This is a genomic window from Clostridium sp., from assembly GCF_016650035.1.
Lineage (GTDB): Bacteria > Bacillota > Clostridia > Clostridiales > Clostridiaceae > Clostridium_AD.
The window spans coordinates 1-57,671 of record NZ_JAENWM010000014.1 but is presented as its reverse complement, the minus strand read 5'-3'; the positions used below and the strand labels follow the sequence as shown (position 1 = coordinate 57,671).

Genomic DNA, 57,671 nt, shown 5'->3' with positions numbered 1-57,671 from the left:
AAAGTGTAACTAACTAGGAGCAAGTATACTTATAAGTAGACAAGTATAATTATAAGTCTATACTTGCTCTTATGCATGGAGGGCTAAAATGAGTTTTGAAAGTATAATAGGTCATAACAGTATAAAAAATCAAATAAGTAAATCTATAAAATTAGATAAATTATCACATGCACATCTTTTAGTTGGAGAGGATGGAATAGGTAAAAGCATATTAGCTAGAAATATAGGGCTTAATATTTTAGGAGAAAATGAAGATAGGAAATATGTGGATTTGGTAGAATGGCGCATCGAAAAAAATAAGAGTACAATAGGGGTAAACTCTATAAGAACTTTAAACGAAGAAATCCATAAAAAACCTTATGAGGGCTATAAAAAAGTTATAATTATTTACGACGCTCATAAAATGACAGTACAAGCTCAAAATGCTTTTTTAAAAACAATTGAGGAGCCACCTAGAAATGTTACTATAATTTTGTTATGCGAAAATCTTGAGGTTATATTGGATACAATAAAATCCAGATGTCAAATACATAAACTAAAAAACTTAAGTGTAGATGAGATGGAAGAATTTTTAAAAATAAATTATACATACTTACCCGTGCAGGATATAAGAGTTATTATAGCTTTTAGTAATGGAATACCTGGTAATGCTGAAAAATTTATTTGTGATGAAAATTTCAAAAATATTAGAAATATTACCTTGGAAATATTGCTCATACTTAGCAAAGTTACTACTGAGGAATTAATCAAATATGAAAAAAAATTATCTGATCAAAAGGAAAATTTTGAGGAAATAATAACTGCATTTCTTTCATATATTAGGGATACTATAATATATAAAGAAATAGAAGAAGAAAACTTAATTATTAACATAGATAAAATATTGTCTATTAAAGAATTAGCTAATACATTTTCATTTAACAAATTAAATGGTATTATAAATATAATAAATGATACTAGAAAGAATTTAGATAGAAATGTTAACCCAGGGTTAACATTTGAAGTAATGCTATTTAAAATGCAGGAGGTTTAATATGGTTAAGGTAATAGGAGTACGATTTAAAAAAGCTGGTAAAATATACTATTTTAGTCCTAATGATATAAATATTCAAAAGGGCAATATGGTTATTGTTGAAACAGTAAGAGGAATAGAATTTGGAGAATGTGTTATTGGTATAAAAGAGATAAAGGAAGATAATATAGTGTCTCCTCTTAAATCTGTCATAAGAAAGGCTACCGATGGAGACGCAGAAAAAGACTCGGCAAATAAAAGAAAAGAAAAAGAAGCCTATGAAGTTTGTGTTGAAAAGATACATAAGCATGAACTTGATATGAAACTTATAGATGTAGAGTATACTTTCGATAATAATAAAGTTATTTTTTATTTTACAGCGGATGGAAGAGTGGATTTTCGTGAACTCGTAAAAGATTTAGCAACTGTATTTAGAACAAGAATAGAACTTAGACAAATAGGAGTTAGGGATGAAGCTAAAATGATTGGTGGGCTTGGACCATGTGGTAGGCCTATGTGTTGTTCAACTTTTTTAGGTGAGTTTGCGCCAGTATCTATAAAAATGGCAAAAGAACAAAATTTATCATTAAATCCTACGAAAATATCAGGTATTTGTGGTAGACTTATGTGCTGCTTAAACTATGAACAGGATACATATGAAAAAATAAGAAAAACACTACCTACCGTAGGGTCTATAGTTGATACTCCTCATGGAAGAGCAGAAGTTATTGGTAATAGTGTTGTAAAGGAAGCAGTTAAAATCAAGATAGAACTTAATGGTACGGATGAGGAAATAGTGGAAGTTAAAATTGAAGATTTAACTTTGATTTCTGGAAGCTATGAAGAGCCTGTTAGTGTTGAAGATGTTAAATTAGAGTTAGCTGAGAATAGCGAAGATTCATATATAATAAAAGAATTATTTAAAGAGAACTAGGGGGATAAATATGAAGGCGGTTATAAAAATTTTCAATATGAGTACTTCAAAAGATATTAGTAATGTTAATTTAGCAATATCGAATAATCAAGGAGTAATTGCTTGTGGAATAAACAGTGAAAGTAAAGAAGTAGAAATAATATATGATGATTATTTTATTTCACTTCAAAATTTAATTGATTCTATTGAAGACGCCTGCTATACAGTTATAGAAAAGACCAGAGATTAAATCTCTGGTTTTTTCTATAGTTAAGGTAATCATAAAAGTAGTTATTTGAATATGCTTCTTAAAATTGGAGATAATAACTTCGAGAGGAGGCGTAAAACATGAAGAAAGTAGCGGTACAAAAGGGATTGAATCCAATTAAAAATTATTTAATTGAGGAAGGGTATGCAGTCAAAGAATTTGATAATAGAAAAAAAAATGCAGGGAATTTTCTCAATAGGTATGATGCAGTTGTTGTTACAGGTGAAAATCAAAATATTATGGGGACGCAGGATACTATATCAAGCACATCAATTATAGATGCCACTGGAATGACAGTTGAAGAAGTGAAAAATCAAATAGAAAATTCTAATAGAATATAAAAATTAATATATAAAGACTGTTAACTTGTATTATAAGGTTGGCAGCCTTATTTTTTTGTTAAATTCAAATTAAATGTATGAGACTAATAAATTGTGTCAATAATTTAAATGTAAATCATTTACTAATAATTATGAAAGGGGTTTTAAATATGAGAATGAAAAAAGGATTAATTACAATATCTACTATAGCGATAGTAATCTTAGGAGTATTTTTTGCTGTAAGGTTTATAGGATCAGGAGATGATACTGCAAAAGAAAAAACGCCAGATAAAAGTGTAGTACAAACAGACAATTCAATAATTGAGAGCAATACTCAGACATTAGCAAATGAAAATGATGAGAGTAATATAAGTTTGAATGAAATGCAAAATGAAGTTGAAGATATTCAAGTGGCAAACAGTAATGAATTGGATGAAGTTTATATTAATGACAAAACTAATGTTGGAATTTATACTGTTAAAAAGAATGATACAGTATTTGGTATAGTGAGCGCACATATGCCTAGCCATGATATAAATGAGATTCTTAATTTTGTTAAAGATAGAAATAATATGGATGAATCTTATAAAATTGCTGAAGGTGACGAAATAATAATTCCTTATGAAAAAGCGATTGAAACAGCAACAGTTCCAGTTTCGGATGCTAAAACTACTGAATACACTGTAAAAAATCAAGATACATTAACATCGATTGCTAAAAATATTATGCCTACTTATGGTGTGAAAGAGGCTATAGAAGTTTTAAAAGAAACAAATGGAATTACTGATGAGAATGATATTAAAGAGGGCTCCGTTATTAATATTCCAAAATAATAGCTATAAGAGAAGAAGTGTAATTTGAGATAATCAAACTACGCTTCTTTTTTTATAATATAAGCTTAAATTTTGAGTATTTTCATTTTGCTACTTTCAGCAAAAATAAAATCACCATCCAAAGTAAGTAAATATTCTATTTTGTTAAACTCGGCAGTAGCCATATGAAAAGCATCATTCACTGATAGTAAGTTTTCGCACATGATTTTTTTAACTAGGGGCATACACTCTTCAGAAATATTTACATATTTAATATTTATAATCTTTTCAACTTCTGAAATTATTTCTACAGACTTATTGTAATAGATTTTCAATAAATTTCGTTTTGAAGAATTTTTAGAAATATTATCAAAATATCTTTTATACGGAATATGAATAAGTCTGTCCTCTCTCTTTTGTTTCAATATTTTTGTATCATGTCGGCTAAAGCTATTTGTAATATATCTAATATTTTCATTTGAGTTATAAGGTTTAGTATTGGTTATTCTACACTGAATATCACTAATGAATAACTTATAAAGTATTTGGTTTAAAACTTCTGCAAACACCATACTGCTTATATAATATTCGCAGCTTCGCTCAGAAAGTAGTTTTAGGCATGATAAACATTCACTATGCTTAATATCATCATCATATATTAAGCTTAGTAGGAAAGATGCGTCTAGTAATACAGAACTTTTATTAAAAACTATATTTTTAAAAGGATATAATATTAATTCCATTTTAAACCTCATTACAATCAATTATTTTATAGTTAATATATATTCATAAGTGTTTGCTAATAGTATTTTTATCATGTATTTATTGTTTATAAAAAAAACATTTTAGTGATTCTATTGATTTTGTAATAAAAATTAAGGTATACTTCTTTTATTGTTATGTATATAGTAGACGTAAAGTTCATAGGAAGGAGCGGTGCAATGAATTTTTTAAGAGACAATGAAACTTTAGATGATCTTAATATAAAGGGAATTCATGTTATTCAAAAAAAAAATGCTTTTAGGTTTGGTGTGGATGCTGTACTGCTGGCTAATTTTGCAAAAGTAAGAAAAAATGCTAAAATTGTTGATTTATGTACTGGTACGGGTATAATACCTTTTATATTAGCAGGTAAAACATATGCAAGTGATATAATTGGTGTGGAAATTCAACAAGAATTTGTAGATATGGCAAATCGTTCGATTCAGTATAATAAATTGGAGCATAGGATTAAATTTATAAACGGAGATCTAAAGGATATAGAACTTATTAAAAAGATTCCTAAAGTGGATATTGTTACAGTTAATCCCCCCTATAAACTTCGTAATTCAGGATTAATAAATTTAAATGATAAGAATGCTATAGCAAGACATGAGATTCTGTGCACATTAGAAGATGTGATTATTTCATGTAGAATTTTACTTAAGGATAATGGACGGCTATATATGGTACATAGACCAGACAGATTAGTTGATATTTTATGCACTATGAGGAAACATAGAATTGAACCTAAACGTATAAGAATGGTGCATCCTAGTGTAAATAAGGCGCCTAATATTGTACTCGTTGAGGGGCAAAGGGATGGAGGAACTTTTTTAAAGTGGGAGCCACCGCTATATGTTCACAATGAAGATGGTAGTTATACTCAGGAAATTGTTGAAATGTATAATTCGAATGGAATTTAATGGTAATTAACCTAAAGCTAGAGGGATAAATGCAAATATTACAGTAAAGGATGATAATAATGGCAGGAAAATTATACTTAGTACCAACTCCAATAGGGAATTTAAAGGATATTACACTGAGGGCATTAGAAGTATTACAAAATGTAGATCTAATAGCAGCAGAAGACACAAGACAAAGTTTAAAACTCTTAAATCATTTTAATATAAAAAAAACTCTTATAAGTTATCATATGCATAATGAACAAGGGAAAAGTGAAAATATAATTAATCAGGTAAAAGAAGGTAAAAACATAGCTATAATTAGTGATGCGGGTTCACCGGGAATATCAGATCCTGGAAGTGTAATAGTCGCAAAGTGTATAGAACAGAATATAGAATTCGTAGTGCTACCTGGAGCCACAGCTATTACTACTGCGCTTGTGTATTCAGGAATGGATACTACAAAATTTATATTTAGAGGATTTTTACCTAGGGAAAACAAAGAAAGAAAGCCTATTATTGATGATTTGTTAGATAGGAGTGAAACACTAATTTTCTACGAGGCGCCACATAGACTTTTAAATACTTTAGAATTTTTATATGAAAATGTTGGTAACAGGAAAATATCCATGTGTAGAGAACTTACAAAGTTGTATGAAGAAATAATTAGGCTTACTTTAGAAGAAGCTATAGAATACTATAAAAAGAACTCTCCAAGGGGAGAATATGTATTGGTAATTGCAGGTAAAAGTAAGGAAGCTATAGATAAAGATGAAAAAGCTAAGTGGGACATGATGACGATACAGGAACATATTCAAAAATATATGGATGAAGGAATAAATAAAAAGGATGCAATGAAAAAGGTTGCAAAGGATAGACATATGCCTAAATCAGAAATATATAAGCACTCATTAAACATTTAACAATTTTTTAGTATTATTGGTAATAAATTATCCTATAAATACAATAACAGTAAAGTTTATGGTAATTTGTGTAAAAAAACATAATATATCTAAAAAGTTTACAAGTTTTCTTATGTTTTTCATTGAGATTTGCTATAAAGTAGTGGTATAATAAAAACGTTGATTTAAAAATGTTTAAATTACATATATTTTTTGATTCGGGGGGTATTTCTAATGCGTAATAAAATAATATCATTGATAGTAACAATTGGACTAGCTACTACAATAAGTATGCAGGTAATGGCAGATCCATTATCAGATCAACTAAAAAGTCAAAAGACTCAACTTGAAATGCAAAATAATGCATATAAGCAAGCACAAAATAATGTTCAAGATATAGAAAATTCAATTGAAAAACTAGATCACGATATGGAAATGCTTTACATAGAAGTGGATAATACAAAAATTAAAATTGGGGAAACTGAGAAAAAGATAGTAAAAACAATAAAAGATATACAAGTTGCAGAAGAGAATATTAAAGAAGAAGAAGACTTATTTAATAAAAGAGTGCGAACTATGTATATGAATGGTGCGGATAGCTATTTAGAAATACTATTGGACTCTAAGGGAATAGAAGACCTTATGTCAAGAGTGGATAACATCAAAAAAATAGTAGAATATGATAATAAAGTCATCGCAAAATTAAACAATGAAAAGATAAAAATTGTAAATCAAAAAGCTGCACTTGAAACTGAAAAGATTAATCTGGTAGAATTAAAAGCTGAAAATGAGAAGAAAATAGTAAGCCTTAAAGAAAAAAGGGAAGCACAAACTAAATTAATTGCAGAAGCTAATAAGCAAGAACAATTATACTCTGGTAAAATTACTGATGCTCAGGCTACAGTAAATGCTACTATGAAGCAAATACAACAGATAAGAGATAGTGCACCTAATTATTCTGTATCTAGAGGGGCAACATCAATTAGCTCTAATGCGATAGTTGCTTATGCTACTAATTTTTTAGGGACACCTTATGTTTGGGGTGCGAATGGTCCTAATTCTTTTGATTGTTCTGGTTTTACGGTATATGTATTTAGGCATTTTGGAATTTCGTTAACTCGTACTACATACACACAGATTACACAAGGGTCATATGTATCAAGAGACAATTTACAGCCAGGAGATTTAGTTTTCTTTGGAACAGGTACACCACATCATGTGGGGATATATGTAGGTAATAACTCGTATATTCATGCACCTCATACTGGTGATGTAGTTAAAATATCTGCACTTACAAGAAGTGATTACCTTAGTGCAAGAAGAGTTAGATAATTTTAATATGGACAGGCTATATTTTATAGCCTTTTTTTTTGGGGTAAATTATAATAATGTATTTTTTCATAAGCAAAAAAAGGGAATCCTATAATTATAGGATTCCCTTTTTTTTATTTGATTCTTATTAAAATTTTTCTTGTTTAAGATGGTCTAGACATGGAGTACATATGTTCTTACCTCTGTAGTTAACTACGTCTTTAACCTCTCCACAAAAAATACAAGCTGGTTGATATTTTTTAAGTACAATCATTTCACCATCAACATAAATTTCTAAAGCATCTTTTTCTGCAATTTCTAAGTTTCTTCTAAGTTCTATTGGGATAACGATTCTTCCAAGTTCATCTACTCTTCTTACAACGCCTGTTGATTTCATAATAAATCCTCCTTAGGATAACAATTTTCGACATATTAGTATTAAAATATTTATAAAAATTACATTTAAGTAAAACTTTATTATAGATTAATTAAGTTAATATTACAAAATTAATATTTAATTCCATCTTTATTTAATATACTACCATATAATACAAATGTCAACATCTTTTTATAAAAATGCAAAATTTCAAATACTAAATTTTACTGATAATATTAACATTATAAATTTAATATATAATTATAAAAAAGATAACTAAACCCGTTGAAATCAGCATATAAATTACTTTTAAATCATAGAATTGCCTAAAAAATAAAATAGCTATTTTATGGGATTGTATAAAAATAAATGTCGAAGGGTTGTACTTTTGATTTGGATATTCTACAATATTAAATTTGATTTTTGGATTATAGAAAAAAGCATTTATTGCTACAGTTTAAAAAAATTAAAACAATAGAAGAATGTCGGAAATAACTTGTAATAGGTTTATATGTACCTTATAATAAGGATATAAAGTATTTTATTTAAAATATTAATTAATGGAAGGTGATACACTATGGACAAAACTAAATCTGTTTTAGAAAATATAAGTTTGCTGGCAAAAGAAATATCAGAAAACAGCATAATTCCATATGAGGAATTACCGCAGTATGATTTATTTTTGTCTCAAGTTATTGATTACTTAAACGATAGATTTGACTCTGACAATTACACTAATAATATAGTACAAAATTATATAAAAAGTGAGGTTATATCAAAGCCAGAGGATAGCAAAAAAAGAGGATATACAAAATTGCATCTAGCACAATTGGTCTTACTTAGTTATATGAGGCCAATACTTACATCTGAAGAAATTAAAAAAGTTTTTAGGTTGGCCTTTAATGAAATCAATGATAGAGACGATGATATTATTCCATGGGAAAAGTCATATAAAATTTTTTCGGATATACAAAAAGAAAGCTTTGATGATTTTGTAAATAAAGAGGTTTATGATAAATCAAAATTACAAAAAATAATTGATGTATTAGATTTAAAAGAAGCAGATAAGGAAAGAATAGAATTATTTTTGGTAGTAATGACATTAGTGTCTCAAGCAAGTGCCATAAAAAAATTAGTTCAAAAAATTGTACGTGATTATGAAAATTAGAAAAGGATCACTATTATAAAAATAGTGATCTTTTTTATGTCTATTCCATATTATAAATTTTAGTATCTTTTTTTAACAAGAACTTTCTGAAGTACCTGAAGTCAAGACTTTAAAGGATTCTCCAAAAATACTTTTTACATACATGATTTTTGTGTCTTCAAAAACAAAAGAAGACTCCTTATCTACTATAAAGTTTATTCCGCTTACTGATTCTAAAATATCATCATCTTGTTGTTCATCCAGAACAACACCTAATATTGGGCCTCCTCAACCAAAACCTTTTATAAGTAATCTAACCGAAGATTTATTTTTTTGTAAAAGTTGTTTACTTAAAGCTTTTTTAGTACTATCATCAAAAGAAATGTTCATATATTATCCTCCTTATACCCGTGTGGGGTATTCTGTATATTATTATTATATATGTTTATTATTATTATGTCAAACAAATCATAAAAATATAAATAAAGTTTTATAAAATTTATTCACTAATTATATATAATTATACAATTAACATAGAGATTTTTTATATATTTAGTAATAATATAAAGAATTTAAATAAATCGGTATGAAATGGTTAGAATACTTATGCAAGTAAGATTAAATTGCATTGGTTGACAACGATTGTATAAGAGAATAGTATAAAAATAAAGATTAAAACATAAAATTTTTAATTAATGCATTGGAGGGTATAATTATGAAAATAGTATTAGCACTGGGTGGAAATGCACTTCAATCGAATCCTAAAGACAAAAGTCCTGAGGGTCAACTTAAGACCTGTAAAGAAACAGCTAAATCAATAGTTGATCTTATAGATGATGGCCATAGGGTATCTGTAGTTCATGGAAATGGACCTCAAGTAGGCCAAATTGTTGCAGCAATAGAAGATGCTCAAAAGGTTGATGATGGTAATGTACTCTTTCCCTTTGATGTATGTGGAGCTTTTTCACAGGGCTATATAGGATACCATCTTCAAAATGCTATAGGTGAAGAATTAAGAAATAGAAGTATAGATAAAACAGTAGGAACTATAGTGACTCAAGTAGTAGTTGACAAGGATGATGAAGGTTTTCAAAATCCGACTAAACCAATAGGTTCTTTTTATACAAAATCTGAAGCTGAAAAGCTGGAAAAAGAACATGGTTATATAATGAAAGAAGATGCTGGTAGAGGATATAGAAGAGTTGTTGCATCCCCAAAACCTATTGATGTTATCGAAAAGGATTTAATAAAAGAGCTAGTTGATATGGGAAATATTATAATATCTTGTGGAGGAGGCGGTATTCCTGTTATTCGTGAAGGTGGAATTGTTAAGGGCGTTGCAGCAGTTATAGATAAAGATTTTGCAGCTGAAAAACTTGCGGAAATACTTGATGCTGACGTGCTTTTAATATTAACAGGAGTAGATAGAGTTTGTGTAAACTATAATAAGGCGAATCAAAAGGAGCTAAAGCAAATTACTCTTGATGAACTTAATAGTTATATTTCTGAAGGGCAATTTGCTCCTGGTAGTATGCTTCCAAAGGTTGAAGCTTGTAAAAAATTCATAATGAAAAGTAAGGATAAAACAGCAATTATAGCATCGCTTTCAAAAGCAAAAGAAGCATTAAAAGGTATGTCTGGAACTAAAATAGTATATTAATAAATATAGGAGGGCAGATGAACATGATTAACAAAAAAATTAATGTTTATTCAGAAATTGGGAATTTAAAGACTGTTCTTATACATAGACCTGGAGAAGAAATTGAAAATTTAATACCGGAATATTTAGAAAGGCTTTTATTTGATGATATTCCATTTTTAAAGGTAGCTAGGCAAGAGCATGATAATTTTGCAAGGATATTGCAGGAGAATGGTGTAGAAACACTGTATCTAGAAAATTTAGCTGTTGAGGCAATAAAAGAGTCATCAGTCAAGGAACTATTTTTAAATGAGGTAATTGAGGAATGTGGTATAAACGAGACTGGAATAATAACATCTTTAAAAAGATACTTATATTCATTGACTGAAAAGGAAATGATAAATAAGGTGATGGCAGGAATAAGAAAAAAAGAAATAGATATCATAGAACATTATGATGAATACCCGTTTATAATGGATCCTATGCCAAATCTATATTTTACACGTGATCCTTTTGCATGTATTGGAGATGGAGTAAGTCTAAATTCTATGAAAACAAAAACTAGAAGGCGCGAAACAGTTTTTGCTAAATATATTTTTAAATATCACCCAGAACTTAAGGATTCAGGTATTAATTTGTGGTACGATAGAGATGAGGTATATAATATTGAAGGTGGAGATGAATTAATTTTATCAAATGAAGTTATAGCAGTTGGTCATAGTGAGAGAACTGATAAAGAAGCAGTCTTGTCTATGGCTAAGAATATATTTGAAAAAGGAGGAAGTTTTAAAACAATCCTAATTTTTCATATACCTAAAACTAGAGCATTTATGCATCTAGATACTGTGTTTACAATGATTGATTATAATAAATTCACTGTTCATCCTGGAATAGAAGGTAAGTTAAAAGTAACAGCAATAACTTATGACCATAAAAACAAAGAATTAATACCCAAAGAAGAAGAAGGGAGTTTAGAAAAAATACTCTCTAGTCATTTGAAAAAAGATATTACCTTAATACGGTGCGGAGGAGGAGATAAGGTTATATCGGGAAGAGAACAATGGAATGATGGTTCTAATACACTAGCTATATCTCCTGGCACCGTAATAACTTATGAGAGAAATTATGTTACCAATGAGATTTTAGATAAAAATGGCATAAAGGTACTTCAAATGCCTTCTGGTGAGTTATCGAGAGGTAGAGGTGGCCCTAGATGCATGTCTATGCCATTCTATAGGGAAGATTTAATATAAAAAAAGCAAAGATAAGAGAGGGGATTTATTATGTTTAACTTAAGAAATAGGAATTTTTTAACACTTATGGATTTTTCACCAAAAGAAATAAATTATTTTCTTGATTTAGCTAGAGATTTAAAAAGGGCTAAATATGCAGGTACAGAACAGCAGAAATTAAAGGGCAAAAACATTGCTCTAATATTTGAAAAAAGTTCTACACGAACAAGATGTGCCTTTGAAGTAGGTGCACTAGACCAAGGAGCACATGTAACTTACCTTGGACCTACAGGCACTCAAATTGGCAAAAAAGAGTCAGTAGCAGATACAGCGAGAGTTCTTGGGAGAATGTTCGACGGGATAGAATATAGAGGATATGGTCAAGAAGTAGTTGAAGAACTAGCAAAATATGCAGGAGTACCTGTATGGAATGGGTTAACAACAGAAGATCACCCAACACAAATTCTTGCAGATTTCTTAACTATAAAAGAACACTTTCAAAAACCATTAAATGAAATCAAATTTGTTTATACTGGAGATGGTAGAAATAATATGGCAAATGCTCTTATGATAGGTGCTGCTAAAATGGGTATGGACTTTAGAATAGTTGCTCCAAATTCATTATTACCTGAAGAAGCACTAGTTAGTAAATGTAGAGAGGTAGCTGCTACGACAGGAGCAAAAATTACTATTACAAGTGATGTAGCACAGGGAGTAAAAGATGCAGACGTTATATATACTGACGTTTGGGTTTCAATGGGAGAAGCAGATGAAGTTTGGCAGCAAAGGATTAATATATTAAAACCATATCAAGTTAATAGTGAAATGATGGGACTTACTGGTAATAAAGATACTAAATTTATGCACTGTCTACCAGCATATCATGATTTAAAAACTGGAGTTGGTAGAGATGTATTTGAAAAATTTGGGATGAATGGTGTTGAAGTTACAGATGAAGTATTTGAAAGTGAAGCTTCTATAGTATTTGATGAAGCAGAAAATAGAATGCATACTATAAAAGCAGTTATGGTAGCAACACTAGGTAATTAATATAGATTTAAAAAAAGAAACTTTTAGGGTAACTCTGAAAGTTTCTTTTTTTTATCTGTATTATAAAACATAAGAAAAAATTTAATAAAATTTTAGCATAAATATGATTCTAGTATAATATTTATTAATTCATAGTTAATAATTATAAAAGGGGTAGATGTTTATGTTAAATAAGATACCAACACTAATTTATGATATTTCTGGGGATAAAGTAGATGTTATGAATTATACAAAAGTATTTTTTGTAAGCAAAAATAAGGAAGGTTATGTACTTCATGTAGAACAACATGATAGAGTTACATCTATAAATGAGTTTGATTTAGAAAAAAAGGGAGACAAGTACTGTTGTACTAGGAAGTTATTTAGTTAACTAAAACAATATATTTGTAGTATAATTAAATTGTAACAATTATTTATAAAACAGGCAAATTATTAATAATTTGTACACCATTTATTATAATAAATGGTTTATAATTTTATTAGATAACTATGATAAATGTTTTATGTTTGGAGAAAGATATGTCTATTTACATTATGAATAGCATTATAATAACAATAAATAGATACAGGGGGTAAAATATGCTAAGCCAGAGAGAGAAAGCAGTGGTTTTAGAAAATTTTGCAGCAGAAAACCAACCTATAGAAATAATTAATGAATTAAATGATGGACAATCTGGCGCAGCAGTATATACTGTGGAATTTGGAGAATCACGAAAACTCGGAGTTATGAAAATACAAGAAGTAAATGAAACTGGACTACATAATAGAGCATTTTTACAGGCTAGAGAAAATTCTGTTGAAGGATTTATCCCTAAAATCATTGATGAGGTTGAAATTCAATGTAAAAATGATTCAAGGAGATTCGGCGTGCTATATGAACTGGGGGGAGACACTGTACTAGGAATCAAAACCCTTAAATATTCACTGGAAAATGAATTAGCATTAGTTAAGCAAACGTCAGAGCAAGTAGCAAAATTTTTATATACTTGGAACAGACCTTATACCTCTGAAATTAAATCGCCCATTGATATTGTGAAAAGCTCCTTAGGTTACAGATTTATGGATGCAAAACTTGTAAAGGCTTTTGAAACATTGATGATTGATGAAGATAAAAAATGGTTAGTTATTGATGGAGTTGACAAGTTTTTCCCGAACCCTTATAAATTCTTTACAGATGAAGCGGTATGGAACGGTAACGAGATTAAATATCTGGATTCTTGCATACATGGAGACTTTCATGGAGGCAACGTAATTGTTTCAGTTAAGAAGCCCTCTATTATTGACTTTGGAACTTATCAAGTTCATAGCAATATATTCTATGATACAAGGTATTTAGAATTACATTCACTAATGGATTATTTGAAATTTGATAACAATAAACAAAGAAAATTTTGGATTAGTTTATGTGAAGAATTAACAAGGAATGTAAAGTATGTTGATATACCCGATGGAGAAGGGGCTAGTATACTTAGAGATATAATACCTGAACTCAGACACGGTATAGATTATTTGCTCTCAGATTCTAGAAATAAATTATATGAGCCATCTTTTTATTTAGCTGGAGTCTCAGCAGGCTTAAATTTTCTTCGTAAGACAAATGATGAAAATAAAAGAATGGCAGCAATGATTTACACAATGTATAATTTAAGAGCTGTTTTAAAGCATGAACTTATAGGGCTATATAATCCTAGTCTTTCTTCAAGTACTAGTGTTGGATGGTTTTTAGATGAAACTTCAATGAGTGAGTATTTAGATGAGGATTTAATATATAAGATTGATGAAAAGGCATATCATATTTCCGGTATAATAAAAAATAAATCTATAGAACTTACGGTTGAACCTATTATAAATTTGAGTAGTGGAAAGGTTAAATCATTAGAAATACTGGTTAGGGATTCAAGACTAGAATTTTTTCCGGATGAAATGTTTGAAAAAGCTAGACTTACAGGGGACTTAGAAAATCTTACTATGCTAGCTTGTGATAAATTAGTTAATTACCTAGATAAACTTGGACCGTTTATTGAAGATGGATTATTCTTTAAAATTCAATCTGATACAACAAGACATACTATTAAAAAAGTTATAAAGAAATTGAAAGGTACAAATTTAGTTTTAGAGATAATGCAACGTATACCAAGAAGTGCATTTTGGCGTAATTTTGCTAATGAACTAAAATTCAAATTAGCTATGGATAACTATGGAGAAGGTAATTCTAATATGGTGGAATTAATAAAGATGAAGCCACATTTTATAAGAATTTCTCAAGAAATAGTAAAGGATGTTGAAAAAGATGAAATAAAGGTATTAATGGTAGATCATTTGGTTAAAATGGGTAGGAAAACCGGTATGAAAATTATAGCTGAGGGAATACGAACTTTAGAAGAAAAGGAAAAATTAGTGGAACTAGGAGTTGAATATGGTCAAGGCACATATTTTTCTTCCGCAATGCTTATTGACCATGCAGATTATGAAATTTGGGAACAAGGATTTTAGAGTTTAAGGACATTTCGCTTATAAGAAATGTCCTTATTTTTTATTTAAGTAAAATCATATAATCTTATTTTAAAAGGCATATGGCATTTGAAGAAATCCCCTCTAGATGCCCAGTGAAGCCAAGGCCTTCCTCTGTAGTAGCTTTAATATTAATTTTATCTATAGGTAAATCTAGTGCAGATGCAATGTTTTTTACCATATAGGGTATATATGGAGCCATTTTAGGTGTTTGTGCAATTATTGTAGCGTCGATATTTTCAATTAGATAATTTTTTTCAGTTATTAAACTGCCTACATGCTTAAGTAAAACTAAGCTAGAGATGTCTTTATATTTAGTGTCAGTATCAGGAAAATGCTTCCCAATGTCTCCTAGGGCTGCGGCACCTAGAAGAGCATCCATAATAGCATGAATGAGAACATCAGCATCTGAATGGCCGAGTAAACCCGTTTTGTGTGGTATGGTTATCCCACCAAGTATTAAATTCTTATCTTTAACTAATTTATGAACATCGTATCCCATTCCAATTCTCAAGTTAATTACCTCTTTTCAATTTAATTTATAAATATGTTAAGCCTTACGTAAATACATTGACATGATTATATGCCTAATATAGCATTTCATAGGCAAGTAATCAAGAAATTTTATTATGGCGAAACTATGCAAATAATTAACAAGAATATAATTATATGTTAACTGGGATGGATATATATGATATAATATCTTAGACATATCAAAATATAGAAAATGGTTGGTGGGAATGTTATGAAAAAAAGTTATATTGGAATACTTCTTATGATTATAGGAGCGGCAATAATTATCTCTGCACTATCTATGAGATACGAGGCTAATAAAGAACAAAAGAACATGATTCAAGAGTTTAAGGAAAGCATTCAAAAGACTGATGAGAAGTTAGGGGATGCTGAAAATGCGAATATTAAAGAAAAAAAGCCTTCAGATAATAAATTAGGTACCATCGGAATTATTGCAATTCCTAAAATTGATGTAAATGTAGCTCTTAGTGAAGGTATTGATACGGGAATATTAAAATATGCAGTGGGGCATTTTACTGGAACACCAATGCCTGGTGAGAAAGGTAATACTTGTATTGCAGGGCATAGAAGCTATACATATAATCAATATTTTAATAGACTAGATGAGTTAGGTATAGGCGATATAATAATAGTTACTACAAGGGCTGGTGAGTTCAAATATGAGGTTTATGAAAGTAAGGTTGTAGAGCCAGAAGAAATATCGGTTTTAGATAATACAGAAGGAGCAGAAATAACATTAGTTACCTGCACTCCTATAAGAGTAGCCACTCACAGGCTTATAGTAAAAGGGAAATTAGTGGTAAAATAAGTAAAAAGTTATTAACATGTTATCAACAAAACTGTGGATAATGTGCATAACTTAATGAATTAATTTTACAATATCGTATTTAAAATACAAGCTTTAATAACGGAACAATCAAATTAGCTGTGAATTTAATCCGTTAACATAGATTTAACAGGTTATCCACAACAAAGCTGTGGATAATGTGTATAAGTATTCAATAGTATATAATTATTTCTGAAAAACATACATAATTCAATACAAATGTGGATTAGTAAATTTTAATGTGTACAATTTGTGATTCTAAATGAAAAATATTGTAATAACGAATGAAATATACTATTATTTAACATCTGAGCATTATAATCACTAAAATAAAAGGGACTAGTTATAATACAAAGCATAATTATTATTATCTAAGATTAACAAGTTATCCACAATTTCTGTGTGTACAATGTGGATAACATTATAAAAATGCATTATTTTGAACCATCTTCTGTTTTAATTGAATCAATAACTAACTCATTAATAAAGGTTAGTTCGTTATGCGTTAAATATCTCCATTTTCCAAGAGGCAAATTATGGATAGATACATTCATGATTCTAAGCCTCTCAAGTCTTACAACGGCATAGCCTAAATACTCACACATTCTTCGTATTTGACGATTAAGGCCTTCTGTTAAAACTATTCTAAAAACATATTTGCTTTCTTTTTTAATAAAACACTTTTTAGTTATAGTCTGGAGCATAGGTATGCCATTTGCCATGTTTTTTATAAAATCAGGAGATATTGGTTTATCCACAGTAACAATATATTCTTTTTCATGGTTATTACCTGAACGTAAAATTTTATTTACAATATCTCCATCATTAGTTAGAAAAATAAGACCTTGGGAAGGTTTATCAAGACGACCAATAGGGAAAATTCTTTTTGGGAAATTTATAAAATCGATAATATTACCCTTAACCTTATGTTCTGTAGTACAGGTTATTCCCACAGGTTTATTGAAAGCTAAGTAAACTAATTCTTCCTTGGGTTTTAATGGTTTACCGCTTATTTTAACGTAATCAGCATCTGATACCTGAGTACCCATTTCTGGAATTTTGCCATTTACAGTGACTTTACCTTCCTGGATCATTTTATCCGCACAGCGCCTAGAGCAAAAACCTGTTTCACTTATAAATTTATTTAATCTTGTTTTCGAACCACTATCTTCATAGGGGGAAATAGTATTTTTTCTTTTTTCATTTTGAGTGTTTTTCATTTCGCACCGTCCTTTGGAATTATATTAAAATTATGTTGAATAATCCATATTATATGGTAGTATAGTTGTATAAGCAAAAAAATAGAATTTAATTGGACAAGTTGTTTATAATCAAAGCCCCATTTTATATAATTATATTAAATAATTATTCAAATATAAAGTAAAATCATAAATTAAATTTTTGTGCTTATAGATAAGAATTTGATTAAACCGCTTTAGTGGGTTTTGTAATAAGATATAGGGGGAGAATAATTTTATGAATAAAAATTTAAGCAAGTTAAGTTTATTTCTAATAATTTTGGGTAGTTTGTTGCTATTTATTCCAAATACAGTTATAGCAACCGCAAGTCCTATTCAAATGGAACACAAAGCAAATGTAGCAACTAACAAAGTGTGGGAAATCAAGTTTAATCGACCAATAATGGTGGACAATCTTAGTGCAAGCGTTAGGATTTTTAATCCAATAGGAATTAGCGTAGCACCAAAAAAAATATCTTATTACAAGGATATCATAACAATAGAACCACCAGCTTTAGGATACTTAGCTGGACAAACTTATTCAATGCAAATTTACGAGATTATAAAGGACTTAAATGGTACATCACTTAAAACAGCTGTAACTATGAGTTTTACTATAGCTGTGCCAGCTAAGGGACAGTTACAAGATGTAGGAAATGCGAAATATATTTATCAACAATATGATAATACATTAAGTCAAATTTCAGAAATTCAAAGCAAAGTAAGCCCCATTAATAGTGTAGCGAATTACTCCTTAAATGCTAGTAGTAAAGATATTTATGAATATTTGAATCCTAAAAATTTTGAATATCATGAATATGCTCCATATCAATTTTTAAAGTTAAATTATATTGATGGAATTAGTGAAGCAGATCTTGATAATGTATTAAAAGGAAAGGGAATATTAGATGGACAAGGGAAAACATTTTTAGATGCTTGCGAGTTAAATGATGTAAACCCAGCATATATTGTTGCACATGCTTTATTAGAAACTGGTAATGGGAATTCTGCATTAGCTACAGGGTACGAGGTAGATGAAGTTGATGGAAAACCAGTAGAACTTAAAAAGACATATAATATGTTTGGTATAGGCGCTTATGATAAAGGTGCAAACAAATTTGGTTCGGAAAGAGCATATAAATTGGGTTGGTTTACTCCAGAGGAAGCTATAGAAGGTGGAATAGAATTTGTCTCTAACGACTATATAAATAAAAGTACCGGTAAACAAAATACATTATATAAAATGAGATGGAATCCAGAACACCCTGCAACTCATCAATATGCAACAGACATAGCTTGGGCATATAAGCAAAGTTCTAGAATAAAAGATCTTATGGACAAATATACAAATGTACAATTAGAATTTGAAATACCGCAATATAAATAATTCTAAGGGTATCCTGAAAAGGGTACCCTTATTCAATTAGAGCTTTTCCGTTATTATTAATAATGACTTTGAAATTATGTGTATTAGCATAGTCTTTAAATTTAGTTACGTCTATGGGAGTATTATTTTTATTATCAACAATAAATATAGATATTTTAAAACCATCATCCGCATGTGCTTTAGTTAGATATTTTTGCTTAATAGATTCATCTAGAATTAAATGCAAGGCTTCATCTAAGGATTTATGTGTTAAATCCAAATCTTTTTCCATCTTAAAGCCACCAGAAGTAACACCTTGAACGTTTTTAATTTCTCCAGAGCCGTTTATATCCAGCTTTAAAGTGCAATTCATATCTACTATAACGGAAAAATTATATCTATTATCTAAATATAATTTTCTAGCTGAGAATGTAAGTAATATAACACATATGATTAATAAGAAATATTTCCAAAGGGCAAGGCGTTTGAACTCTTCACCAGCATATAGTTCTCCGATTACTGGTTCAGAACTATGTTTGAGAAGGGTTACAAATTCTTGATTCACGGTTATGATATATACTTTATCTTTGTCTACATTGATTACTTTTCCAGCTTTTCGCATAAAGGCACCTCTTTCAATATGATAATTTGTTATTGATCCTTGACATATAGTCTAAACATATGAGAACTAAGTTAAAAGGCTGAGAATTTACTCTCAGCTTTTTTTGTCATTAGAGCATAGGAGAAAGTAATCTTGAAACAGATTCCTTAAATTTAACAGGGACACTTCGATTAATATATTTTTCTGTAGTTAGTTCGTCACAAAATTTTAGGTCGTCAATGAAAAAATCTTCTAATTTTTTAGTTATATCTTTATCATATATAAAAGCATTAATTTCAAAGTTTAAAGTAAAGCTTCTAATATCTAGATTAGCGGTACCAACAGAGCTTATAGATTCATCAATAGAAATAAATTTACTATGAAGAAAGCCCTTAGTGTATGTATAACACTTGACGCCGGAATCTAATAGCTCTCCCATATAGGAGGTAGATGCCCAATATACAAAGGGATGATCTGGTTTGCTAGGTATCATTATACGCACATCGACTCCAGACAAGGAGGCTATTTTTAAAGCTTCCAATATGCTGTCGTCTGGAATAAAGTATGGAGTTTCTATATAAATGTTTTTTTCAGCTTTGCTAATCATTTTTAAATAACCATTTTTAACAGAATTAAAAGTGGAATCAGGACCGCTTGAAACCATTTGAAGACCTGTATTTCCAATGTAAGTTCTATGAGGGAAATACCTATCATCAAAAACAGAGTTTTCATTTGCCGCAAATCTCCAGTCCATTAGGAAGTGAAGTTCCAGTGCGTCAATTGCATCACCTTGTATAAGTAAATGCGTATCTCTCCAAAAACCGAATTTTTTAGAAAGTCCTAAGTATTCATCCCCAATATTAAAACCGCCAATAAAGGCATATTTACCATCAATAGTGACTATTTTACGATGATTTCTAAAATTTACCCTAAGGTTTATATACGGAAGAAAGGGTGGAAAGAAAATTGCGATTTTTCCGCCAGCCTTGATTAGAGGAGAAAAAAAAGAATTAGGTACCTTAAGGCATCCCATACCATCATAGAGCAATTTAACCTCTACTCCGGCTGCGGCCTTTTCACATAGTATTTTAAGGATAGCCGCTCCTAAAGTATCGTTTTGAAATATATAATACTCCATATGGATATATAGAGTTGCGGTTTGTAGGTTTTCTTTGAGTTTATCAAATTTTGATTTGCCATCAGTAAATATAGTTACATGGTTATTGTTGGTGTAAAATGCATTATCACTACATAAATTAAGTTGCATCATATCAGAATATTTACTTAAAAAAGGATTAGTTTTAGTTAAATTTTCATTATTCAAAAAATCCTTTTGCTTATCAATAATTGAGGTTAGGTTTTCCTTTTCTTCTTTTTTTAGGGAAAACATTTTTTTTCTTTTAAGATTTTGTCCAAGGAATAAATATAAGACAAAACCTATACTAGGCAAAAATAAAAGTACCATAAGCCAAGTCCAAGTACTTGCAGGGTTTTTACGTTCTATGAATACAACTGCTAAGGCGAAAAGGATATTAATAAAAAATAATAAATTGAAAAAACGTAATAATAATTCACTTGTAAACATATAAGCCTCCCAAAAATCCATTATATAATATATTATAGTATAGTATACATATAAATGTATGAAAAAAACATGTAAAAAATAAAATGTTTTTATTTTTAGGGTATATTTACGAAAACGAGTTAGAAATAATTAAATTTATAATTATATTATTAAAGCAAGAGTGAGTTATATGGTATAATAATATTAGATTGCTGAAATGAATTTATGGGGGATAGGTATGTTTTGGATTAAAATGTTTATTATATTAATAATCGGTATTGTTTTTTTTGTTTTTATATTGAGATTAATATTAAAAGGTTACTTTATTAATGAAAGTGGAATTATGGACAAGAATACGGAAATACTCCGTATATCGTTAAACGCAGACATAGACAAATCTTTAAATCTTATAAATGAATTAGAACGTGTGGTAACAGATATTCAGAGTACGGAAAGTTTATTTGCAGAGGATAATCAGAATATGTCCTTCGCCCATAAACAAAGTATATTAGATAAATGGGTTGGTTACGTGGAATGTTATAATGGTCTAAATGAAATTAGGAAAAAATATAAAATAGGGATAATATTCAAAAGTACAGAAGATTCATATGCTAGGTTTAAAAGTTTACTTTTAAATTATTCTTCAACCATAGCAATACGTAAAAACTCTGTATTATTAGCTAGTATTATAGAAAAAAACAAATATTTAGAATCAATGTTAAATGAAAGTAGACCAGAACACAATATTAATAAAAAACAATATTATTACATTACACAAGAAATAACTGAAATCTCTCACATGATATCACTATTTAAAAATAAGCATTACTTCAATTTTATGTTAAATTATCATGAAATCCATAGTTATGGGAGAGACGAAAAGGAAAAAGAATTATTAGATTATGCAAGTTTTAACTATTTAAATGTTGTAAAACTTGTTAGAAACCATAGAAATATTTTGTTTAATAATATTCTCGACTTTTTCGGTAAGAATGTTTTTGATTTTTGGTTTCCCGTTCAGAAATGGATTGCTATAAGTATTACTGGGGTTGATTACTCAAGTAGAGAAGAAAAATATGTTAGCAATGAAGATATTAATATTATAAAAGAAGAATTGATGCCGGGTGATATACTTTTAAAAAGAAATAATTACCAGTTAACAAACATTGGGCTACCAGGATTTTGGACTCATTCTGGGATTTATATCGGCGATTTAAAAAAAATGGATAGCTATTTTGAGGACATGTCACTAGGTGATTATTCCTGCGTGTCAGAATATGTAAAAACGATTTATCCTAAAGTATATGATAGTTTATGTAATAAAGACAATATAGAATACATTATAGAAGTTATCGCGCCAGGGGTTGTAATAAATCCTTTAAATGCAATTGCAAAAGTTGATTACTTTTCTGCACTAAGGCCAAAACTATCTAAAAAAGATAAATTGGAGGCTTTATTTATAGCTTTTAATTCTTTAGGCAAGGCATATGATTATAATTTTGATATTATGACGGATAATGCACTGTTTTGTAGTGAACTAATTTACAAGGCTTATTTATGTTCAAGCAATAAGAAAGGTCTTAAATTTAACTTAGAACCGAAAGCAGGTAGATTGTTACTTTCACCTAATAGTATTATTAAAAAATTTGATGAAGAATTTGACGGTGAAAATTCGGAATTTGATTTTGTAGTATTTTATGATGGCAGTGAAAGAGAGAAGAAAGCTATAAGCAAAAATGCGATGGATTTAAAAACAACTTGGAAGTTAACTAATTGGAAAATTGTAAAACGTAGGATTATTTCAAGCACAGAAACAAGGTATCCAGTTGTGAAAATGAATTTAGTATTGACTAAATTAAAATTTATTTTATACGGTATGTTTTAATAACTGTGATATATGTATATAATATTAGGTGTATAATGAAAAACATAGATAAAATACTAGACTCAATTCTAGAAAAGAAAGTGGGATAAATAATTAATGAGAAATATAAAAATTGTAATAGAATATGATGGAACTAAATACAAAGGGTGGCAAAGACTTGGAGATAGCGATAATACGATTCAGCACAAAATAGAGGCTGTTTTAAGTAAGATGGCTGGAGAGAATATTGAAATTATGGCGTCTGGTAGAACTGATGCCGGAGTGCATGCAACAAATCAAGTAGCAAATTTTAGAACTGAATCTACTATGCCAGATCATAAAATGCGTAGTTACTGTTATGAATACCTACCAGAAGATATTGTAGTGAAGACAGTAGAAGAAGTAGATCTCAATTTTCATTCTAGATATAATGCTAAGGCTAAGAAATATGTATATAATATTTGTAATAACAAAGCACATAACGTATTTACTAGGAAATATGATTATCATGTGATACAACCTTTAAATATAGAAAATATGAGAAAAGCATCGGAGCTTCTAATAGGGGAACATGATTTCCAAAGTTTTACAACACTTAAAACTAAGAAAAAATCAACTGTTAGAGACATTTACACTATAAATATTGTAAATGAAGATGGAAACATAGAAATTAGTATTCAAGGTAATGGATTTATGAAAAACATGGTAAGATTAATAGTTGGAACACTTGTTGAAGTAGGACTAGGTGAAAAATCCGTAGATGAGATTAGTGTTATTTTAGAGAAAAAAGAAAGAAAATATGCTGGTCATATAGCGCCAGCTAAAGGACTGTTTTTAGAAGAGGTTAATTATTAAGTAATTTTTCTAAACAGAGTAAAAGAATAAAAACAATTAAGGGACTAATATTATTAGTCCCTTAATTGTTTTTATATATTTAAATATAGTGTACTAAAGTATACCTTCATTTTTTAACAAATCTTCAATTTCTTCAACTTTTTTAGAGAGAGTATAAAAACTTTCTTTTAAGAGGTTTTTAGGAAGCGGTGTTTCTTTTATAGTTTTCTCTAGGGATTCTATAGTGTATAATGCATCATCAATGCCTTTTTGTGCTAGTTTTAGATTGTCTTCTTTCATCTTTTAATCTCCTTTAGCTTGTGTTATTTTTTTGGATACCTAAATCCTAACATTAGTAATTACTAATTTCAAGTTGCAAATGGTTTTTATTTAATAGAAAAGCGTAAACTATTGCTTTTTATCTTTATGAATTTTATTTTCAACATCCTTTAGAATAGAATCTAAACCTTTAAATTTTAAGTCTGGAAAGGCTTTTATAAGTCTCGAATAATTAGGGGATTTTTTAATAACCAAAGATTCATATTTTATTTTCAATTCATTTATAATATTTTCGATATCAGATTTTTTCCTACTCACTTTCATTTCTGCACTCTCTATTACCTTATCTAATCTACTTTTTAATTCAGATATATCTTTAATATTCCCTAAATTTAGTTTAAAACTAGATAGTTTATCATTTAACTCTAAATACACTGTATTTAACTGAGTCAATAGTGATTTTAGTCTAAATATTGTAATTACGGTAATGGTAAAATCAATGGAGAAATATAATAGTGTAATATAAAAAAATATTATGCGTGAGCTAGTAGGTATTAAGTTTACTATATATACAATGTAGGGATGAATTACTTTTAAAATAAATATTGAAATAAACCCCCATATTATAGAGAATGATAAGCAAATTCTTCCATGAAGATTGAAGGGCTTATCGCTGTAATCCCACCAAGTACTATTAAATGCTGATTCTAGGAAATAACCTGTTATATATTCTATAACTGATGTTAGTAGTACTGAACCTAAAAAAAGAAAAATATAATTACTTTCAATAGGTTTTAGAAAAACAATAATTGATAAACAACCAAAGCCATAAATAGGACAAAAGGGACCGTGAAGGAACCCTCTATTAACAAATTCTTTTTTGTTTATTGTAGCGTATATTGTCTCAAGACACCAGCCCATAAAGGAATATATAATAAAATAAATAAAAAGTGTAAATACATCAGGATTTAATAAAGGTATATTGTGCATAGATGAACTCCTTTTTTAGTAGATACTATTTTCAATAACAAAATAATAACATAAAAAATATCTTTTTTATAGTTATGATACCAATAATATATATATATAGCAATTTTATAGAATTAACTACATATATATTAATTACTGTTAATTTAAATGCTAGGAGGAAAATATGTGATAAATATTATTTGGTTTTTGATTTTATCATTAGGGATAATAATTGGAATTATTACAGGGAAAGGAGAGATTTTATCAAAGGCGGTTGTCTCATCAACAGCTAGTTCTGTTGAACTTGTTATGGGTCTGGTTGGAATGATGTGTCTTTGGTGTGGGATAATGAAAATCGCTGAAAAAAGTGGATTGACCCATAAATTAGCAATGGTACTTAGACCGATTTTAAAACTTATTTTTAAAGATGCGGGAAAAGATAAAAAGGCAATGGCTAGTATTACCATGAATTTAACAGCAAATATGATGGGACTATCTAATGCGGCAACACCCTTTGGCATAAAAGCTATGGAAGAGATGCAGAAAAATAATAAAGAAAAAGACATAGCTAGTAATGACATGGCTTTATTCTTAGTTTTAAATGCTGCCTGCATTCAGTTACTACCTACAACGGTGATATCTATAAGAGCTGCATATGGTTCAAAGAACCCTGCGATTATTATACTGCCAGCTATAATTGCAACAGGCACTGCAGCAATACTTGGTATATTTTATTGTAAAATCCTACAAAAATATTTCTAAGAAAATGTTATGTGTATCTATATATAAATTTATATGGGGTGAGGTGGAATAGGGTGATTCTAGGTAATTTAGCATCATATATTTTAAAGGGAATAATTCCAATTATCATTGGACTTGTGGTGATATATGGATTTATTAAGAAAGTAAAAGTATACGAGTGTTTTGTTGAAGGAGCAAAAGATGGAATAAGTATTTGTCTTAAGATTTTTCCATATCTTCTAGCAATGATAATAGCTGTTAATGTATTTAGGGCATCTGGGGCTTTAGACTTTTTTATTTATTTAGTAAAACCGGTTGTTGTGTTTATTGGACTTCCACCAGAAGTTGTTCCTTTAGTTTTAATAAAACCATTATCAGGAAGTGGAGCCCTGGGAGTATTTACTGATATCATAAAACAGTATGGAGCAGATAGTTACATAGGGCGAGTGGCATCTATAATAATGGGTTCAACAGAAACTATTTTTTATACCCTTACAGTATATTTTGGAGCAGTAAATATAAAGAAAATTAGGCATACATTGGTTGCGGCCATATTGGCAGACATTACAGCGATTATAATGGCGGTTAACTTGGCCAAGTTTTTCTTCTAAGGAAAAGATAGAATCATGAATGTAAAATAAAGATAACCTAAGTATAATTTTATGATTTTAGGATAAAGATATTGACATAGTAATTTATATGCAATATACTTATTATTAAACAAATGCGATGATGAGAAGAGTAATAAGCTTAAATGTTAAAAGAGAGCTGAGAAGGGTGAAAAACAGTAGCATGGCGGTTTATGAATATGGCCTTGAAGCAGATTATCCGAGTAAAAACTTTGAAAGCATATTTATAAAAATAGGCTTTTAAATTTAATTTATAGGATGATACGGTATCAACCGTTATATTGACAGGTGATGATAATCACCCATGGAGATCCTTATAGTGATATAAAGATGAATTAGAGTGGTAACGCGTTAAATACGTCTCTAAACAGAATGTTTTTTCTGTTTAGAGATTTTTTTTGTTTAATGGGAAATTGTAATATTTATTAAATAATAGAATGAGAGAGGTAGGAGAAAACTATGACTAAAAAAACTTATTATATTACGACACCAATTTATTATCCATCAGCAAATCTACATATCGGTAATACCTATACAACAGTAGCTGCTGATGCAATTGCCAGATTTAAGAGGCTTACAGGTTATGATGTAATGTTCTTAACGGGGACAGATGAGCATGGACAAAAGCTTCAAAGAATAGCAGAAGAAAAAGGCGTTACTCCAAAAGAATATGTGGATGTAATAGTAGCAGGCATAAAAGATTTGTGGAAGATTATGAATATAAGCTATGACAAGTTTATAAGAACTACAGATGATTATCATAAAGAGGCCGTTCAAAAACTATTTAAGCAGTTGTATGATCAAGGTGACATATACAAAGGTGCATATGAAGGTTGGTATTGTACTCCTTGTGAATCTTTCTGGACAGAGACTCAGGCAGTTGATGGAAAATGTCCTGACTGCGGAAGACCTGTTGAGAAAGCAAAGGAAGAGGCATATTTCTTTAAAATGTCAAAATATGCTGACAGACTTATAGAATACATTGAAAGTCATCCAGAATTTATTCAGCCAGAATCAAGAAAAAATGAAATGATAAATAATTTCTTGAAACCGGGTCTTCAAGACTTATGCGTTTCAAGAACAACTTTTAACTGGGGAATACCAGTGGAATTCGATCCAGGCCATGTTATATATGTGTGGGTAGATGCGCTTTCAAACTATATAACGGCTCTTGGATATAACGGTTGCGACACCTCCCTTTACGAGAAATACTGGCCAGCAGATGTTCACTTAATAGGTAAGGATATACTAAGATTCCATACAATCTATTGGCCAATTATGTTAATGGCATTAGATTTGCCACTACCTAAACAAGTATTTGGTCATGGATGGCTTCTTTTTGATGGTGGTGTAAAAATGTCGAAATCTAAAGGAAATGTAGTAGACCCAGTAATACTAGTTAATCATTTTGGAGTGGATGCGGTAAGGTATTATTTGCTTCATGAAATACCATTTGGTTCAGATGGAATATTCACTAATGAAATATTCATAAAGAAAACAAATTCGGACCTAGCAAATGATTTAGGTAATTTATTATCAAGAACTGTAACAATGGTAGAAAAATATTTTGATGGAGTTATTCCAGCACCGAAAGATATAGCAGATGTTGATAATGAACTTATAGAACTAGCACTTGCAGCGCCGAGTAAAGTAGAAAAAGCTATAGATGAATTAAAAATTCCTGAAGCGTTGGATTATGTTTGGGCACTTATTAGGCGGACTAATAAGTATATAGATGAGACCTCGCCTTGGATTCTTGGAAAGGATGAATCTCAAAAGGGAAGACTGAGCACAGTATTATACAATTTAGTAGAATCATTAAGAATAACATCAGTATTAATTTCAGCGTTTTTACCAACTACAAGTGAAAAAATAAATGTACAATTAAATGTAGGAATTACAACTTGGGATAGCATAGCATCTTTTGATGGAACAAGCGCAGGAACAAAAGTTAATAAAGGCGAAGTGATGTTCCCTAGAATAGATGTAGAAGCTAAAATAGAAGAACTTAATAAAATTGTAGAAGAAAGCATGAAAGCAGCACAAAAGCCTACTATGGAGCCGGTAAAAGAGGAAATTACTATAGAAGATTTTGAGAAAATAGATATGAGAGTGGTCAAAGTATTAGAATGCGTTCCAATGAAAAAAACTAAAAAACTTCTTAAGCTAAAAGTAGATTTAGGCGGAGAAATAAGACAGGTGATTTCAGGAATAGCTCAGCATTATAAGCCAGAAGATTTAGTTGGAAAGTATGTAGTACTCGTAGCTAATTTAAAACCGGTTACTTTGAGAGGAGAATTATCTCAGGGTATGATAATTGCTGCAGCCACCGAGGATGATAGCAAATTATTTGCAGTAACGGTGCCAAGTGAATTACCTACGGGAACGATAGTTAGATAGTTTTTTAAAAAAGTATGGAGTTCTAATAAATTAGACTCCATGCTTTTGTTTTTGCATACGAATTAACAATTAGTCTATTGAATTTTAATGGACATAGATTTATAATTAGTTGTTATAATTACTAAAGAGAACTAAAATAGGGAAAACAAGTAATAATTATTTTGTACTATAGATAAATATGAGGGGAGAAAATAATATGTATATGAAATTTATTATAGGGGCCTTAGTGGGATCCATTATCGGGTATATAACCAATTGGTTAGCTATAAAAATGCTTTTTAAACCACACAAAGAGATTAGAATAGGTAAATTTAAAGTTCCATTTACTCCAGGTGTTATACCAAAAGAAAAATCTAGAATTGCTAAAAGTGTAGGTGAGTCTATAGGACAGCATCTTTTGACAAAGGAAACAATTACAAAGTCCTTATGCAGTGAAAATATGAATGAACAAGTGGATTCTTGGGTAAAAAGTAAAGTAGTAGAGCTACAAAATAGAGGAGTTACAGTAGAAAATGAGTTGAAAGATTTATTGGGCGAAGAATATTCTAAATTTATTATTAAAACTAATAGCAATATTTCTAAATTACTTATAGATTATATTAATGAAGAAAATGTTAAAAGTAATATTGTTAAATATGTAAATGACCAAATAATGCTAGAACTAAGAGCTAAACCAAGAGCTGTTTGTGAAAGTGAATTGTATAATTCTATAAAAGTTAAAATGTTAAATGCGGCTATTGAGTATAAAGATTCAGAGAATTTCAAGATAGAAACTCAAAAAATCTTAGAAGAAAAGGTAAATGGGCTAAAGTTTTTAGAAAAGAATTTTTGCGATGTTATACCAAAGGAAATAACAGACAATATAAAAGTACATATATATGGAAAAAGATATGAAATTGCTATGGCAATAAAAAAAATGATGAAGGAAGAAAAAAACAAACAGAAACTTAGAAAAATTGTAGGTGAAACAATTAGTACTAAATTAAGTCCAATGATAGCCATGTTTATGAATGCTGATAGCATTAATGATAAAGTTGTAACTGGTATAAATGAGTTTTTAGATGAAGAAGAAAACCATAATGATATTGCTTTAATTATTAATGATATAATAGACAAACTTATGGAAAAATCAATATCTAAAGTATTTTCTGAACTTTCTAAAGAGGAAACTCTACTTGGAATAAATCCATTAATTAATTTATTTACAACAAAGATTATAGATGAAAAACTTATTATAAATGTCTTTGATAAAATTGAAGGTAATATTAATAATTACACATCTATTGAAGAAATGCTTGAAAAAACAGGAGTAGATTATAAAAATGTAATAGAAGAGTTTATAAAGAGTAGAATAGTAGCTATAACAGAAAGTGATTATATAAAAATAAAAATAACAGAAATAGTATCCCAAATGATTAATAAATCTTTGCAGATAGAGACAAAATCAATATTTGTAGAAGATGGAAATAAATTATCTGAATCTATCTCTAAAATAGTTAGAGAACAATACAATAAATTTATAGAGAATAAAGCTGCTGATGTAATTGAAATATTAGATGTGGCTAAAATAGTAGAAGACAAAATTAATGAATTTGATGTAGCTTTCGCAGAAGAAATTATATTGGAGATTGCAAGTAAAGAATTAAAGATGATAACTTGGATAGGGGCACTTCTAGGAGCAATTATGGGACTTTTAGCGCCTATATTGGGTTCATTTTAGTAGTAAATTAAAGAATAGAAAGGATGGTGAAAACTGTATTATACTTTTAAAATATAAAGTTTAGTACAGTGTTTTTTATGATATTTGATTCACATGCACATTATGATGATGAGGCTTTTAATGAAGACAGAGATACAGTAATTCGTGGAATAAATGATAGTGGAGTAATAGGAGTATTAAATTGCGGTGCATCTATGGAAGGCGCAAGAAAGTCAGTAGCATTATCAGATAAATATGATTTTATATATGCGGCAGTAGGAATACACCCTGAACACGCGGATACTGTTAATGAGGAAATTATTAATGAGTTAAGAAACTTAGCACAAAACGTAAAGGTTAGAGCTATAGGAGAAATAGGACTAGATTATCATTATGAAGAAAATCCAAGTAGGGAAATTCAAAAGAAGGCTTTTAGACTTCAAATGATGCTGGCAAAGGAACTTAGATTACCAGTTGTTATTCACGATAGGGATGCGCATAGTGATACTTTAGATATATTAAAAGAATTTCCGGAGGTTATAGGCACCGTTCACTGTTTTTCAGGAAGTGTTGAATTTGCTAAAGAATGCTTAAAGTTAGGCTATTATATAGGGTTTACGGGAGTTATAACTTTTAAGAATGCAAGAAAAATAGCAGAAGTTGCAAACGCAGTACCCTTGGATAGGATATTAGTAGAAACAGATTGTCCATACATGGCCCCCACTCCCTATAGAGGAAAAAGGAATAAGTCGGATTACATTCAATATATAATAGAAAAAATATCGGAAATTAAGGGTAGGGCTATAGAGGAAATTGAAGAAATTACAGTTTTTAATATAAAAAAGTTGCTAAAAATAAATTAATAGTGTATTATGGTTAATAGTTGCATCTATAACAAAAATTTACATAAGGTTTTGGTTATTAAAAATTAATACTAAACATATAATTTTAATGAAAAATATTATTTGCTAATTTGCCCTTGAAAGACAGAATTAGTTAATATATTTTGAAATTATAATTTATAATTAAAATTATAATTATAATTATATGCATAGCGATGCATTGACAGTTAAACTAAGAGGAATGGGTTCGAAATTTGACACATTTGTTGCTTTAAGTTATAATACCCAAGTGCTCTTGTTCAAGGGAGGAATTTTGATAATGAAAAATGTGAAAAATAATTTTAAGCGCTGTTTTTCAAATGGTCCAAAGACGTTTTTTGTAGTAATGTTAGTACTAACATGCATTACAGCAACCTTATTTAACATGAAAAAAGCTATATCAATTGTTGTTGATGGTAAATCTATAGAGGTTATAACTTTAAAAAGTAACGTAACTCAAATACTAAAAACTAATAATATAGCATTAGGGGCGAAGGATCAAATAACAGTTAGTCTAGACAGTAAAGTAAAAGATGGTGACAAAATATATATAAAAAAAGCTGTAGAGGTTAAATTAACAGTTGATGGGAAAGAATTAAATCTTAAAACTGCTGAAAGTACAGTAGAAGATATGTTAAGAGCAGAAAAAATTGTATTGAATAATGAAGACAAGATTATACCATCAAAAAGTACTTTGCTAGAATCGGGGATACAAGTACAAATAACAAGAGTGAAAACAAAAATCCTTGAAGAAACTAAAACGATTGATTTTACAACTGAATTTAAGAATAGTAGTGATTTAAATAAAGGTGTAAAAAAAGTAATTCAAAAAGGACAAACTGGTCAAAAACTTATTACTTCAGCTATTGTTTATGAAAATGGCAAAGAATCATCTAGAAAATTAATAACTGAAGAACTTAAATCAAATCCAGTTAAAGAAATAATTGCATTAGGTACTACTAGTGTGTATTCATCATCTCGTGGAGGCGATATTAGTTATATTAAGAAGATAAGAGTCAGGGCAACAGCATATAATGCTGATTATAGAAGTACTGGTAAAAACCCAGGTGATCCTGGCTTTGGTATAACTTCCACTGGCGTAAAGGCTGATAGAAACACTAATGGATATAGTACGGTAGCGGTAGACCCTAGAGTTATTCCTCTTGGAACAAAGTTTTATGTAGAGGGGTATGGATATGGCATTGCAGAAGATATAGGTGGTGCAATAAAAGGTAATAGAATAGATCTATATTACGATACCCTTAGTCAAAGTATGAATTGGGGTTCTCGAAATGTAGATATTTATATTTTAAAATAGGAGCTTAAGCTCCTTTTTTTTTCTTTAGAGAACTCTATTTATAAATAGAGCGCTCTATTTATAAATAGAGTTCTCTATTAATAAATAAAATGATATTATATATATAGTAATTAAAAGAAATACTAAATAATATCTGTGGTTTTTATAGTTGTAGAATAAATGTAATAACTTAGTTTATTATAATATGGGAACTAACAATTTAAAGACAGTATAATACAAAAGAGCGATTAGGAGGACATTATGATTAAAGAAGTAATAGTAGTTGAAGGAAGAGATGATATTACAGCGATTAAAAGGGCAGTAGAGGCTGAACTTATTGCTGTAGGGGGATTTGGAATCAATGAAAAGATAATTAATAAAATAAGAGAGGCTCAAAAGCGAAAAGGGGTAATAATTTTTACTGATCCAGATTTTGCAGGAGAGAAGATAAGAAGAATTATTACCAAAAGAGTAGCTAATGTAAAGCATGCATACATATCTCAGAAGGATGGTACCAAAGATGGAGACATAGGAGTTGAAAACGCATCACCTGAAACGATATTAAGGGCGCTTGAAGCTGCTAAATTTGAAGTTCAAGATATAAGAAAAGAGTTTAATATAGGCGATATGATATTTTTCAAGTTAACAGGTGATAGTAGATCAAAAGACAGGCGTGATGCGTTAGGAAATGAGCTAGGTATAGGATATGGTAATTGCGCTCAATTTATAACTAGGTTAAACAATTATGGCATTATAAAAGAAGAATTTATAGAGGCTCTTAAAAAGATAGAAAAGGAGATGAACTATGGAAAACTTAACGATTAGTGAGGTTGCAAGGAAATATGATTTTAAGTTTAAAAAAGGACTGGGCCAAAATTTTTTAATAGATGATTCTGTGCTGGAGGATGTTGTAGAAGGAGCGGATGTTAATAATGAGGACTTTATTATTGAAATAGGACCGGGGTTTGGAACCTTAACTAGAGCACTATTAAAAAGAGCTAAAAAAGTCTGTGCTATAGAACTAGATGAAAAACTTTTTCCCATTTTAAAAGAGGAACTTAAAGATTTTAATAACTTTGAACTTATTCATAAAGATGCTCTAAAGGTAGATTTTAATGAACTTATGGGAGATGAAAAATCCGTAAAGCTAGTAGCTAATTTGCCATATTATCTTACAACTCCAATAATTGTTAATTTGCTTACAAAGGGGTACAATTTTAAATCTTTGACCATAATGATACAAAAGGAAGTTGGAGTAAGAATTGATTCTGATCCAAATTGCAAGGCTTATGGAGCATTTTCGATATTAGTTCAATACTACTGTGATACGAAAATTTTACGATTAGTGCCACCATCAGCATTTTTGCCGCAGCCTAAGGTAGAATCTATTGTTATTAGATTGGATAGATTAGCAGAACCTAAAGTTAAGGTTAAAGATGAGGCATTATTCTTTTCTATAGTAAGACAATCTTTTAATATGAGAAGGAAAACATTATGGAATGGTGTTAAAAATATGGGCGTTAGTAAAGAGGATTTAGAAAAATGTTTTGAAAGGGCAAATATTGATCCGAAGAGAAGAGGGGAAACTCTATCACTTCAAGAATTTGCTACACTTTCAGATGAAATAGGCCTTGTAAAATAAATTTTCAGATATTGTTCATTTTTTATTATATCTTTCATATATTATAATGAGTAAGTTTTATATGGAGGTAAAAGAAGGTGACACCAAAAAAAAATTATAGTAGGTATTTTATTATATTACAAGAAGACGAGAAAGGTTATTCTTTAGACTCTGAAAAAATTCCTTCTGGCTATGCTAAGCTCGAAATGAAAAGCAATAAATGTAAGATTTCATACTATGTGCAGAACTTAAGGAAAGAAAAACAACCTTATTACATGATTTTAATATGTGGTAAGAAAGATGTGAATAAAATTATAAAGCTGGGTAAATTGAACATAGACGATTATGGTCGGGTAGATATTTCCCATGAATATGATATGGAAAATATAGCGGATACTGGTATATCTGCTGAGAAAATTATTGGAGCCGCAATTGTGAAGTTTCTAGACAACAATGTAGTCTCTATAATGAGTGGGTTTTCAACAACAGACAAACCGAATGAATGGAGAAACTATAAATTAGCAGATGTTAATAATGAAAAGAAAGAAATAAGAACAGAGGCGATTATTAATGAATTTGATGAATATGAACAAAACATCGAATTAATTAAAGTGGAAAGTGATGATAAAGCATCCCAGAATGATGAAGTTCAAAAGGCTGTAGTTAAAGAAGTAGATAATGACCAAAGAGAAGATGTTAAGACTATTAAATATGTTGAAAATATTGTAAATGTGGAAAATGTAGGGAATGTAGAGAATGTAGAAAAATTAGACGAATTAGAATGGGAAAGCAAAGCTAGTCAGTCCGAAGATGATTATGAAATAGATAGACATAAGCATAAGAAACAAGATGAATATCCTACAGGGACTATGGGGGATTTCTTTAAGGAAGTAGCAAAAGATTTTGAAGAAGTGCCTGATTTTTCTAAGGAAATCAAATGGTGTAAGTGGTATAAGGTACCTGTGAATAACTTAGAGAATATGTATGATTTTAGTGATTATAATAAATATACAATAGCATATTATCCTATGATTTATTATTACCCATATATTAGAAACCATAAATATTTTATGCTAGGATATAAATGTGATTCTAGTGGGAAAATGAAATATATTGTTTATGGGATACCTGGAAGCAGAGCTAAAGTTCATCAGCCTTATGGAGGAAAAACTGGATTTGTGACTTGGGTCCAAGATAAAAACAGTGATGTAATGGGACATTGGCTCATGTTTTATGATCCTAAAAAATCTACCATTGTTGTCCCTATAAAGAAATAATATATATGAGAAAAAAGTGCAACTATATAATTTAGTTGCACTTTTATTTTTTTAATATTTCTTTAATATACATCATATAGTATAGTAATATTAATATGTGTGGAGGGGTACGCTTACGATTATATTTATAAATAAAAGAAAATTAGGAATTTTAGTAATACTACTAGGACTTATGATTACTCTTATAGGTATATCAAAACAGTTTGAGGATAAGTTGAAAACTACTATTCTTGTAGAGAACAATATTACTTTATCGGATAATTATGAGGCTTTAGACGGAAAAATAAGTTATAAATTACCAGGAGGATGGACAGTAAAAGAAAAAAAGTTTCCTGGTGGCGAAATTATTTATCACAATGATTTCCAATCATCGGATGCAGTAATTCACGGATTTGTAGAAGTATGGAAGAGTAATCAAGATTTAAAAAAATTTTTAGATAAGAGTAAAAAAATATCTGAGGAGCAAAATGTAATTAGAAATTATAAAATAGATAGCATTATGATGAATGGTAAAAAAACATATTTAGTGCAATACCTAATAAATGTAACTGATAATAATTGGTACAAGGCCTATGAATATTTTATTGACGATGAGGGTAAGTTTTATAGATTTTCATTTTTTACAAGAAATGTTAATTTTAAAGAAGCTTATGGTGCAATTTTTGAAAGCATAATAGAAACTTTTAAAGTTAATTAAATTTGCTTAAAGGTTCTTTGTGTATTATAATTTATTTGATTGCATTCCAAAAAAAAGAATTAAAAACGACACACAATTTTTAATTCTTTATGAGAGTGGCAAGGAGGATAACAAATGCACAAAAATAAGAACAAGCTCATTATGGTTTCTTTTATCCTTATAGTTGCATTTATGTTTACAGGATGTAAAAGTTTTGATGGTATCAAAGTAAAGTTAGGACTTAAAAATAATGATTTTGAGTACATTAAGCAGGGAAGAATTAAAAAAATAATAATACAAAGTACTAGAGACAAAAGCTTTAGATTTGTGGTTACGGATGAAATAGCGATAAAAGATATGTATGAAATTTTATCGTCATCTAAAGTAGTTACTGAGAAGTCAACTTTGGATTCAGATTATATATTTGAAATGTATGAGGGAGTAGATAAAATTCATCAGTTTAACTATATAGCCGGCCTTGATAAAAAAGATGGAGCTAACTTATACAGTGAAGACAAAAGCTATATTGTATCTAAAAGAATTGACAATGATATTATACAAAACTTTTGGAATATTAGAAAGCCTATAGATTTTAAAACGGTATATTATGATTCGATTTTAAAGGTACTTGATAATTATTTTAAAGAAGAGGTTGTGAATAAAAAAATACTGCTTGATATAAGCGAAGATAATGAAGCAGCTAAATTTATACTATCAACTGATTTAGAATCCTTTAAAAGTAAGCTGCTTAGCGATTTTAATACACAGTTAGTAAACGATAGTAATACAAAATCAGATGTGTTAATAAAGGTTAAAACGGAAGGATATAAATCTGCTATATATAAATCTATTTTGACAATTACAAATTCACTGAATGAGAAAGAAAAGATATATTATATAGTGGCTAAATATGATAGTAGTTGGAACATTGAAATTTTTGAAGATAAAAAGCCTGATGAGTTTTAGTTATATTATAACAAAAATAAAAAACAGTATCTCAAGTTAAATGGATGCTGTTTTTTACTATTAAAATTTTTTAAAAAAAATTTTCCATTTTATCGTTATGCATATTAGTAAAAACACCAAGATTTATATCGACTGAATCTCCTATTTTTGAATTTTTAGGTAAATGAGAGACACTTATATCCATAGTAGTTCCATCTACGAAATTTATAAAAGCATCTGTATTATTCATATCTATTATCTTTCCAAACATTATAAAACATCCTTTCATAAACTATAAATTATCTTTATAGTTTTAGCAAAGAGGACTTTTATATTCAGAAATTATTAATTTTTTTATGAATAATACAAATCAGACTATTTAGATATTTATAGATAGTCTTATACATAAATTAAAAAACACCTATCACAAAGTGATAGGTGTTTTTTCTATAACTTAATTATATTATAGAATACATAAGATTTTAATTATAATTTAGTAACGTTAGAAGCTTGTGGTCCTCTAGCTCCAGTAGTTATTTCGAATTGAACTTGTTGGCCTTCTTCTAAAGACTTATATCCGTCTCCTTCAATAGCTGAAAAATGTACGAATACATCCTCTTCTCCTTCTATGGATAAAAAACCAAACCCTTTTTCTGAATTAAACCATTTAACTATACCTGTTTTCATATAACTTTCCTCCTGAATAAAAAAATTTGTAACATCTGTAACCTAACTACTATAATACTACACTTTAGTAGATTTTTAAATAGATATACGAAAAAAAATATTATTGATGCATTTACATTATTTGTTTTAGGGCACATGCTATATATGATTTAATATTTTTACAGACATTGATTCCTTTATTTCACCAGTGATCTCTAAGGTATTGCTATCTGTTTTTGAGGCGTTTTTCATATACATAAGGAATGTTTCTACCCCATCTAAGGGAAAGGATATTAGTGAAGTTTTATAGTGCATAGGTATAACTATTTTAGGATTCATTTTTTTAGTAATTGAAAATGCTTCCTTTGCATCAATTGTATAATTACCACCAACTGGGATAAACAATATATCCACATTACCAATGGCGTCTAAATCATCATCTGAAAGAATGTGACCTAAATCCCCTAAATGACATAAAGTGTACTCATCCATTCTAAAAGTAAAAATTATGTTATCACCTCGTTTTAAACCATTATCTTTGTCATGAAAAGAAGGAATTCCTTTTATAGGTATATCATAGACATAGAACATCCCAATTTTATCTAATATTTTATAAGTACCTTTTATATCCTTGCAATAATTATGATCAAAATGCTGGTGGCTTATAGTTACTATATCTGTACTGCCTTTATATGTCTCATATCCTAAAGTAGGGTCAAATGGATCTGTTAAAAGTTTTCGGCCTTTTAAATCTTCTAAGATAAAGCATGATTGACCTAGCCAAGTTATTTTCATTTTAATCTCCTTTTATTTAAAATTAAATTTATATTTTACAATAAATATATAAGACGGTGAAAGAATATTTTAAATTTTTATTTATTATTTAATTATTGCACATTTCTTAGAGGAATATACACTATAAAAGTGAAAAGATTGACTTTAAATGAAAGTTTTAAATATATTAAAAGGAATTTTAAAAAATCATGGAGATGCCAATAAATATATAGTATAATAAACTCATAGTTGATACCAAAATTTACATTCATACTTAAAATTATCTAAATAATGATATAAATAAGTATGAGAAATAAAATGACTTAGGGGGGTCTATGTGAAAAATATCTTTAAAGCAATTATATTTACAATTTTAACTGTTACATTAAGTGTATCTATGCAAAAAACAGTTAAGGCAAGCACTTATACAGATATGGGAACTAAAAGTAATGTGGTAGTTACTAAAGAGTGGACAGTGAATTTTAATGAAGATTTAATGGCTACCAGTGTTAATACCACAAATATTAAGGTGATTTCCCAAACTAATAATTACATTGATATTAAAGTTAGTTTAGCTAATAACAATAAAAGTGTAATAGTAAAACCTGTAAAAAATTATGAGCCTAATAAGACATATACTTTAATAGTGACACAAAAGGTTAAGTCTGCAGTTGGAAATCCTCTTCCTAAAGAAGTTAGAATGAATTTCACTACGGAGACAAGCTACAAAATAGTTCTAGATGCAGGTCATGGAGGAAGTGATCCAGGAGCTATAGGGCCATCAGGAGTTCAAGAAAAAAAAGTAGCACTAGCTATTACTTTAAAAATAGGAAATATATTAGTTAAGAATGGTGTTGAAGCTATTTACACAAGAGAAAATGACACTTACTTAACGCTTCAAGAAAGATGTGATGTTTCAAACAACGCTAGACCAAATTATTTTGTAAGTACTCACGCTAATGCGTTTACAAGTTCCGCGGTCAGTGGCATTGAAACTTATTATTTCCCAGGAAGTGTAGCTGGAGAAGAACTGGCGGAGGCGATCCAAACTGAGTTAATCAAAGAAACTGCCAGATATGATAGAAAGATTAAGCCAGCAGATTTTTATGTTTTAAGTCATACAGATGCTGCGGCTATATTGGTAGAAACATCATTTATTTCTAATGAAGAAGAAGAAAAACTATTAATTACAGATGCTTACCAAAATAAATTAGCTAAGGCAATTTCAACGGGTATTCTTAAGTGTTTAGGAATAACTAATATATTGTACTAATTGTTTGTATTGTCAGAATTATAATAAAAAAATCACCTCCATAGTATTTCTACTATGGAGGTGATTTTTTTATAATTCACAATATAGAATTTAAATATCTAATAGATTTTTTTTGTAATTTACATAATAAGCTCTAAGAGCATCCATTTGTAAATCTAATTCTATTTGTAACTTAGAAAGTTCAGGGTAGTCTTTAGTTTTGGAAGCTTCCTTTATTTTAGTAAATAGGCTGGTTTTAGAATAAGTGTCTTTCATAAGAGAATGTCTTAGATCATTAATTTTTTGCCAATTGTCCAAATCTAAATCCAAAGCCTTTTCAGGAGTATGAAGCATTTTAGAATGCCTAATTTCTGATGCATAATCATTTAGTATTCTATTATTTATTTCAGTGATCCATCTTGTTTCCGTTGCCATTTTAAAGCTGTTAAGTAAACTTTCAGTAAATACATCCCCTACTTTAAGTATTTCTAGCTTTTCAGGATAGTCATCTAATCCAAGAAGATTTTCGTAGATAGTTTTAGGTGCTTTTCCAAAATATTCTGCGCGCTCATCGTCAGTATAGAATTCAAAAACATCTTCCTCACTTCTGTAAGCTCTATTTTTCTCTAAATAATCGCTGTCGTCTCCTGGTGCTTTAGATAATTCACTTAAAAGGTCATCTTCATTTTTATTGTTCTTAATGGCGTAGGTAAGACCATCAAGAATGCCCATATATATAGCAGCTATAGTAATATAGCAATTAGTATGTGGGTTTGGAGCTCTAAGCTCAAATCTTGTAGCAAGAGGATTATCAAGGTCTCTTATTAGGGCTAGAAGTATAGATCTATTTCTTGATGGGACATCTACGCTATGACCAAGAGAAGTTACTACGCAAACAGGAGCCTCGAAACCAGGTTTTAATCTTCTTAAGGAATCATTTGTTGGAGAAACAAATGGATTTATTACTTCGTAATTTTTAAGAATACCCATAGCAGCGGCGTAACCAATATTACTTAAAAAGTGTTTTTTGGTTGAAGTAAATAAGTTAACTCTCTTACCGCTTTTTAATTTTACGGCTACTCCAATATGAGTATGTTCACCACTTCCTGCTACATCATGCACTGGTTTTGCTAAAAAGTTAACATCTAAACTGTTACGTCTGAAGGTTTCTTTTACTAAATTTCTTATAAATAGCTCATTATCCGCTGATTGAAGAGCATCAGAATATTTCCAATCTATTTCAAGCTGTTCCATAATATGAGTAAGTGAACCAGTTTCGCCTATTTTAGCTTTTACGCCACCAACCTCTTTATGACCCATTTCAGGTTCGAAACCATATTTACCCATTAAAAGGAGAGATTGTTCCATGGCAGTTCGAACACTTCCTTTAAGTCTGCTCCAGTATTGCTCTTTAAGTACTTGAGAGGTAGATAGCTCTTCTATGTGAGCCCTATCATTAGGTGTTTTTACCCAGAATTCAAGCTCTGTAGCGGAAGTAAGTAGGATCTCATCAATATCTTCATACTTAAAATCAAAGGAATCTAAAGATGAAGGGTATTTTTTAAATAAATCATTTAGAGTTGTTTTGAAACATTCCACGGATTTCTTTAAGATAGATCTTGAATCCACTGGGATATCATTATGTAGTAGGAAACATGGGATTTTTAAAGTTCCTATTGGTAATTCTGTTTCAGGGTCAATATTTTCATAATTATAGTCAATGAACCAGTTGCAATCAAGATCTGCTAGCATGTCTGTTTTAGCATTGTTTAAAGTTGCGATTCCAGGCAATACTACAGAAGAACCGTCAGTTTGAATAGCTCCTTTAGAGAAAGCACCAATGTCATCTAAAAATATCTTCATTGGAATTCTTTCATCAGTGTCATTTCCAGATAAATCAATACCTACTAGGGAGACGAATTTCACCTCAGTGTGGGCAAGTAAAATCTCTTTGAGATCTTTTTCAAGATGTTTTTCTTTAGGAATTACATAAATTAAATTTTTCAAAATATTAGTCCTCCTTTAAATATATATTTAATATTTAGAAGCCGCCTAAGGCGACTACATTAGCATTTTAAAAAATAGAACGTGTTTGGTGTTAAACTAAATGAATGTTATAAATAAACTGATTTTATTACAAAAATGAAAGTTTGTCAATAAAAAAATTCACTATTTGCATTTTTTTTTATACAAATCATGAAATTTTGCAAGATGATACAAAGAAAAATTCATTTTTGTAAACGGTTGCTGTATTTATTTATATTTCGAAATATCATAAATATAATGCTTATTTAAGAAAATTATATCATATTATTATATCACATATATATATATGTTTTTGAATACATTAGAAGAACATTAAATCCCAAAAAAAATTGACAATAAAAATTCATTATAATATAATGATAAAAAGTGTATATTAATTATCGTGAGCAAAAGGCTATGATTAGGAGAAGTATTTAAACAGGTAACTTACAGAGAGTGGGGTATGATGTGAACCCATAGTGAAAGTTTGAAGAAAATCACCTATGAGCTGAAGGGCTGAAAATTTAGTAAGCTTATCCGTATTTCTGCGTTAAAGGATAAAGTATCATCATACTTTAGTGTATATTTATGGCATAGGTGGCATAACGAATTTTACTTCGTCCTATTTTAGGGTGAGGTTTTTTTATATTTAAAAGGAATATTGAAAGGAGTTTTATTATGTACAAAAAAAATGATTCTTCCAAAAGTTTTATGGACATGGAAAAAGACATACTTAAGCTTTGGAAAGAAAAAGATATTATTCAAAAGAATTTTGATTTAAATGAGGGCAAAGAGAATTTTACTTTTTATGATGGTCCACCGACAGCTAATGGGAAGCCGCATATAGGGCATGTGTTGACAAGAGTTATGAAGGATATAATCCCAAGATATAAGGTAATGAAGGGATATAATGTTCCTAGAAAAGCGGGTTGGGATACTCATGGCTTACCAGTAGAACTTGAAGTTGAAAAAAGACTTGGAATTGATGGTAAACCTGGAATAGAAGCTTATGGAGTAGAAAAATTTGTAACGGAATGTAAGAATAGTGTTTTTAGCTATGTTAATATGTGGGAAGAGATGTCTGAGAGAGTAGGATTCTGGGTAGATATGAAAGACCCATATGTAACTTATCATAACGATTATATCGAATCAGTTTGGTGGGCGTTAAAGCAAATGTGGGATAAGGACTTATTATACAAAGGACATAAAGTAATGCCTTATTGCCCGAGATGTGGGACTTCACTATCTTCTCATGAAGTAGCACAAGGATATAAGGATGTAAAAGAAGCTTCAGCTTACGTGAAATACAAAATAAAAGATGAAGAAAAGTATATACTTGTTTGGACTACAACACCTTGGACACTTCCAAGTAATGTAGCACTTGCAGTAAATCAAAAATATGATTATGTTGAAGTAACCCAGGAAGATGAACATCTAATACTTTCAAGAGAGTTACTAGGTAAACTAGAGGGAGAGTACGAAGTTGTACGTGAATTTAAAGGTAAAGAACTTTTAGGAGTAGAATATGAGCAAATGTTTAAGTTTTATACTCCAAAAGAAAAAGCATTCTATGTAGTTCACGGAGATTTTGTAACACTATCAGATGGTACAGGTATAGTTCATATTGCACCTGCTTATGGTGAAGACGATAACTTGCTTGGAAAACAATATGATTTACCACTTATTAATTTAGTTGATGTAGAAGGTAAGTTTATTGATTGCGTTACTCCGTGGAAGGGTATTTTTGTTAAAGATGCTGATGCTAAGATATTAGAGTACTTAAAAGAAAATAATGTTTTATATAAATCAGAGAAATTTACACATTCATATCCACATTGCTGGAGATGTGATACACCACTTTTATATTACCCAAGAGAAAGTTGGTTTGTAAGAATGTCTTCAGTAAGAGACAAACTATTAGAAAATAACAATAAAATAAATTGGATGCCAGATAACACAAGAACAGGAAGAATGGGTAAATTCCTTGAAGGAGTTATAGATTGGAGTATAAGTAGAACTAGATATTGGGGAACTCCACTTCCAATTTGGGAATGTGAATGCGGCCATCGCGAAATGATAGGAAGTATAGCAGAACTTAATGAAAAGGGAATTGATGTGCCAGAAGGAATAGAACTTCATAAACCATTTATAGATAAGGTACATGTTAAGTGTCCAAAATGTAATAAATCTATGACTAGGGTAGAAGAAGTTATTGACTGCTGGTTTGATTCAGGATCAATGCCATTTGCACAACATCATTACCCATTTGAAAACAAAGAATTGTTTGAAGCAAATTTTCCAGCCCAATTTATTTCAGAGGCTGTAGATCAAACAAGAGGATGGTTCTATACATTACTTGCGATATCAACTACTGTGTTTGATACAAACCCATTTGAAAACTGTATAGTACTCGGACATGTGTTAGATAAAGATGGACTAAAAATGTCTAAGCACAAAGGAAATGTTCTAAGTCCATTTACTGTGCTTGACAATCAGGGGGCAGACGCTCTGAGATGGTATTTCTATACTGCAAGTGCGCCATGGCTTCCTTCAAGATTTTATGAGGCTGCAGTTATTGATGCACAAAGGAAATTCATAGGAACATTTTGGAATGTATACTCATTCTACATTCTATATGCTGAATTAGATAGCTTTGACCCAACTAAATATGAGGATTTTGTAGCTGAGAATATTATGGATAAATGGATGATGTCAAAACTAAATTCACTAGTTAAAAATATAGATGAACATTTAGAAAATTATAGAATAACTCAAGGTGCTCTTGAACTTGAAGCCTTTGTTGATGAGCTTTCTAACTGGTATGTAAGACGTAATAGATCAAGATACTGGGTAGAGTCCCTTACAGATGATAAAATTGGTGCTTATATGACATTGTATAGAGTTATAGTAACATTTGCTAAACTGTCTGCTCCATTTATACCATTTGTAACAGAAGAGTTATATCAAAACCTAGTAGTGGCATTGGACAAAAATGCACCAGAAAGTATTCATTTATGTTCTTTCCCTAAATATAATGAAGACCAAGTGGATAAAGAATTAGAGGATGAAATGGATAAAGCATATAAGACGGTTAAACTAGGAAGAAGTGCAAGAAATGCTGCAAATATAAAAAACAGACAGCCACTTGCTAAAATGCTAGTTAGTCTAGGAAATCTGCCAGAATATTATGGAGATATAGTAAAAGAAGAACTTAACATTAAAGAAGTAGAGCTAGGAGCCGATCTTTCTAAATATGTTCAATTTGAAATAAAACCAAACCTACCAGTGCTAGGTAAGCCATATGGTAAATTAATACCTGGTATAAGAAAAGCTATAGGGGCGATGAACCAAATGGAGCTTGCTCAGACTATAAATAAGGGCGACGTAGTTACTATAAATGTAGGGGGAACAGAAATAGAACTCAACAGCGAAAGATTACTTGTTACAATGCAAGGACTTTCCGGCTATGCGTTTGCTGGGGAAGGCGAAATGGGAGTGGTTTTAGATACAAACATAACGCAGGAACTTAAAGAAGAAGGAAACGTACGTGAGATCTTAAGTAAGATTCAAAATATGAGAAAAGAAAGTGGTTTTGAAGTTGCTGATAAGATTAAAATTTACGTATCGGGAAATGAAATGCTTCTAAATGTAATTGCGAAGTTTGAAGATCAAATTAAACGTGATACTTTAGCAGTAGAAGTTCTATACAACGCCAAAAGAGAATACGCGCAAGTTAAGATAAATGGCGAAGATTTAGAATTAGATTTAGAAAAAATATAATTATAATCATTTTTGAAAGTATGTGGTAATTGTCACATACTTTCTTTTTTGACATAAAAAATTGCAAATAATGTTATAAAAAAGTTTTTTTGGGGAAACATTATAATTATACTAAAAAGTTAAGATAAATTATAACTTGAAAAAATTAGTTTTTATAAGTATAATGATAAGATAAGAAAATACTAGGAGTTGAGAAATATGGCTGCTTCAATAAAAGATGTTGCAAGAGAAGCGGGAGTTTCTATTGCAACAGTATCAAGGGTTTTAAATAACATTGATGTTGTAAATGAAGATACTAAGAAAAAAGTAAGAGACGCTATAAAAAAATTATCATATAGACCTAATATAGTTGCGAGAAGCTTAAAAACACAAAAATCTAGCACAATAGGTATTATTATACCGGATATATCCAACCAATTTTATCCTGAAATCGTTAGGGGTTGTGAGGATGTAGCTAATATTTATAATTATAATATTATGCTTTGTAATGCAGATTTAGATGTAGAAAAGGAAATGGAAGCTCTAAGAATACTTAAAGAGAAAATGATAGATGGAGTTATATATATGAGTAATTCCATAGAAAATAATGTTGTAAGTTTAATTAAGGACCTAGAAATGCCAATAGTTCTTGTAGAAACTACAGATACTGATGGTATATTCCCTAGTGTCTCAATTGACAATGTAATGGCAGCAAGTGATGGAGTGAAATATTTAGCAAATAAGGGTAACAAAAATATTGCATATATAGGAACCACTACAGAAAAAATCAATGCACAATCTAGAAGATACATAGGCTACAAAAAAGCATTAGAGGAACTGGAAATAAAATTTAATCAAGATCTAGTTTATTGTGGTGGAGGTAAGGCTAGAGATGGATACGTAGGAATTAATGCTATATTAGATAAGGGTGTAAAGGTAGACGCAGTATTCTGTGTTAGTGATGAAATTGCTATGGGAGTAATAAATGCATTAAGAGATAGATCAATTAATGTACCGTGCGATGTAGATGTCATGGGTTTTGATGATATTTATTCAGCTTCAATATTCTATCCTAAACTTACAACAGTATCTCAACCAATGTATGACATGGGCTCTGTAAGTATGAGAATGCTTATAAAATCTATAAATAATTTAACGGTTGATGAGAAACATTTTGTGTTACCCTATGGAATAGTGGAGAGAGATTCCTGTAAATAATAAAAAGTCTTGTTAAAACCCATTGTGGTTTAATAAGACTTTTTACATTATCTGCAGAGAAATAATATATATATTATATTATAAGTTGGAGGTAGTAAAGGTTTGAATATAAATAGTAAAGTAGAGAAAATATTTTCATATTTATTAAGTATTAAAAATATGAACCAAAAGACTATAAGAAATATTAATGAATATGAAAAAGTATATTGGCAAAAGACGCTTCAAAATATTTGCGGGTGTACTTTTAATAATGATGAAAATAAGGATTACTGGTTCAGCATAGATGATAGTGCAGAAAAGTTATATAGTGAGTTTCAGAAAACATATTTACAATTAGAAAAAAATAGTGAGGATTTAGAGATGGTTTGGGCAAATGGCCTTTTAACTTGGCGAAAGGAAGGGAAAGAAATAGTTCACCCTATCTTTACAACTAAGATGGAAATAAAATTTGATTCAATTAAAAAAATATTTACTCTAAATCCATATAATAACCAAACTAATGTGGAACTTGAGTTTTTAAATGAATATCTAGAGGTAAACTTAGATAATTTATTAACACTTCGAAATAAAGCGAAAAACATGGCCTTGGATGTTAGAAATATTGAAACCGCTTCAAAAATTTTTGAAGAGATAGCTGCACTTTTGAAATCTCCAATAGAGGGGGGTTACATCAATGAAGTATCCTGCCAGGTTGATTTAAAAATTGATACCAATATACAATTTTACAATGCACCTTGCATAATCCTTCGAAAGGTAGATACAAGACTTTGGAATATGGAGTTAAATGATGTATTATCTCAAATAAGAAGTGGATTTCCTATTCCTAAAACTATAGAGGCACTAGTCTCTGAGGAAGAATTAGTACAAGATATTCAGACTATTGAGGAGTGGAAGGAAGTAGGACAAGATGTGCTGTTTCCACTTCCTGCAAATGAAGAACAAATGGAAATAACTAAGAAACTGGCTGAAAACTTTGGTATAGTTGTACAGGGGCCACCAGGTACTGGTAAAAGCCATTCTATAGCTAATCTAATATGTCATCTTTTGGCTCATGGGAAAAGGGTACTTGTGACAAGCCAAACAGACAAAGCATTAAGGGTTTTATCTGATAAAATACCTGAAGAAGTTAGGGCACTATGTATTAGCATACTAGGTAATGATAAAAAATCATTAGAAGAATTGGACGAGTCTGTTAGGAAAATAACAGAAAATTTATCTATGGATACTAAAGAGTTACGAAAGGAAATCAAACTCTTAAAATATAAACATAGTGAGGGCCTAAAGGTACAAGAAAATTTATATAAGGAAATAAAATGCATTGAAGATAGAGAAAATGAGAAGGTAGAATACGAGGGTCAAAAATATACCTTAATGCAAATGGCTAGCTTTGTTAAAAATAATGAAGAGGCTCATCACTTTATAGTTGACAAGGTGGAATTTAATAGGGCGAATCCATTGTGCAATGAAGACTTTAAAAAGTTAGTTTCGTTGCTTGATCTAATCAAAAAAGATCAAATGGATGAAATAAACAACATAGATAGGTGCGTGGCAGTTCTGCCTAATGTAAATGATTTGTGTGATAGAATATCAAAATTATTTAAATTAGAACAGGAGCTACATATTTATGAGAATAATATAAAAAATTGGAATAATACAAGTTCTATAAATTACGGAAATAGAAGGTTACTAAAATTTGTAGATGATGCCATAGAAACACTAGAAGGATTCGAAGATAACTGGCTAAATGAGGTTATGAAAAATTATTATTCTAGTACCCAGGCGCAAGCACCTTGGAAAAAGTTAGCTTCTAAATGTAATGAATATATAAAAAATATAGGTGAAATTAAGTGCGAACTAAATAATCATAAACTTGAAATACCAAAGGATGTTGATTTAAACATATTTAAAAATGACTTTGATGTTATAGCAAAAACAATCCTTGAAAAGGGTAAAATAGGAGGTGTGTTTAAGTTTCTTCATGGGAAACTTAAATATATATTTGAAGGATGCACGGTGGATTATGAACTTATAAATAATAGTGAACAAATAGTGGTTGTAGATTTATTTATAAAATTGCAACTATTGCAAAGAGAACTTAAGAGTCTTTGGAACAATACAGTAAAAGAATATGGTGGAGTGTTTATAGATGAATCAAATTTAAACTATATAACGGAAGTGGCGAAAGAGATTAGAAATATTGAAATCATCATGGAGTGGGACAATGACTTTAGGAATAACATAATTAATTTTCTGCCAGATAAATATTTAACTGAAAATTTATCTTGGTACCAAAAGGAAACATACGTTTATCTTAAAAATGGGTTTGAGAGTTTAAGCAGTATAAATAGGTATAATAAATTAAGTGGTGAAATAGAAGAAATAAAGACAAGCACAAGCAGCGTAGGATGCCTCGGGAAACTGCACAATGCTATAAATACAAGAAGCATAAGTGATATTCGAGCTGCTTATATGGAGATAGATAGTTTAACTCAGTTAGTACCCATGGTTTTAGAGTTAACAGAATTAAGCAAAAAGATAGAAGGATGTTGTCCTATATTATTCCAAAGTATGATAAACCGTGAAGAAACACTCATGATAGAGTTACAAAATTTAAATTGGGAAAAAACATGGCAGTGGAAAAAATGGAATGATTATTTGTGCGAATTACAACAAGTGGATGTAGAAGAATTAGAGAAGAATATAGCACATCAAAAAATCAAAGAAAAATATATAATAAGAGAACTTGTTTCTAAAAAAAGTTGGCTTAACCAAATAGAACGAACTACTGAGGTTCAGAAGAGAAGCTTATTCACTTGGATGGAAGCCATAAAGAGGATAGGAAAAGGTACAGGCACCCAGGCAGTAAAGTATAGAAAAATCGCACAAAAAGAGATGGAGAATTGCAAGGACGTTATTCCTGTATGGATTATGCCAATCAATAGAGTCATGGAAAATTTAAAGCTTACAGATAATCTGTTTGATGTAGTAATTGTGGATGAAAGCAGTCAAAGTGACGTATCAGCTATAACAGTATTAATGAGGGCTAAAAAAGCAATAATAGTAGGCGATGAAAAGCAAATAAGTCCCGAAGCTATTGGAAAAGACCATGTGGTTGTAGAAACTTTGATAGAAACGTATTTAGAAGGTATCCCACATGCGCAGTGGTTTGATTTAAAAACAAGTTTATACAATACGGCTTTAAGGGTGTTTCCAAGTAGGGTATTATTAAAGGAACACTTTAGATGTGTGCCAGAGATAATTGGATTTAGTAATGCATTATGTTATTCTAATGAAATAATTCCTTTAAGAAGAATTGATGCTGCTGAAAAAGTTGGACAATTTATAGTGCCATATAAAGTTATAGAAGGCTGTAAGGATGAAAATAAGGCGTTAAACGTATGTGAGGCAGAGTGTATTGTAGAGAAGATAATAGAGTGCTGTAGTAATGATAGGTATAAGGGAATGACGATGGGAGTTATATCACTTTTAGGAGACACTCAATCGGAATTTATACAAGCCTCCTTAGTAGAAAAGCTTGGAATGGAGGAAATGCTACAAAGAAGACTTATATGTGGGGATGCTTATTCCTTTCAAGGGGATGAGAGAGATGTAATGTTCCTCTCCATGGTCATAGCAAACAATGCTAAATTTACGGCCCTAACAAAGGGATCTGATATAAGAAGATTTAATGTAGCTACCAGTCGTGCAAGAAATCAAATGTGGCTATTTCATTCTGTAGACTTAGAAGACCTTAATAATAAATGTGTTAGGTACTCCTTGCTTAAATATTGTCTAGAGGGAAATGAACTAAGGGAAGAAACTAAATCTGATGAATATTTACTATTAAATGATTTTGAAGAGCGTATAGCGAGCAGTATAAAAGAAAGCGGATTTAAGCTTACACCAAAGGTAAAAGTAGGGAAATACACAATAGATTTTGTTGTAGAAACAGATTTATGTTTAGAACAGCAGAGGAGTGGTCAATATAAAAAAATAGCAGTAAAATGTATTGGGATGCCTGCGGATGAAGATTACAATTGGCAAAAGCAGTATGAAATGCAAATGTGTCTTGAAAGAATGGGATGGGAATTTCATAAAATACGCGCCAGTGAATTTTATAGAAATCCAAGTGAAGTTATGGAAAAATTAAAACAAAAAATAAACAAAAATGTAATTAGATAGACAATATATTTGTTGAAATTCTATAGTACGACATGATAGTACAAGAAAATTTGACCTTGTGCAGTTTTTCTGGTTTGATATTTTTTATATAGTTAGTATAATAATAATATAGAAATTTTAATATAGATGAGAGGGATGGCTAGCGAAGTGGAGAATATAATATGGATGATATGGAGAAACGAACAAGAGGAATGTTTTAAAGTAGGTGAATTGTGTAGGAATGGTGAAAAATATTATTTTAAATATGATGCTGAGGGTGTAAGAAAAGCCAAGGAGTATGGATTTTCTCCATTACCGCAGTTCCCAAGATTAGATGTAGAGTATTTTAGAGAAGAATTATTTACTTCATTTTCACATCGTCTTCCTTGTAAAAGGGATGCAAACTCTGTCTTAAAGGAGTATAAACTTAAAGAATATGATGTATTTGAATTACTAAAAAGAAGTGGAGGCAAAACCACAACAGATAGTTTGGAATTTGTTTCGCCTTTTAATGAAGAGAGTATTAATTTGGATTTAAAATAAATATCCCTAAATAAAAGTGTGTAAAATGAAAATATATATTTTCATTTTACACACTTTTTAGTTTAAGTTTAACGACATTTCAGAAGGAAAGTCTCCAACTTCTATAAGTAGGAATATTAAAACTCACTAAAGGTGTCTTTAGGATTTCTTTCGGATGTATCATTAGGGTCAGTTACTTTATTGGTGGGTTTGATATCATGACGTTCAAAGTGTCCTATGTTATCGGACAATGTCCCTAGCTCTCCATAGTAATCTTCATCAGGCATACCGTCAAAAGGGTAAGGTGTATTTTTAAGTGACATTATCTAATCCTTCCTTTCATAATATATTTTAAAAAAGCCTGGGTGAAAACAAAATTGATTTTCACTATATAGATTGGTTAAAAATCTATTAAATTATGCAAATAAACTATTGTAATCTAGCATTTATTAAAAATTGTTCTCACAACATGGACTACTGGCTCATAAAATGAAATGAGTAATAAGTTGGGGTGGTATTTTTTGCTATATGTACTAATATTAGCAGGTGGAAAAGGAACAAGACTTTACCCTCTATCTCGTGCGCAAAACCCTAAACAGTTTTTAAATATTATTAATAATAAGAGCTTTTTAAGAAGCACTGTGGATAGAATAAAATGTTTAGTTAGTAATGAGAATATTTATGTAGTTACCAATGAAGAGTATTTCGAAAAAATTTGCAGTGAACTTCCGGAGATCCGTAAATCTAATATATTTGTAGAGCCTAGTAATAAGGAGACCGCCTTATGCAGGACATAGGTCATATGGAAAAATGAGGGTATTGGTAATTGTGCTATTATCAATGAATACATAGATTAATGATAATATAATTTGTTAAGTATTAAAAAGAATTTAAAAGTGAATTTAGATGTTGCTTTAATCGAACATATGTTTTATTATATATATAAAGGTATATAATATTTTTTATATTTCTCAAAATTTCATATTTTATAAATTCCCAAAACTATTTATAAACTATTTATTATCCAAAAACTATCGGGAAAAGATACTGCTAAAATAATTTTAGCAAACCAATGTAGAGCTTTAGGTGTAAGTATGCCGTGGCGGTAACATTTGGTTAAATCTTTCGATAGTACAAAGGAGGTAGATAGTTTTTTTGTTGTCTTTAATTATTTAACTAAAATTACCTATTAAACATTTTAGAAAACAAGTAAGAACATAAACGGAGGTAGAACGTGCTTAATGAAAAAGAAAAAAGAATATTAGAGGCAATTGTAAAGTTCCAGACGGATAGGGGATATACGCCAACTATTAGAGAATTGCATGAACTGATCAATGGTAGTAATTCGATTTCTACTATTCATATTTATCTAAAAAAATTAGAAGAAGATGGGTATATAAAAAGAGAAAAGAGAGTTGCAAGAACAATAAAAATAATTAAGCATAGAGAGGAATGAACATGGCAAAGTTTATAATTTATACTGATGGAAACTATAGAAATAATAAGGGTGGATTTGGAGTAAAAATTATTAATACTGAAGATGATAAAGGATCAATAATTCTATATGGAAAATCGAAATCTAATGGTAGCTATCAAAGTGAAGTAGCAGCGGTAAGTGAAGGCTTGAATTTTTTTAATGAAAAAATAATACCAGTATTAAATGGACAAGAATATTTTATTGAATTAAGAATTGATTTATTGTCCATTATTAAAATTTTTAATTGTCACGGATATAAGAAAATTAAAAAAAGATTTAGTAATTCAGAAAGAATACCAAAGATTAATGAAAATCAAAGTGTGACTTTAAAACTTATTAATTTGTTTGATACTTTCGCAAAAGGATGTGTTAGATTTAAAAAAGTTAATAAGAAAGACATTAACAATGTGATTGTAGACAAATTTGCTGCTTTTGCAATAAAAAGTGAACCTATTGAAAGTTACGAACGTCATATTTTAATGCAGGAGCATGTGGAAGAAGCTTTAAGTGTTGTGGAGATGTCGGAACTGTCTAACTTTCATATTAATGAAGAATTAATCGATAAATCAATTAAGAATATTATAGAAAGTAGTAAGTTAATAGAGAAACAGGATACATTAATAAAATTGTATGCTGATAATAAGGTAAATACAATTATGGTACCTGTCAATAAAATTATAGTTACTGAAAGTATTCATTTGAATTGCAAAACAATGGCATATAACGGAGGTTTAAAGAAGATAGCTAAAACAGGCAATATTAGTAGGCCTGTTGTTGTTAGGGATATAGGTAATGGATATTACAGCCTTATATGTGGAGCTTTAGCTTTATTCAGTGCTAAAATTGTTAGTTTAGATGAAATTCCAGTATTGATAACTACCTTAAACATAGGAGATTTCAGAGAAAAATATAGTTTATATAATTAGTTTTATATTAAATGAGGATGGAAAGGGGTAGAAAAAAATGACAAACAAAAATATAGAGGATATTAATTTTTTTCAATTTGGAATTAAACTCAATACAATAAGCTTATCTGATGTTACATATAATGTGCCAAATAACTCTGGTATATATGTGATATATGAAAATAATAAAATGATAAAAATAGGACAAACAATGCACTTGAAAAACAGATTAGAGGGGTACTATGGATGTAAGAGAAATGATAGTGAGATTAATAAGTACATTACTTACTTGAACCGAGATAATATGGTAATTCAATGGATGGAATACGACAGTAAAAGTATTTCAGACATGGAAACTTTATTACAAAAGTTAGTTAGTTTAAGCGGTGTAGATTTATTGTGTTGGAAAAGAAAATAATAGGAGGAATTTAAAATGTCAGCTAAAATAGTGCTTAAAAATGATTTGATAAATAAAATTCCACATATGAGTGGAAAGCAATATAGTGAAATTTTAGAATTGGCGATAGGAAATATAATAAAATATGATGAAAACTTAAAAAAATTCAGCGTTTGTCGTAGAAGTCAATATCATAAATACTTATTATATATTCCAGTGTATGAGAATGGAATTAAAATAACTGAAAATGAGGAACAAAGAGTAAAGAGGCTTGAATTGAGGGATTCATTAATAAACAAATTTAGCAATACTGGCGTTCAGACTAAATTAACTGATGTTATGGACTACAGCAAATATATTTCTCGCAATATTGTAGTTGATATGCTGAATATTTCTAAAAAACATTTAGATGTAATAGCTAGTTCAACTGGTGTAATAAAATCTGTAATATACAAAAACAATAAATTTATCGAGAAAGAAAGCTTGTTATTATATTTAAGCCAAAATCATTTTACGGGAACTGGAGTGACAAATTATCAAATCATAGATGGATTAATAGGTGGTAATGAATATATAGAGGCATGGGAAAAGTTTTTGAATGTGGTGCCAGAAAATAAAAGAGTTGTTAAAGAGACTGATGTTTCCGAAGAGTTTAATAGCGAAGATATTTTTAATATTTTTAATATTTATGTTAGGATAATTGATGAAACACTAACTGAAGTTCCCAAATTATATCCTTTGAATATGTATGTGAAGAATTTTAACTTGGATCACCGGTCTTTATTAAGATACTGCGAAAAGGGTATAATTAATTACTATAAGATAGGAAATAAATATATGCTGTCTGAAGAGGATTATAATAATAGTTTTGAATTAATAAAGAAGTATAAAGATATTCCAATAAATAGAATAAAAATTGGAGGAAAAAAAACAAAATATCAACAATTGTTATTTGATATAGATATACCTCAATTGATACCAAATAAAAAGTTTGAACAGAATATGAAACCTATTGTGGTGAAGTATTTTGATTTATGTAAAATAAAAAAAGAAATTTTGAAGCTTAAAGAATATTATATGAAGAACAATTACGATAAATTAACATCTTCCATAGATAAACAAGATTTGGTATTAAATTATGAGCTTGAAAAGTTGATAAATAGCATAAAAGAAAAGGCACTAGAAGTATTATAATATAGTTGGATTTTAACCCGGATAGATTATTTATTAATCCTATTCGGGTTATTTTATATTTAAAGCATATATACATTCAATAGTGGCACTTTAGTTATTGTTCTGAACCAATTAATGCTATAATTAAGGTGAAATAGTTGAAAAATTATCTATTTAAAAAGGTTATTATTTAAAATAATAGAATATTAAAAGTATAGGAAAATACAGATTAAGAGGAGCATACAAATGGAAAAACTAACATTACAGAAATTAGAATCGACGCTGTTTTCAGCGGCTGACATTTTAAGGGGGGAGTTGGACGCTTCACAATACAAGGATTACATATTTGGACTACTTTTTTTAAAAAGATTAAATGACGAATTTGACGAACAAAGAGAAGATAGAAAGAATGATTTTATAGAGCAAGGGATGGAAGTAGAAGAAGTCAACATTATACTTGAGGACCCCTCAATCTATGAGACTTTTTATGTTCCAGAACAGGCGAGATGGGAAAAATTAAAGAATCTAAATTTAAATATAGGACCAGAACTTGATAAGGCCTTTAAAAGTCTCGAAGATGAACCTAAAAATTCAGAGTTAATTGGAGTCCTTACAACAGCTAACTATAATGATAAAGAACGTGTGCCCGATAAGAAACTATCGCAACTGTTACTTCTTTTAGATGATATATGTTTGGCAGATTCTAACCTTGAAAGCAATGACATATTAGGAGACGCCTATCAATATTTAATAAAAACATTCGCTGATGAAGGTGGAAAGAAGGGTGGTGAGTTTTATACTCCTACTCAAATAGTGAATATTATGGTTAATGTTCTTAAACCGCAAGAAGGGGATAGAATATATGATCCTACTTCTGGATCTGGCGGTATGTTGATCCAATCTATAAAATATATAAAAGAGCATAATGGAAATTCTAAAAATATATCACTTTATGGACAAGAAATAAACCTTTCTACTTGGGCGATTTGTAAGATGAATATGCTATTTCATAATGCAACAGGAGCAGATATTAAGAAGGGCGACACAATTAGAACACCAATGCATACAGAAGGTGGGGCTTTAAAAACATTTGATAAAGTCCTTGCAAATCCCCCGTTCTCCTTGAGTAATTGGGGTTTAGAAGAAGCTCAAGCTGACCAGTACCACAGATTTCCATATGGAATACCACCAAAGTCCTACGGAGATTTAGCATTTGTTTCTCATATGGTAGCAAGTTTGAATGCAAAGGGTAAAATGGCGTCTGTAGTTCCTCATGGGGTTTTGTTTAGAAGTGGTGCTGAAGGAAAGATAAGAGAAGGGTTCTTAAAAGATGATTTAATTGAGGCGGTTATTGGTTTACCTTCAAATATATTTTATGGAACAAGTATTCCGGCAGCTATTTTAATAATCAATAAGAATAAGCCAATTGATAGAAAAGAGAAGGTCTTATTTATAGATAGTAGTCAAGAGTTTGTTAAGGATGGTAATAAAAATAGATTAAGAGACGAAGATATAGATAACATAGTTAAGGTTTATGATGAATATAAAGATGTTGAAAAATATGCTGCGGTAGTAAGCATTTCTACTATTAAAGAAAATGACTATAACTTAAATATAAGCAGATATGTAGATATGAGTGAAGAAGAAATTGAAATTGATATTGAAGCAGTAATTGAAGAAATTAGGGAATTAAAAGAGAAAAGCTTTGAAACTGAAGAAAAAATAAATAAATATTTGGCTGAATTGGGCTTTGAAGGGATATAGTAGGTGAGTAAATGAGAGAAGGATATAAAATTACTGAATTAGTGTTGAACGTCAAATTATAACTAATTGAAAAGTCATTTTATTTCTATTATTAGTAGGTGATTTACGTCAGATTACCTCTAAGAAATCAATTTATAAATAAGAAAACATCATTTTATTAGTATAATTTGTTTTAGCCAG

At 29.7% G+C, this 57,671-nt stretch carries 54 protein-coding genes, 1 pseudogene and 1 other annotated feature (1 of these 56 running past the window's edge); of the genes and pseudogenes, 42 read left to right on the top strand and 13 right to left on the bottom strand.

The window, feature by feature from the left end:
* The 6 genes from JJD95_RS05335 to JJD95_RS05310 form a co-directional block, all read left to right on the top strand.
* Nucleotides 1-9, top strand: the final stretch of a protein-coding gene (locus JJD95_RS05335) for a cyclic-di-AMP receptor (protein ID WP_291641100.1). Its footprint begins 321 nt before the window's first position; 9 of the gene's 330 nt are visible here — the last part of the coding sequence; its start codon lies off the left edge, out of view; the stop codon is at nt 7-9.
* Nucleotides 10-88: 79 nt separating this feature from the next.
* Complete coding sequence (locus JJD95_RS05330; RefSeq protein ID WP_291641098.1) at nt 89-1,033, top strand: DNA polymerase III subunit delta'; 945 nt, start codon at nt 89-91, stop codon at nt 1,031-1,033.
* 1 nt (nt 1,034) lies between these two features.
* Nucleotides 1,035-1,946 carry a stage 0 sporulation family protein gene (locus JJD95_RS05325; protein WP_291641096.1) on the top strand — a complete coding sequence of 304 codons (912 nt, stop codon included), beginning with the start codon at nt 1,035-1,037 and terminating at the stop codon, nt 1,944-1,946.
* Nucleotides 1,947-1,956: 10 nt separating this feature from the next.
* The gene (locus JJD95_RS05320) at nt 1,957-2,175 is read left to right on the top strand and encodes a heavy-metal-associated domain-containing protein (RefSeq protein WP_291641094.1); all 219 of its coding nucleotides are present in this window, start codon (nt 1,957-1,959) and stop codon (nt 2,173-2,175) included.
* 98 nt (nt 2,176-2,273) lie between these two features.
* A complete protein-coding gene (locus JJD95_RS05315; RefSeq protein WP_291641093.1) occupies nt 2,274-2,534 on the top strand; it encodes a YkuS family protein in 261 nt (86 codons plus the stop codon).
* 149 nt (nt 2,535-2,683) lie between these two features.
* Complete coding sequence (locus tag JJD95_RS05310) at nt 2,684-3,346, top strand: LysM domain-containing protein (protein WP_291641091.1); 663 nt, start codon at nt 2,684-2,686, stop codon at nt 3,344-3,346.
* A 65-nt stretch (nt 3,347-3,411) separates the two neighbouring features.
* Here the strand turns inward: JJD95_RS05310 and JJD95_RS05305 are convergent, their stop codons facing one another.
* Entirely contained in the window at nt 3,412-4,068 is a 657-nt protein-coding gene (locus JJD95_RS05305; protein WP_291641089.1) for a PIN domain-containing protein, read from the bottom strand.
* A gap of 198 nt (nt 4,069-4,266) precedes the next feature.
* Here JJD95_RS05305 and JJD95_RS05300 point away from each other — a divergent pair, with 198 nt between their 5' ends.
* The 3 genes from JJD95_RS05300 (at nt 4,267) to JJD95_RS05290 (ending at nt 7,223) form a co-directional block, all read left to right on the top strand.
* Nucleotides 4,267-5,010 (top strand): tRNA1(Val) (adenine(37)-N6)-methyltransferase, encoded by a 744-nt coding sequence (locus JJD95_RS05300; protein ID WP_291641087.1) that lies wholly within the window; start codon nt 4,267-4,269, stop codon nt 5,008-5,010.
* Between the two features lie 59 nt (nt 5,011-5,069).
* Nucleotides 5,070-5,912, top strand: coding sequence for a 16S rRNA (cytidine(1402)-2'-O)-methyltransferase (gene rsmI / locus JJD95_RS05295; RefSeq protein ID WP_291641085.1), 843 nt, complete (start codon nt 5,070-5,072; stop codon nt 5,910-5,912).
* A 213-nt stretch (nt 5,913-6,125) separates the two neighbouring features.
* Nucleotides 6,126-7,223 carry a C40 family peptidase gene (locus tag JJD95_RS05290; RefSeq protein ID WP_291641083.1) on the top strand — a complete coding sequence of 366 codons (1,098 nt, stop codon included), beginning with the start codon at nt 6,126-6,128 and terminating at the stop codon, nt 7,221-7,223.
* A gap of 127 nt (nt 7,224-7,350) precedes the next feature.
* Here JJD95_RS05290 and JJD95_RS05285 read toward each other — a convergent pair whose 3' ends face one another.
* A complete protein-coding gene (locus JJD95_RS05285) occupies nt 7,351-7,599 on the bottom strand; it encodes an AbrB/MazE/SpoVT family DNA-binding domain-containing protein (RefSeq protein ID WP_291641081.1) in 249 nt (82 codons plus the stop codon).
* 556 nt (nt 7,600-8,155) lie between these two features.
* Between JJD95_RS05285 and JJD95_RS05280 the strand changes: the two genes are divergently transcribed.
* The 6 genes from JJD95_RS05280 to JJD95_RS05255 all read left to right on the top strand — a co-directional run bounded on the left by JJD95_RS05280 (nt 8,156) and on the right by JJD95_RS05255 (nt 15,139).
* Complete coding sequence (locus JJD95_RS05280) at nt 8,156-8,746, top strand: DUF1836 domain-containing protein (protein ID WP_291641079.1); 591 nt, start codon at nt 8,156-8,158, stop codon at nt 8,744-8,746.
* 694 nt (nt 8,747-9,440) lie between these two features.
* A complete protein-coding gene (arcC, locus tag JJD95_RS05275; protein ID WP_291641077.1) occupies nt 9,441-10,385 on the top strand; it encodes a carbamate kinase in 945 nt (314 codons plus the stop codon).
* 23 nt (nt 10,386-10,408) lie between these two features.
* Nucleotides 10,409-11,617 carry an arginine deiminase gene (arcA, locus tag JJD95_RS05270; protein ID WP_291641075.1) on the top strand — a complete coding sequence of 403 codons (1,209 nt, stop codon included), beginning with the start codon at nt 10,409-10,411 and terminating at the stop codon, nt 11,615-11,617.
* Between the two features lie 30 nt (nt 11,618-11,647).
* The gene (gene argF, locus JJD95_RS05265) at nt 11,648-12,646 is read left to right on the top strand and encodes an ornithine carbamoyltransferase (RefSeq protein WP_367114780.1); all 999 of its coding nucleotides are present in this window, start codon (nt 11,648-11,650) and stop codon (nt 12,644-12,646) included.
* A gap of 163 nt (nt 12,647-12,809) precedes the next feature.
* A complete protein-coding gene (locus tag JJD95_RS05260) occupies nt 12,810-13,016 on the top strand; it encodes a hypothetical protein (RefSeq protein WP_291641073.1) in 207 nt (68 codons plus the stop codon).
* A gap of 209 nt (nt 13,017-13,225) precedes the next feature.
* Nucleotides 13,226-15,139, top strand: a complete 1,914-nt coding sequence (locus JJD95_RS05255) for an EAL domain-containing protein (RefSeq protein WP_291641071.1) — start codon at nt 13,226-13,228, stop codon at nt 15,137-15,139.
* A 64-nt stretch (nt 15,140-15,203) separates the two neighbouring features.
* On the opposite strand, the gene ispF is transcribed toward JJD95_RS05255, so the two are convergent.
* Nucleotides 15,204-15,671, bottom strand: a complete 468-nt coding sequence (gene ispF, locus JJD95_RS05250; RefSeq protein WP_291641069.1) for a 2-C-methyl-D-erythritol 2,4-cyclodiphosphate synthase — start codon at nt 15,669-15,671, stop codon at nt 15,204-15,206.
* 231 nt (nt 15,672-15,902) lie between these two features.
* Here ispF and JJD95_RS05245 point away from each other — a divergent pair, with 231 nt between their 5' ends.
* A complete protein-coding gene (locus JJD95_RS05245; protein ID WP_291641067.1) occupies nt 15,903-16,499 on the top strand; it encodes a class D sortase in 597 nt (198 codons plus the stop codon).
* A 452-nt stretch (nt 16,500-16,951) separates the two neighbouring features.
* Here the strand turns inward: JJD95_RS05245 and rluF are convergent, their stop codons facing one another.
* Nucleotides 16,952-17,737 carry a 23S rRNA pseudouridine(2604) synthase RluF gene (rluF, locus tag JJD95_RS05240; RefSeq protein WP_291641065.1) on the bottom strand — a complete coding sequence of 262 codons (786 nt, stop codon included), beginning with the start codon at nt 17,735-17,737 and terminating at the stop codon, nt 16,952-16,954.
* A 256-nt stretch (nt 17,738-17,993) separates the two neighbouring features.
* Here rluF and JJD95_RS05235 point away from each other — a divergent pair, with 256 nt between their 5' ends.
* Nucleotides 17,994-19,142, top strand: coding sequence for an N-acetylglucosaminidase (locus JJD95_RS05235; protein WP_291641063.1), 1,149 nt, complete (start codon nt 17,994-17,996; stop codon nt 19,140-19,142).
* Nucleotides 19,143-19,170: 28 nt separating this feature from the next.
* Here JJD95_RS05235 and JJD95_RS05230 read toward each other — a convergent pair whose 3' ends face one another.
* Both JJD95_RS05230 and cls read right to left on the bottom strand, forming a co-directional pair.
* Nucleotides 19,171-19,743 carry a hypothetical protein gene (locus JJD95_RS05230; protein ID WP_291641062.1) on the bottom strand — a complete coding sequence of 191 codons (573 nt, stop codon included), beginning with the start codon at nt 19,741-19,743 and terminating at the stop codon, nt 19,171-19,173.
* Nucleotides 19,744-19,852: 109 nt separating this feature from the next.
* A complete protein-coding gene (gene cls, locus JJD95_RS05225) occupies nt 19,853-21,307 on the bottom strand; it encodes a cardiolipin synthase (protein WP_291641060.1) in 1,455 nt (484 codons plus the stop codon).
* 217 nt (nt 21,308-21,524) lie between these two features.
* Here cls and JJD95_RS05220 point away from each other — a divergent pair, with 217 nt between their 5' ends.
* A complete protein-coding gene (locus JJD95_RS05220) occupies nt 21,525-23,171 on the top strand; it encodes a YiiX/YebB-like N1pC/P60 family cysteine hydrolase (RefSeq protein WP_291641058.1) in 1,647 nt (548 codons plus the stop codon).
* Nucleotides 23,172-23,267: 96 nt separating this feature from the next.
* Nucleotides 23,268-24,005 carry a tRNA pseudouridine(38-40) synthase TruA gene (gene truA, locus JJD95_RS05215; protein WP_291641056.1) on the top strand — a complete coding sequence of 246 codons (738 nt, stop codon included), beginning with the start codon at nt 23,268-23,270 and terminating at the stop codon, nt 24,003-24,005.
* Nucleotides 24,006-24,098: 93 nt separating this feature from the next.
* Here the strand turns inward: truA and JJD95_RS05210 are convergent, their stop codons facing one another.
* Together JJD95_RS05210 and JJD95_RS05205 are read right to left on the bottom strand one after the other, a co-directional pair.
* Nucleotides 24,099-24,284 carry a hypothetical protein gene (locus JJD95_RS05210; protein ID WP_291641054.1) on the bottom strand — a complete coding sequence of 62 codons (186 nt, stop codon included), beginning with the start codon at nt 24,282-24,284 and terminating at the stop codon, nt 24,099-24,101.
* A gap of 108 nt (nt 24,285-24,392) precedes the next feature.
* Nucleotides 24,393-25,253 carry a putative ABC transporter permease gene (locus tag JJD95_RS05205; RefSeq protein ID WP_291641051.1) on the bottom strand — a complete coding sequence of 287 codons (861 nt, stop codon included), beginning with the start codon at nt 25,251-25,253 and terminating at the stop codon, nt 24,393-24,395.
* Nucleotides 25,254-25,418: 165 nt separating this feature from the next.
* Between JJD95_RS05205 and JJD95_RS05200 the strand changes: the two genes are divergently transcribed.
* The 12 genes from JJD95_RS05200 (at nt 25,419) to JJD95_RS05145 (ending at nt 37,419) form a co-directional block, all read left to right on the top strand.
* Entirely contained in the window at nt 25,419-25,994 is a 576-nt protein-coding gene (locus JJD95_RS05200) for a nucleoside recognition domain-containing protein (protein ID WP_291641049.1), read from the top strand.
* A 53-nt stretch (nt 25,995-26,047) separates the two neighbouring features.
* Complete coding sequence (locus JJD95_RS05195) at nt 26,048-26,584, top strand: spore maturation protein (protein ID WP_291641047.1); 537 nt, start codon at nt 26,048-26,050, stop codon at nt 26,582-26,584.
* A gap of 121 nt (nt 26,585-26,705) precedes the next feature.
* On the top strand, nt 26,706-26,846 hold the full coding sequence (locus JJD95_RS05190; protein WP_291641046.1) for a hypothetical protein: 141 nt from the start codon (nt 26,706-26,708) through the stop codon (nt 26,844-26,846).
* Between the two features lie 215 nt (nt 26,847-27,061).
* The gene (gene metG / locus JJD95_RS05185; protein WP_291641044.1) at nt 27,062-29,002 is read left to right on the top strand and encodes a methionine--tRNA ligase; all 1,941 of its coding nucleotides are present in this window, start codon (nt 27,062-27,064) and stop codon (nt 29,000-29,002) included.
* Nucleotides 29,003-29,198: 196 nt separating this feature from the next.
* Nucleotides 29,199-30,722: a DUF445 family protein gene (locus tag JJD95_RS05180; protein ID WP_291641042.1), complete on the top strand. Its 1,524-nt coding sequence runs from the start codon at nt 29,199-29,201 to the stop codon at nt 30,720-30,722.
* Between the two features lie 77 nt (nt 30,723-30,799).
* Nucleotides 30,800-31,564: a TatD family hydrolase gene (locus JJD95_RS05175; RefSeq protein ID WP_291641040.1), complete on the top strand. Its 765-nt coding sequence runs from the start codon at nt 30,800-30,802 to the stop codon at nt 31,562-31,564.
* Between the two features lie 298 nt (nt 31,565-31,862).
* Nucleotides 31,863-32,900 carry a 3D domain-containing protein gene (locus JJD95_RS05170; protein ID WP_291641038.1) on the top strand — a complete coding sequence of 346 codons (1,038 nt, stop codon included), beginning with the start codon at nt 31,863-31,865 and terminating at the stop codon, nt 32,898-32,900.
* A 240-nt stretch (nt 32,901-33,140) separates the two neighbouring features.
* On the top strand, nt 33,141-33,704 hold the full coding sequence (gene rnmV / locus JJD95_RS05165; RefSeq protein ID WP_291641037.1) for a ribonuclease M5: 564 nt from the start codon (nt 33,141-33,143) through the stop codon (nt 33,702-33,704).
* Entirely contained in the window at nt 33,685-34,521 is an 837-nt protein-coding gene (gene rsmA / locus JJD95_RS05160) for a 16S rRNA (adenine(1518)-N(6)/adenine(1519)-N(6))-dimethyltransferase RsmA (protein ID WP_291641035.1), read from the top strand. Before rnmV ends, rsmA begins: the two co-directional genes overlap by 20 nt.
* Nucleotides 34,522-34,598: 77 nt before the next feature.
* Nucleotides 34,599-35,777: a hypothetical protein gene (locus JJD95_RS05155; RefSeq protein ID WP_291641033.1), complete on the top strand. Its 1,179-nt coding sequence runs from the start codon at nt 34,599-34,601 to the stop codon at nt 35,775-35,777.
* A gap of 172 nt (nt 35,778-35,949) precedes the next feature.
* Complete coding sequence (locus tag JJD95_RS05150; RefSeq protein ID WP_291641032.1) at nt 35,950-36,474, top strand: hypothetical protein; 525 nt, start codon at nt 35,950-35,952, stop codon at nt 36,472-36,474.
* A 114-nt stretch (nt 36,475-36,588) separates the two neighbouring features.
* Entirely contained in the window at nt 36,589-37,419 is an 831-nt protein-coding gene (locus tag JJD95_RS05145; protein ID WP_291641030.1) for a hypothetical protein, read from the top strand.
* A 70-nt stretch (nt 37,420-37,489) separates the two neighbouring features.
* Here JJD95_RS05145 and JJD95_RS05140 read toward each other — a convergent pair whose 3' ends face one another.
* The 3 genes from JJD95_RS05140 to JJD95_RS05130 form a co-directional block, all read right to left on the bottom strand.
* On the bottom strand, nt 37,490-37,669 hold the full coding sequence (locus JJD95_RS05140) for a hypothetical protein (protein ID WP_291641028.1): 180 nt from the start codon (nt 37,667-37,669) through the stop codon (nt 37,490-37,492).
* 215 nt (nt 37,670-37,884) lie between these two features.
* On the bottom strand, nt 37,885-38,085 hold the full coding sequence (locus JJD95_RS05135) for a cold-shock protein (RefSeq protein ID WP_291641026.1): 201 nt from the start codon (nt 38,083-38,085) through the stop codon (nt 37,885-37,887).
* 138 nt (nt 38,086-38,223) lie between these two features.
* Complete coding sequence (locus JJD95_RS05130; protein WP_291641025.1) at nt 38,224-38,859, bottom strand: MBL fold metallo-hydrolase; 636 nt, start codon at nt 38,857-38,859, stop codon at nt 38,224-38,226.
* Between the two features lie 316 nt (nt 38,860-39,175).
* Here JJD95_RS05130 and JJD95_RS05125 point away from each other — a divergent pair, with 316 nt between their 5' ends.
* The gene (locus JJD95_RS05125; protein WP_291641022.1) at nt 39,176-40,111 is read left to right on the top strand and encodes an N-acetylmuramoyl-L-alanine amidase; all 936 of its coding nucleotides are present in this window, start codon (nt 39,176-39,178) and stop codon (nt 40,109-40,111) included.
* 90 nt (nt 40,112-40,201) lie between these two features.
* On the opposite strand, the gene JJD95_RS05120 is transcribed toward JJD95_RS05125, so the two are convergent.
* Nucleotides 40,202-42,100 (bottom strand): glutamine synthetase, encoded by a 1,899-nt coding sequence (locus JJD95_RS05120; RefSeq protein ID WP_291641112.1) that lies wholly within the window; start codon nt 42,098-42,100, stop codon nt 40,202-40,204.
* Nucleotides 42,101-42,523: 423 nt separating this feature from the next.
* Nucleotides 42,524-42,743 (top strand) — a binding site (T-box leader).
* 50 nt (nt 42,744-42,793) lie between these two features.
* Between JJD95_RS05120 and ileS the strand changes: the two genes are divergently transcribed.
* From ileS to JJD95_RS05100, 4 genes are all read left to right on the top strand, one after another.
* Nucleotides 42,794-45,895 carry an isoleucine--tRNA ligase gene (gene ileS / locus JJD95_RS05115; RefSeq protein ID WP_291641021.1) on the top strand — a complete coding sequence of 1,034 codons (3,102 nt, stop codon included), beginning with the start codon at nt 42,794-42,796 and terminating at the stop codon, nt 45,893-45,895.
* 198 nt (nt 45,896-46,093) lie between these two features.
* Nucleotides 46,094-47,092 carry a LacI family DNA-binding transcriptional regulator gene (locus JJD95_RS05110; protein ID WP_291641019.1) on the top strand — a complete coding sequence of 333 codons (999 nt, stop codon included), beginning with the start codon at nt 46,094-46,096 and terminating at the stop codon, nt 47,090-47,092.
* A gap of 102 nt (nt 47,093-47,194) precedes the next feature.
* Entirely contained in the window at nt 47,195-51,274 is a 4,080-nt protein-coding gene (locus JJD95_RS05105; protein ID WP_291641016.1) for an AAA domain-containing protein, read from the top strand.
* A 135-nt stretch (nt 51,275-51,409) separates the two neighbouring features.
* A complete protein-coding gene (locus JJD95_RS05100; protein ID WP_291641014.1) occupies nt 51,410-51,796 on the top strand; it encodes a HipA N-terminal domain-containing protein in 387 nt (128 codons plus the stop codon).
* 116 nt (nt 51,797-51,912) lie between these two features.
* Here the strand turns inward: JJD95_RS05100 and JJD95_RS05095 are convergent, their stop codons facing one another.
* Nucleotides 51,913-52,098 (bottom strand): hypothetical protein, encoded by a 186-nt coding sequence (locus tag JJD95_RS05095; protein ID WP_291641012.1) that lies wholly within the window; start codon nt 52,096-52,098, stop codon nt 51,913-51,915.
* Nucleotides 52,099-52,296: 198 nt separating this feature from the next.
* On the opposite strand from JJD95_RS05095, the pseudogene JJD95_RS05090 reads away from it, so the two are divergent.
* From JJD95_RS05090 to JJD95_RS05065, 6 genes and pseudogenes are all read left to right on the top strand, one after another.
* Nucleotides 52,297-52,563: pseudogene (locus tag JJD95_RS05090) on the top strand (sugar phosphate nucleotidyltransferase); the annotation flags it as partial.
* 446 nt (nt 52,564-53,009) lie between these two features.
* Nucleotides 53,010-53,231 carry a transcriptional regulator gene (locus JJD95_RS05085; protein ID WP_291641010.1) on the top strand — a complete coding sequence of 74 codons (222 nt, stop codon included), beginning with the start codon at nt 53,010-53,012 and terminating at the stop codon, nt 53,229-53,231.
* A gap of 2 nt (nt 53,232-53,233) precedes the next feature.
* Nucleotides 53,234-54,178 (top strand): hypothetical protein, encoded by a 945-nt coding sequence (locus JJD95_RS05080; protein ID WP_291641008.1) that lies wholly within the window; start codon nt 53,234-53,236, stop codon nt 54,176-54,178.
* Between the two features lie 37 nt (nt 54,179-54,215).
* A complete protein-coding gene (locus tag JJD95_RS05075; RefSeq protein ID WP_291641006.1) occupies nt 54,216-54,575 on the top strand; it encodes a hypothetical protein in 360 nt (119 codons plus the stop codon).
* A gap of 15 nt (nt 54,576-54,590) precedes the next feature.
* Nucleotides 54,591-55,748 (top strand): hypothetical protein, encoded by a 1,158-nt coding sequence (locus JJD95_RS05070; RefSeq protein ID WP_291641004.1) that lies wholly within the window; start codon nt 54,591-54,593, stop codon nt 55,746-55,748.
* A 225-nt stretch (nt 55,749-55,973) separates the two neighbouring features.
* Nucleotides 55,974-57,491 carry a type I restriction-modification system subunit M gene (locus tag JJD95_RS05065; protein ID WP_291641002.1) on the top strand — a complete coding sequence of 506 codons (1,518 nt, stop codon included), beginning with the start codon at nt 55,974-55,976 and terminating at the stop codon, nt 57,489-57,491.
* The last annotated feature ends 180 nt before the right edge of the window (nt 57,492-57,671 follow it).

Bases quoted from the DNA above. Each gene is read 5' to 3' on its own strand.
- JJD95_RS05330 (WP_291641098.1), top strand. From the start codon at position 89: ATGAGTTTTGAAAGTATAATAGGTCATAACAGTATAAAAAATCAAATA.
- JJD95_RS05325 (WP_291641096.1), top strand. From the start codon at position 1,035: ATGGTTAAGGTAATAGGAGTACGATTTAAAAAAGCTGGTAAAATATAC.
- JJD95_RS05320 (WP_291641094.1), top strand. From the start codon at position 1,957: ATGAAGGCGGTTATAAAAATTTTCAATATGAGTACTTCAAAAGATATT.
- JJD95_RS05315 (WP_291641093.1), top strand. From the start codon at position 2,274: ATGAAGAAAGTAGCGGTACAAAAGGGATTGAATCCAATTAAAAATTAT.
- JJD95_RS05310 (WP_291641091.1), top strand. From the start codon at position 2,684: ATGAGAATGAAAAAAGGATTAATTACAATATCTACTATAGCGATAGTA.
- JJD95_RS05305 (WP_291641089.1), bottom strand. From the start codon at position 4,068: ATGGAATTAATATTATATCCTTTTAAAAATATAGTTTTTAATAAAAGT.
- JJD95_RS05300 (WP_291641087.1), top strand. From the start codon at position 4,267: ATGAATTTTTTAAGAGACAATGAAACTTTAGATGATCTTAATATAAAG.
- rsmI (WP_291641085.1), top strand. From the start codon at position 5,070: ATGGCAGGAAAATTATACTTAGTACCAACTCCAATAGGGAATTTAAAG.
- JJD95_RS05290 (WP_291641083.1), top strand. From the start codon at position 6,126: ATGCGTAATAAAATAATATCATTGATAGTAACAATTGGACTAGCTACT.
- JJD95_RS05285 (WP_291641081.1), bottom strand. From the start codon at position 7,599: ATGAAATCAACAGGCGTTGTAAGAAGAGTAGATGAACTTGGAAGAATC.
- JJD95_RS05280 (WP_291641079.1), top strand. From the start codon at position 8,156: ATGGACAAAACTAAATCTGTTTTAGAAAATATAAGTTTGCTGGCAAAA.
- arcC (WP_291641077.1), top strand. From the start codon at position 9,441: ATGAAAATAGTATTAGCACTGGGTGGAAATGCACTTCAATCGAATCCT.
- arcA (WP_291641075.1), top strand. From the start codon at position 10,409: ATGATTAACAAAAAAATTAATGTTTATTCAGAAATTGGGAATTTAAAG.
- argF (WP_367114780.1), top strand. From the start codon at position 11,648: ATGTTTAACTTAAGAAATAGGAATTTTTTAACACTTATGGATTTTTCA.
- JJD95_RS05260 (WP_291641073.1), top strand. From the start codon at position 12,810: ATGTTAAATAAGATACCAACACTAATTTATGATATTTCTGGGGATAAA.
- JJD95_RS05255 (WP_291641071.1), top strand. From the start codon at position 13,226: ATGCTAAGCCAGAGAGAGAAAGCAGTGGTTTTAGAAAATTTTGCAGCA.
- JJD95_RS05245 (WP_291641067.1), top strand. From the start codon at position 15,903: ATGAAAAAAAGTTATATTGGAATACTTCTTATGATTATAGGAGCGGCA.
- rluF (WP_291641065.1), bottom strand. From the start codon at position 17,737: ATGAAAAACACTCAAAATGAAAAAAGAAAAAATACTATTTCCCCCTAT.
- JJD95_RS05235 (WP_291641063.1), top strand. From the start codon at position 17,994: ATGAATAAAAATTTAAGCAAGTTAAGTTTATTTCTAATAATTTTGGGT.
- JJD95_RS05230 (WP_291641062.1), bottom strand. From the start codon at position 19,743: ATGCGAAAAGCTGGAAAAGTAATCAATGTAGACAAAGATAAAGTATAT.
- cls (WP_291641060.1), bottom strand. From the start codon at position 21,307: ATGTTTACAAGTGAATTATTATTACGTTTTTTCAATTTATTATTTTTT.
- JJD95_RS05220 (WP_291641058.1), top strand. From the start codon at position 21,525: ATGTTTTGGATTAAAATGTTTATTATATTAATAATCGGTATTGTTTTT.
- truA (WP_291641056.1), top strand. From the start codon at position 23,268: ATGAGAAATATAAAAATTGTAATAGAATATGATGGAACTAAATACAAA.
- JJD95_RS05210 (WP_291641054.1), bottom strand. From the start codon at position 24,284: ATGAAAGAAGACAATCTAAAACTAGCACAAAAAGGCATTGATGATGCA.
- JJD95_RS05205 (WP_291641051.1), bottom strand. From the start codon at position 25,253: ATGCACAATATACCTTTATTAAATCCTGATGTATTTACACTTTTTATT.
- JJD95_RS05190 (WP_291641046.1), top strand. From the start codon at position 26,706: ATGAGAAGAGTAATAAGCTTAAATGTTAAAAGAGAGCTGAGAAGGGTG.
- metG (WP_291641044.1), top strand. From the start codon at position 27,062: ATGACTAAAAAAACTTATTATATTACGACACCAATTTATTATCCATCA.
- JJD95_RS05180 (WP_291641042.1), top strand. From the start codon at position 29,199: ATGTATATGAAATTTATTATAGGGGCCTTAGTGGGATCCATTATCGGG.
- JJD95_RS05175 (WP_291641040.1), top strand. From the start codon at position 30,800: ATGATATTTGATTCACATGCACATTATGATGATGAGGCTTTTAATGAA.
- JJD95_RS05170 (WP_291641038.1), top strand. From the start codon at position 31,863: ATGAAAAATGTGAAAAATAATTTTAAGCGCTGTTTTTCAAATGGTCCA.
- rnmV (WP_291641037.1), top strand. From the start codon at position 33,141: ATGATTAAAGAAGTAATAGTAGTTGAAGGAAGAGATGATATTACAGCG.
- rsmA (WP_291641035.1), top strand. From the start codon at position 33,685: ATGGAAAACTTAACGATTAGTGAGGTTGCAAGGAAATATGATTTTAAG.
- JJD95_RS05150 (WP_291641032.1), top strand. From the start codon at position 35,950: ATGATTACTCTTATAGGTATATCAAAACAGTTTGAGGATAAGTTGAAA.
- JJD95_RS05145 (WP_291641030.1), top strand. From the start codon at position 36,589: ATGCACAAAAATAAGAACAAGCTCATTATGGTTTCTTTTATCCTTATA.
- JJD95_RS05140 (WP_291641028.1), bottom strand. From the start codon at position 37,669: ATGTTTGGAAAGATAATAGATATGAATAATACAGATGCTTTTATAAAT.
- JJD95_RS05135 (WP_291641026.1), bottom strand. From the start codon at position 38,085: ATGAAAACAGGTATAGTTAAATGGTTTAATTCAGAAAAAGGGTTTGGT.
- JJD95_RS05130 (WP_291641025.1), bottom strand. From the start codon at position 38,859: ATGAAAATAACTTGGCTAGGTCAATCATGCTTTATCTTAGAAGATTTA.
- ileS (WP_291641021.1), top strand. From the start codon at position 42,794: ATGTACAAAAAAAATGATTCTTCCAAAAGTTTTATGGACATGGAAAAA.
- JJD95_RS05110 (WP_291641019.1), top strand. From the start codon at position 46,094: ATGGCTGCTTCAATAAAAGATGTTGCAAGAGAAGCGGGAGTTTCTATT.
- JJD95_RS05100 (WP_291641014.1), top strand. From the start codon at position 51,410: ATGGCTAGCGAAGTGGAGAATATAATATGGATGATATGGAGAAACGAA.
- JJD95_RS05095 (WP_291641012.1), bottom strand. From the start codon at position 52,098: ATGTCACTTAAAAATACACCTTACCCTTTTGACGGTATGCCTGATGAA.
- JJD95_RS05080 (WP_291641008.1), top strand. From the start codon at position 53,234: ATGGCAAAGTTTATAATTTATACTGATGGAAACTATAGAAATAATAAG.
- JJD95_RS05075 (WP_291641006.1), top strand. From the start codon at position 54,216: ATGACAAACAAAAATATAGAGGATATTAATTTTTTTCAATTTGGAATT.
- JJD95_RS05070 (WP_291641004.1), top strand. From the start codon at position 54,591: ATGTCAGCTAAAATAGTGCTTAAAAATGATTTGATAAATAAAATTCCA.
- JJD95_RS05065 (WP_291641002.1), top strand. From the start codon at position 55,974: ATGGAAAAACTAACATTACAGAAATTAGAATCGACGCTGTTTTCAGCG.